Source organism: Aliiroseovarius marinus (genome assembly GCF_004360145.1).
Taxonomy (GTDB): Bacteria; Pseudomonadota; Alphaproteobacteria; order Rhodobacterales; family Rhodobacteraceae; genus Aliiroseovarius; species Aliiroseovarius marinus.
The window spans coordinates 1-56790 of sequence record NZ_SAIT01000016.1; the positions used below are offsets into that span (position 1 = coordinate 1).

50 protein-coding genes, 4 tRNA genes and 1 pseudogene (1 of these 55 only partly in view) are annotated in these 56790 nt (G+C 59.7%); 24 read left to right on the forward strand and 31 right to left on the reverse strand.

Going from position 1 to position 56790, the window contains the following annotated elements:
* Positions 1-18: 18 nt before the first annotated feature.
* The 11 genes from EOL43_RS13175 to murA all read right to left on the reverse strand — a co-directional run bounded on the left by EOL43_RS13175 (position 19) and on the right by murA (position 7704).
* Positions 19-1221 (reverse strand): DUF6538 domain-containing protein, encoded by a 1203-nt coding sequence (locus EOL43_RS13175; protein WP_133489370.1) that lies wholly within the window; start codon positions 1219-1221, stop codon positions 19-21.
* A 61-nt stretch (positions 1222-1282) separates the two neighbouring features.
* Positions 1283-1357 (reverse strand) — tRNA-Phe (locus EOL43_RS13180).
* A 90-nt stretch (positions 1358-1447) separates the two neighbouring features.
* Positions 1448-1642 (reverse strand): DNA gyrase inhibitor YacG, encoded by a 195-nt coding sequence (locus EOL43_RS13185; protein ID WP_133489372.1) that lies wholly within the window; start codon positions 1640-1642, stop codon positions 1448-1450.
* Positions 1642-2679: a ribonuclease E/G gene (locus EOL43_RS13190; protein WP_133489375.1), complete on the reverse strand. Its 1038-nt coding sequence runs from the start codon at positions 2677-2679 to the stop codon at positions 1642-1644. Before EOL43_RS13190 ends, EOL43_RS13185 begins: the two co-directional genes overlap by 1 nt.
* The gene (locus tag EOL43_RS13195; RefSeq protein ID WP_133489377.1) at positions 2676-3263 is read right to left on the reverse strand and encodes a Maf family protein; all 588 of its coding nucleotides are present in this window, start codon (positions 3261-3263) and stop codon (positions 2676-2678) included. The genes EOL43_RS13190 and EOL43_RS13195 overlap by 4 nt, the downstream gene beginning before the upstream one ends.
* A 12-nt stretch (positions 3264-3275) precedes the next feature.
* The gene (infA, locus tag EOL43_RS13200) at positions 3276-3494 is read right to left on the reverse strand and encodes a translation initiation factor IF-1 (protein WP_008186030.1); all 219 of its coding nucleotides are present in this window, start codon (positions 3492-3494) and stop codon (positions 3276-3278) included.
* Positions 3495-3616: 122 nt separating this feature from the next.
* Positions 3617-4087 (reverse strand): arsenate-mycothiol transferase ArsC, encoded by a 471-nt coding sequence (locus tag EOL43_RS13205; protein WP_133489379.1) that lies wholly within the window; start codon positions 4085-4087, stop codon positions 3617-3619.
* A gap of 2 nt (positions 4088-4089) precedes the next feature.
* On the reverse strand, positions 4090-4572 hold the full coding sequence (locus tag EOL43_RS13210) for a UPF0262 family protein (RefSeq protein WP_133489381.1): 483 nt from the start codon (positions 4570-4572) through the stop codon (positions 4090-4092).
* Between the two features lie 16 nt (positions 4573-4588).
* A complete protein-coding gene (gene hisD, locus EOL43_RS13215) occupies positions 4589-5890 on the reverse strand; it encodes a histidinol dehydrogenase (protein ID WP_133489383.1) in 1302 nt (433 codons plus the stop codon).
* A gap of 60 nt (positions 5891-5950) precedes the next feature.
* Positions 5951-6433, reverse strand: coding sequence for a DUF2948 family protein (locus tag EOL43_RS13220; protein ID WP_133489385.1), 483 nt, complete (start codon positions 6431-6433; stop codon positions 5951-5953).
* Positions 6434-6438: 5 nt separating this feature from the next.
* The gene (gene murA / locus EOL43_RS13225) at positions 6439-7704 is read right to left on the reverse strand and encodes a UDP-N-acetylglucosamine 1-carboxyvinyltransferase (RefSeq protein ID WP_133489387.1); all 1266 of its coding nucleotides are present in this window, start codon (positions 7702-7704) and stop codon (positions 6439-6441) included.
* Between the two features lie 264 nt (positions 7705-7968).
* On the opposite strand from murA, the gene EOL43_RS13230 reads away from it, so the two are divergent.
* Positions 7969-8043, forward strand: a tRNA-Thr gene (locus tag EOL43_RS13230).
* Between the two features lie 129 nt (positions 8044-8172).
* Here the strand turns inward: EOL43_RS13230 and EOL43_RS13235 are convergent.
* On the reverse strand, positions 8173-8694 hold the full coding sequence (locus EOL43_RS13235) for a CBS domain-containing protein (protein ID WP_133489389.1): 522 nt from the start codon (positions 8692-8694) through the stop codon (positions 8173-8175).
* Positions 8695-8774: 80 nt separating this feature from the next.
* Here EOL43_RS13235 and EOL43_RS13240 point away from each other — a divergent pair, with 80 nt between their 5' ends.
* Positions 8775-8960 carry a hypothetical protein gene (locus EOL43_RS13240; protein ID WP_133489391.1) on the forward strand — a complete coding sequence of 62 codons (186 nt, stop codon included), beginning with the start codon at positions 8775-8777 and terminating at the stop codon, positions 8958-8960.
* 37 nt (positions 8961-8997) lie between these two features.
* Here the strand turns inward: EOL43_RS13240 and nqrM are convergent, their stop codons facing one another.
* Positions 8998-9237 (reverse strand): (Na+)-NQR maturation NqrM, encoded by a 240-nt coding sequence (gene nqrM, locus EOL43_RS13245; RefSeq protein WP_133489393.1) that lies wholly within the window; start codon positions 9235-9237, stop codon positions 8998-9000.
* Between the two features lie 16 nt (positions 9238-9253).
* Complete coding sequence (locus EOL43_RS13250) at positions 9254-10276, reverse strand: FAD:protein FMN transferase (protein WP_240686560.1); 1023 nt, start codon at positions 10274-10276, stop codon at positions 9254-9256.
* A gap of 181 nt (positions 10277-10457) precedes the next feature.
* Between EOL43_RS13250 and EOL43_RS13255 the strand changes: the two genes are divergently transcribed.
* The 7 genes from EOL43_RS13255 (at position 10458) to EOL43_RS13285 (ending at position 17132) form a co-directional block, all read left to right on the forward strand.
* The gene (locus EOL43_RS13255) at positions 10458-11801 is read left to right on the forward strand and encodes a Na(+)-translocating NADH-quinone reductase subunit A (RefSeq protein WP_133489470.1); all 1344 of its coding nucleotides are present in this window, start codon (positions 10458-10460) and stop codon (positions 11799-11801) included.
* Between the two features lie 4 nt (positions 11802-11805).
* Positions 11806-13005 (forward strand): NADH:ubiquinone reductase (Na(+)-transporting) subunit B, encoded by a 1200-nt coding sequence (locus EOL43_RS13260; RefSeq protein WP_133489395.1) that lies wholly within the window; start codon positions 11806-11808, stop codon positions 13003-13005.
* Positions 12998-13810 (forward strand): Na(+)-translocating NADH-quinone reductase subunit C, encoded by an 813-nt coding sequence (locus tag EOL43_RS13265; RefSeq protein ID WP_133489396.1) that lies wholly within the window; start codon positions 12998-13000, stop codon positions 13808-13810. Before EOL43_RS13260 ends, EOL43_RS13265 begins: the two co-directional genes overlap by 8 nt.
* A complete protein-coding gene (locus EOL43_RS13270; protein ID WP_133489397.1) occupies positions 13810-14463 on the forward strand; it encodes an NADH:ubiquinone reductase (Na(+)-transporting) subunit D in 654 nt (217 codons plus the stop codon). Before EOL43_RS13265 ends, EOL43_RS13270 begins: the two co-directional genes overlap by 1 nt.
* Positions 14463-15071, forward strand: a complete 609-nt coding sequence (gene nqrE / locus EOL43_RS13275) for an NADH:ubiquinone reductase (Na(+)-transporting) subunit E (RefSeq protein WP_108856976.1) — start codon at positions 14463-14465, stop codon at positions 15069-15071. Before EOL43_RS13270 ends, nqrE begins: the two co-directional genes overlap by 1 nt.
* 13 nt (positions 15072-15084) lie before the next feature.
* Positions 15085-16308 carry an NADH:ubiquinone reductase (Na(+)-transporting) subunit F gene (gene nqrF, locus EOL43_RS13280; protein WP_133489398.1) on the forward strand — a complete coding sequence of 408 codons (1224 nt, stop codon included), beginning with the start codon at positions 15085-15087 and terminating at the stop codon, positions 16306-16308.
* Positions 16309-16475: 167 nt separating this feature from the next.
* The gene (locus EOL43_RS13285) at positions 16476-17132 is read left to right on the forward strand and encodes a Crp/Fnr family transcriptional regulator (protein WP_133489399.1); all 657 of its coding nucleotides are present in this window, start codon (positions 16476-16478) and stop codon (positions 17130-17132) included.
* A 310-nt stretch (positions 17133-17442) separates the two neighbouring features.
* Here the strand turns inward: EOL43_RS13285 and EOL43_RS13290 are convergent, their stop codons facing one another.
* The gene (locus tag EOL43_RS13290) at positions 17443-20331 is read right to left on the reverse strand and encodes an AAA family ATPase (protein WP_166636252.1); all 2889 of its coding nucleotides are present in this window, start codon (positions 20329-20331) and stop codon (positions 17443-17445) included.
* 11 nt (positions 20332-20342) lie between these two features.
* Positions 20343-23261 carry an acetoacetate decarboxylase family protein gene (locus EOL43_RS13295; protein WP_133489401.1) on the reverse strand — a complete coding sequence of 973 codons (2919 nt, stop codon included), beginning with the start codon at positions 23259-23261 and terminating at the stop codon, positions 20343-20345.
* 427 nt (positions 23262-23688) lie between these two features.
* Between EOL43_RS13295 and EOL43_RS13300 the strand changes: the two genes are divergently transcribed.
* Positions 23689-25365 carry an Hsp70 family protein gene (locus EOL43_RS13300; RefSeq protein ID WP_166636253.1) on the forward strand — a complete coding sequence of 559 codons (1677 nt, stop codon included), beginning with the start codon at positions 23689-23691 and terminating at the stop codon, positions 25363-25365.
* Positions 25355-26926: a hypothetical protein gene (locus EOL43_RS13305; protein ID WP_133489403.1), complete on the forward strand. Its 1572-nt coding sequence runs from the start codon at positions 25355-25357 to the stop codon at positions 26924-26926. The genes EOL43_RS13300 and EOL43_RS13305 overlap by 11 nt, the downstream gene beginning before the upstream one ends.
* Before the next feature lie 282 nt (positions 26927-27208).
* Here EOL43_RS13305 and EOL43_RS13310 read toward each other — a convergent pair.
* Positions 27209-27282: transfer RNA gene (locus tag EOL43_RS13310), tRNA-Cys, on the reverse strand.
* Between the two features lie 200 nt (positions 27283-27482).
* On the opposite strand from EOL43_RS13310, the gene EOL43_RS13315 reads away from it, so the two are divergent.
* The 3 genes from EOL43_RS13315 to EOL43_RS13325 all read left to right on the forward strand — a co-directional run bounded on the left by EOL43_RS13315 (position 27483) and on the right by EOL43_RS13325 (position 30847).
* The gene (locus EOL43_RS13315) at positions 27483-28136 is read left to right on the forward strand and encodes a protein-L-isoaspartate O-methyltransferase family protein (protein WP_133489404.1); all 654 of its coding nucleotides are present in this window, start codon (positions 27483-27485) and stop codon (positions 28134-28136) included.
* 45 nt (positions 28137-28181) lie between these two features.
* The gene (locus tag EOL43_RS13320; protein WP_133489405.1) at positions 28182-29582 is read left to right on the forward strand and encodes a TolC family outer membrane protein; all 1401 of its coding nucleotides are present in this window, start codon (positions 28182-28184) and stop codon (positions 29580-29582) included.
* 152 nt (positions 29583-29734) lie between these two features.
* A complete protein-coding gene (locus EOL43_RS13325; RefSeq protein ID WP_133489406.1) occupies positions 29735-30847 on the forward strand; it encodes a hypothetical protein in 1113 nt (370 codons plus the stop codon).
* 105 nt (positions 30848-30952) lie between these two features.
* On the opposite strand, the gene EOL43_RS13330 is transcribed toward EOL43_RS13325, so the two are convergent.
* Positions 30953-32398, reverse strand: a complete 1446-nt coding sequence (locus EOL43_RS13330) for a cobyric acid synthase (RefSeq protein WP_133489407.1) — start codon at positions 32396-32398, stop codon at positions 30953-30955.
* Positions 32399-32518: 120 nt separating this feature from the next.
* Positions 32519-32836 (reverse strand): DUF6280 family protein, encoded by a 318-nt coding sequence (locus EOL43_RS13335; protein ID WP_108856960.1) that lies wholly within the window; start codon positions 32834-32836, stop codon positions 32519-32521.
* Positions 32837-33050: 214 nt separating this feature from the next.
* On the opposite strand from EOL43_RS13335, the gene efp reads away from it, so the two are divergent.
* Together efp and EOL43_RS13345 are read left to right on the forward strand one after the other, a co-directional pair.
* Positions 33051-33614: an elongation factor P gene (gene efp, locus EOL43_RS13340; protein ID WP_133489408.1), complete on the forward strand. Its 564-nt coding sequence runs from the start codon at positions 33051-33053 to the stop codon at positions 33612-33614.
* 63 nt (positions 33615-33677) lie between these two features.
* Positions 33678-34223: a pseudouridine synthase gene (locus EOL43_RS13345; protein WP_133489409.1), complete on the forward strand. Its 546-nt coding sequence runs from the start codon at positions 33678-33680 to the stop codon at positions 34221-34223.
* 72 nt (positions 34224-34295) lie between these two features.
* Here EOL43_RS13345 and ygfZ read toward each other — a convergent pair whose 3' ends face one another.
* From ygfZ to EOL43_RS13360, 3 genes are read right to left on the reverse strand one after another with little or no spacing between them, the layout of a single operon-like run.
* Positions 34296-35030 carry a CAF17-like 4Fe-4S cluster assembly/insertion protein YgfZ gene (gene ygfZ / locus EOL43_RS13350; protein WP_133489410.1) on the reverse strand — a complete coding sequence of 245 codons (735 nt, stop codon included), beginning with the start codon at positions 35028-35030 and terminating at the stop codon, positions 34296-34298.
* Positions 35031-35054: 24 nt separating this feature from the next.
* Positions 35055-36944, reverse strand: coding sequence for an ABC transporter ATP-binding protein (locus EOL43_RS13355; protein ID WP_240686556.1), 1890 nt, complete (start codon positions 36942-36944; stop codon positions 35055-35057).
* A complete protein-coding gene (locus tag EOL43_RS13360) occupies positions 36944-37627 on the reverse strand; it encodes a protein tyrosine phosphatase family protein (protein ID WP_133489411.1) in 684 nt (227 codons plus the stop codon). The genes EOL43_RS13355 and EOL43_RS13360 overlap by 1 nt, the downstream gene beginning before the upstream one ends.
* 156 nt (positions 37628-37783) lie before the next feature.
* On the opposite strand from EOL43_RS13360, the gene EOL43_RS13365 reads away from it, so the two are divergent.
* Positions 37784-38983: a pyridoxal-phosphate-dependent aminotransferase family protein gene (locus EOL43_RS13365; protein ID WP_133489412.1), complete on the forward strand. Its 1200-nt coding sequence runs from the start codon at positions 37784-37786 to the stop codon at positions 38981-38983.
* 143 nt (positions 38984-39126) lie between these two features.
* Here the strand turns inward: EOL43_RS13365 and EOL43_RS13370 are convergent, their stop codons facing one another.
* Positions 39127-40239, reverse strand: a complete 1113-nt coding sequence (locus EOL43_RS13370; RefSeq protein WP_133489413.1) for a pyridoxal phosphate-dependent aminotransferase — start codon at positions 40237-40239, stop codon at positions 39127-39129.
* A gap of 85 nt (positions 40240-40324) precedes the next feature.
* Positions 40325-43450 carry a valine--tRNA ligase gene (locus EOL43_RS13375; RefSeq protein ID WP_133489472.1) on the reverse strand — a complete coding sequence of 1042 codons (3126 nt, stop codon included), beginning with the start codon at positions 43448-43450 and terminating at the stop codon, positions 40325-40327.
* Positions 43451-43719: 269 nt separating this feature from the next.
* On the opposite strand from EOL43_RS13375, the gene EOL43_RS13380 reads away from it, so the two are divergent.
* Positions 43720-44058: a hypothetical protein gene (locus tag EOL43_RS13380; protein WP_133489414.1), complete on the forward strand. Its 339-nt coding sequence runs from the start codon at positions 43720-43722 to the stop codon at positions 44056-44058.
* Between the two features lie 76 nt (positions 44059-44134).
* Here the strand turns inward: EOL43_RS13380 and EOL43_RS13385 are convergent, their stop codons facing one another.
* Positions 44135-45781, reverse strand: coding sequence for an alpha-D-glucose phosphate-specific phosphoglucomutase (locus EOL43_RS13385; RefSeq protein ID WP_133489415.1), 1647 nt, complete (start codon positions 45779-45781; stop codon positions 44135-44137).
* Between the two features lie 42 nt (positions 45782-45823).
* Entirely contained in the window at positions 45824-46255 is a 432-nt protein-coding gene (locus tag EOL43_RS13390) for an Lrp/AsnC family transcriptional regulator (RefSeq protein ID WP_133489416.1), read from the reverse strand.
* A gap of 123 nt (positions 46256-46378) precedes the next feature.
* Between EOL43_RS13390 and EOL43_RS13395 the strand changes: the two genes are divergently transcribed.
* Complete coding sequence (locus tag EOL43_RS13395; RefSeq protein ID WP_133489417.1) at positions 46379-47518, forward strand: type III PLP-dependent enzyme; 1140 nt, start codon at positions 46379-46381, stop codon at positions 47516-47518.
* On the opposite strand, the gene EOL43_RS13400 is transcribed toward EOL43_RS13395, so the two are convergent.
* Positions 47515-47994, reverse strand: a complete 480-nt coding sequence (locus EOL43_RS13400; RefSeq protein WP_133489418.1) for a PaaI family thioesterase — start codon at positions 47992-47994, stop codon at positions 47515-47517. The two genes, EOL43_RS13395 and EOL43_RS13400, sit on opposite strands and share 4 nt — an antisense overlap.
* A gap of 106 nt (positions 47995-48100) precedes the next feature.
* Entirely contained in the window at positions 48101-48967 is an 867-nt protein-coding gene (gene metF / locus EOL43_RS13405; protein ID WP_133489419.1) for a methylenetetrahydrofolate reductase [NAD(P)H], read from the reverse strand.
* 98 nt (positions 48968-49065) lie between these two features.
* On the opposite strand from metF, the gene EOL43_RS13410 reads away from it, so the two are divergent.
* The 3 genes from EOL43_RS13410 to EOL43_RS13420 all read left to right on the forward strand — a co-directional run bounded on the left by EOL43_RS13410 (position 49066) and on the right by EOL43_RS13420 (position 51106).
* Positions 49066-49971, forward strand: coding sequence for a LysR family transcriptional regulator (locus tag EOL43_RS13410; protein ID WP_133489420.1), 906 nt, complete (start codon positions 49066-49068; stop codon positions 49969-49971).
* Positions 49972-50042: 71 nt separating this feature from the next.
* Positions 50043-50828: an inositol monophosphatase family protein gene (locus EOL43_RS13415; RefSeq protein WP_133489421.1), complete on the forward strand. Its 786-nt coding sequence runs from the start codon at positions 50043-50045 to the stop codon at positions 50826-50828.
* A gap of 137 nt (positions 50829-50965) precedes the next feature.
* Positions 50966-51106: a hypothetical protein gene (locus EOL43_RS13420; protein ID WP_240686557.1), complete on the forward strand. Its 141-nt coding sequence runs from the start codon at positions 50966-50968 to the stop codon at positions 51104-51106.
* A 75-nt stretch (positions 51107-51181) separates the two neighbouring features.
* Here the strand turns inward: EOL43_RS13420 and EOL43_RS13425 are convergent.
* Positions 51182-51932: pseudogene (locus EOL43_RS13425) on the reverse strand (rhomboid family intramembrane serine protease).
* A 47-nt stretch (positions 51933-51979) separates the two neighbouring features.
* On the reverse strand, positions 51980-55423 hold the full coding sequence (gene putA / locus EOL43_RS13430) for a bifunctional proline dehydrogenase/L-glutamate gamma-semialdehyde dehydrogenase PutA (protein ID WP_133489423.1): 3444 nt from the start codon (positions 55421-55423) through the stop codon (positions 51980-51982).
* A 105-nt stretch (positions 55424-55528) separates the two neighbouring features.
* Here putA and EOL43_RS13435 point away from each other — a divergent pair, with 105 nt between their 5' ends.
* A complete protein-coding gene (locus tag EOL43_RS13435) occupies positions 55529-56002 on the forward strand; it encodes an Lrp/AsnC family transcriptional regulator (protein ID WP_133489424.1) in 474 nt (157 codons plus the stop codon).
* 47 nt (positions 56003-56049) lie between these two features.
* A tRNA-Leu gene (locus tag EOL43_RS13440) sits at positions 56050-56136 on the forward strand.
* 62 nt (positions 56137-56198) lie between these two features.
* Here EOL43_RS13440 and EOL43_RS13445 read toward each other — a convergent pair.
* Positions 56199-56790: the 3' portion of an ABC transporter substrate-binding protein gene (locus tag EOL43_RS13445; protein ID WP_133489425.1), read on the reverse strand. Its footprint extends 398 nt past the window's final position; only the last 592 of its 990 coding nucleotides appear in the window; its start codon lies off the right edge, out of view; its stop codon occupies positions 56199-56201.

Below are 56790 nucleotides of genomic sequence, written 5' to 3' on the forward strand. Positions count from 1 at the left end.
TCCAGCTTTTTGCAGCTGCTAGGAGCCGTAGACCATGTCGGCCCCCGCGACAGCCTTCATCCACTTCCTGAGGACCTCCAGCGGGTAACCAGAGCCGTATCCATGGCCCACTCCGTCCGTCTGCCACCCCCCGATCTGATCAACGATGTCGGCGGGGCACTCAACGGCCCTGAGGCGATCCCGCATCGAGTGGCGGAAGCTGTGCATAGAACATCCTGCAGGTACGTGTTCCTTCATCCATTTGTTCAGTGCGGCACTCGCTGCATTGGCGTTCGTTGTGTCCGACTTGTTGTACCGAGGGAAAGCGAACTGGGAGATGGCTTGTTGGTCGAGGATACGTTGAGCCGCCCAACGTGCTTCTCCTTCTAGGGGGACATCCCTTTCACTGCCTTTGGTCTTGAGACGACGCCATGGATGGGGGCGGACCCGGGCGAACAGAGACCCGTCTTCACCTCGGATCAGGTCCTCTCTGGTCATCCCCGCAGCTTCTGCCAAGCGCATCCCTGTGTCAGACACGAGGGCGACCAGCCAGCGCAGATCATCGTCAAGCTCCCTGCACTTCGCTTGAACTGTAGCGAGGGCATCGGCGGGAACCGCTGTGCGACCTGAGACGCCAGCTGATCTGTCGTAGTAGACGCCAGCAAAGGGGTTGTTCAGGGTGAGGCCCTGTTCACTTGCGGCGAAGTTCGTCACGGCCCTGACGGTACCGAAGACCCTTGTCATGCTGCTGCCAGCAAGACCACGAGCGATCAGAGCATCGCGGAAAGCGTTGGCATCGGCCTTGGTGTAGGCGTCGAGGTGCTTATCCCCACAGGCGTCGATGACGTAGCCACAGGCCCGCTCAGCGGCTCGGTGGAAGGTCACAGGACGACCTTTGCCCTTCAGCTGCAGATAAATCCCCACAGCCTCTGACAACAAAACAGATGACGGAGAGATAACAAGCGGCTGATCAACGACCTCCGCTCCTGTCGCCCGCTGCAGCCTCAGCATGTGCTTTCCCGGCAGCTCTACGTCACGACACCTCAAGTGGTACCAGTACTCGTCGAGCTGATCGGCAGCTCTTCTTGCTCGGGCTTCGGCAATCTTGGGTGACTTCGTGCGAAGGGAATAGGCGATCCGGGGCGAGGTGTAGTGATCCCTTAGCTCTTTCGGGATGCGACGGCTGAAATAGAAAACCCCGTCTTTCACGAAGGTGAACGGGCGCGAAATGGTCTCCGACATGGTCTACGGCTCCTAGCAGCTGCAAAAAGCTGGAGCAAAACCAATGAGTTAGCTTTGGAAGTGGTGCCCGGGGGCGGAATCGAACCACCGACACGAGGATTTTCAATCCACTGCTCTACCCCTGAGCTACCCGGGCACGGGTGAACGTTTTATCGTTCGGGTGGGCGCGTTTTAGTCGTGGGGGTCGGCGGTGTCCAGAGGGAAAAGTTGGTTTTTCGAAGGTTTTTCAGTGCGGCTTCAAAGTTTCGCGCGAAAGGGCCTGAGACATGGCTTCTGCGGCCTCGTCCAGATCCTCGGGACTGTCGGCGGGGACGGCGTAAGAGCCGTTCAGCCAACGGCCCAGATCAACATCAGCGCAGCGCCTCGAGCAAAATGGGCGGTACTTCGGATCCGTGTCTTTTTCGCAGATGGGACAAGCCATTAGCGTTTCTCCAGGCAGCGCGAGAGGGGCAGGCGTTCGCGTTTCCGCTGCAGCTCAAACAGGCCCAACTGGGTCCAGCCGACCATGGCGGTTTCGATGCCCTCGGCTTTCAAAGCCGCGCGCAGAACCTGTTCCAACTGGCGGCGGTCTTTTTTGGGGCAGGGGGCGAAGTCGATGACGATCTGGCCGCCCAAGCCCCGGCATCTCAGCGCGGCGGGAAGGGCACGGGCTGCAGCAATGTTGGCCTTCAGACCCGCCGCTGGGCTGGTGTCTCCGCCCGTGTTGACGTCCACGGCCACGAGCGCGCGGGTGGGCTCAACGAACATGGACGCTCCGCCGGTCAGGCGCACAAAGGCACCCCGGGCGGCGTCGATCATCTCGTGCACATTATGGCGGTCAAACGCGCCCTCAGCGGCGTCCAACTGGTCCGGTTCCGGCCATTCTCGCCACGCAAGCTCGTGTGGGTCGGGGCCGTCAACCAGAAGCTCGGCGTCGCCTTCAGAATCGGCCAGCACCGCACGGCTGAGGTCGAGCATGGCAGCAATGTCAGCCGCCACATCATCGTTCGCGCCCTTTTCAGCGACGGATCGGATGATCAGACCTTCCTCTGCGCCGCCCATAACCTCATGTGCGATTTCCAAAAGGCGCACACGGGCGTCGTCATCGCGAATCGCGCGGCTGACATTGATGCCCGGCGCGCCGGGGGTGACGATCGCATAGCGGCTTTTGAAGAGCACCTTTTGCGTGACGGGAACGGCCTTGCCGTCGTCACCAAAGCCAGTGACCTGTACCAGAATACGTTCGCCCGGTTTCAGACCTTTGCCTTGACGCAGGAACCCCGTCTGGCCACCCGGCAGGCGTAACATCATGCCGCCTTGGCCCTTCAGAGGGCGGTCGCAAATTGCGCGGAAGATGGCACCGGGGAGCACGACGCCCTCGGGCGGTTCGATCAGCAGATCGGTCAGCGCCCCGTCGGTGATCTGCGCCGCGGCCATGCGGCCCTTGTAGGTATCAAGCGCAATCACGCTGCCCTTCATGTCTCTGCTCCATATAGGGGGAAGCCCGCGGCCTGAAGCAGCCCGGCGGTTTCCGCGACGGGCAGGCCGACGACGGCGGTATAGCTGCCCTGAATCCATGGGATGAACGCACCGGCGGGGCCTTGGATGGCGTAACCGCCCGCTTTGCCCTGCCAGTCGCCGGTGGCTAGATAGCCGTTCAGTTCTTCATTTGACAGGCGCTTCATTTTGACATCCGTGACCACATCGCGCGCCCAGGTGCCGGTGGTGTTGCGCACCACGACCGAGGTGATCACCCGGTGACGGCGCCCCGACAGGGCCAACAGAAACTCGGCGGCTTGGGCGGCATCTTCGGGCTTGCCCATGATGCGACGTCCAAGCGCGACGGTGGTGTCGGCGCACAGCACGACCTCGTCAGTGGCGACAGACATCGCAGCAGCTTTCGAGGCCGCAATCCGGCGGCAATAGGTCAACGGAAGCTCGCCCTTTTCGGGCGTCTCATCCACATCCGGTGGGCGGATGTCGTCAGCAACAAGGCCGAGCTGCCCCAGCAACTCGGCCCGTCTTGGGCTACCAGAGCCCAGAATCAGTTTGGGACGCGACATGCGCGACGACGCTTACTTGAAGCGATAGTTGATCCGACCCTTGGTCAGATCATAGGGGGTCATTTCGACCTGCACCTTGTCGCCAGCCAGAACGCGGATGCGGTTTTTGCGCATCTTACCTGCCGTGTGAGCGATGATCGTATGGCCGTTCTCCAGCTCGACCAGAAATGTCGCGTTCGGCAGGAGTTCCTTAACGACACCGGGGAATTCGAGCAGTTCTTCCTTGGCCATGTTCACTCCTGTATTTACACCCACCCATCGTGGGCGCCTACTAAATGGGGGGAAACGTCCCGGTTTTCAAGGGAATTCGGCACAGATGCCAGATTTGCTGCCAACGTCATGCGGCGTCTAAGTCACGCCGAAGAAGCATCCTGCGTCGGAGCGCCGAACCGTTCGATGATCCGGTCCCGAATCTGATCGCGCGCCTGTCGGTAATTCACCAGCTTTTCATCGCGCCGCGTGCCCAGACCGGTTGGGTCAAGGATGGGCCAGTATTCCACGTCCAGATGGAACACGCGGGTCAGTTCAAGCGCGCGGCGTTGGCTGGCGGGGGACAGGGCGATGATCAGGTCGAAACTGGACAGGTCGTCGCCCCATTCCTCCATCTGGTCAAAGCTGCGCACCCGGTGGCCGGACAGGTGAATGCCCAGTTCGTCGCAGACGGCGACGGAAAATCCGTCAATCTCAAGCTCGCTGTGGACGCCTGCCGACTGCACATAAATGTCGTGACCATAAAACGCCTTCATCATCCCTTCGGCCATCGGTGAACGCACAGAATTGTGGTCACAGCAAAACAGCACGGATTGGGGACGATCGGCGCTCAAGCTCACCCCCAGTGCAACACGCAGATCAGGGTAAACAGGCGACGGGCAGTGTCGATATCGATGTCTGCCTTGCCCTCAAGCCGTTCCTGAAGAACGCGCGCACCTTCGTTGTGAATGCCGCGACGGGCCATGTCGATGGCCTCGATCTGGCTGGGGGGCAATTTCTTCACCGCGTCGAAATAGCTTTCGCAGATCGCGAAGTAGTCCTTCACAACCTGACGGAATGGGCCAAGCGACAGGTGGAATTCACCCGCCGGATCGCCCGCTTCGGTCTTGGCGTCGACCACCAGACGTTTCTCGCGGATTGCCAGGGCCAGATGATAGGGACCATCCGGGGCAGGCTGATCGCCGCGCGGGGCCAGATCAAAGCTGTTGTCTTCCAACAGATCGAAAATCGCGACTTTGCGCTCCTGCTCGATTTCGGGCGTGGGCGCGGCAAGGCCGGTATCGTCTATCTCGATATGGGTGATGCGGTTCGTGGTCATTGGCACTATCTGAGGGTCAATCGTTAAGGGCGTCAAGCCTTGCGCGCACGGACAGGCCATGCGCCTCAAGACTTTCGGAAATGGCGAGGGTTTCGGCAGCGGGTCCGATGGCGGCCAGCGCGCCGGGTGTCATACGCGCCAGTGTGGTGCGTTTCAGGAAATCCATCACCGACAGGCCCGAGCTGAAGCGGGCCGAGCGCGCCGTGGGCAGCACGTGGTTTGGCCCGCCGACATAGTCGCCGATGGCCTCGGGTGTGAACTTACCGATAAAGATGGCGCCGGCGTGGACGCATTTGTCCGACAGGGCTTCGGGGTCGGCGACGCAGAGTTCGAGGTGCTCAGGCGCGATGCGGTTCGACAGCGCGGCGGCCTCGTCCAGATCACGCACGGTGATCACCGCGCCGAAGTCGCGCCAGCTGGCACCTGCGATTTCGCGACGTTCTAGCGTCTCCAGACGCGCGGCGACGGCATCGGCCACTTTCTGGCCAAAGGCTTCATCGGTGGTGATCAGAATCGATTGGGCACTTTCGTCGTGCTCGGCTTGGCTCATCAGGTCCAAGGCCAGCCAATCGGGATCATTGTCCGCATCCGCAATGACCAGAATTTCCGAAGGCCCCGCGATCATGTCGATGCCCACCTTGCCAAAGACGCGGCGCTTGGCGGCGGCGACAAAGGCGTTGCCCGGTCCGGTGATCTTGTCCACGGGAGCGATGGTGTCGGTGCCATAAGCCAGCGCGGCCACGGCCTGTGCGCCACCAATGCGATAGATCTCATCCACGCCAGCGATCTTCGCGGCCAGCAACACCAACGGGTTCGAGATCCCGTCGGGTGTGGGCACTGTAATCGCCAGACGCTCGACGCCAGCAACTTTCGCCGGGATGGCGTTCATTAGGACCGAGGAAGGATAGCTCGCCAGCCCGCCGGGGACGTAAAGACCCGCGGCAGAGACGGCACTCCAACGCCAGCCCAGATCGGCCCCGCTGTCGTCGGTCCAGCGCTGATCCTCAGGCATCTGGCGGGTGTGATAGGCGCGGATGCGCTCGGCGGCCAGTTCCAGCGCTGCGCGATCTTCGTCCGAGACCTTGGCGCATTCCGCCTCGATCTCGGCTTCTGAGAAGCGCAGCGCGTCCGGCGTCAGGTCCATGCGGTCGAATTTCGAGGTCAGGTCGATCACCGCCTGATCCCCACGTTCACGCACATCGGCAATGATCCCCGCCACGGCGGCATCCACATCTGGGCTGTCTTCGCGTTTCATCGACAGAAGCGCGGTAAAGCGGGCCTCGAAATCGGCGGATGTGCTGTTCAGAAACTGGGGCATGGCGCTCTCCTTTGCGCCGTTTTAGCTGCGGCGCGGCATTGCTTCAAGCAGGCAGGGGGATCACTCAGTTAGATCGTGCGTCGGCGTGTGTTTCGACGGCGCGATATAAGGCCGGGTGACGTCTTGCAGGGTCACGTCCAGCGCTTCGACATCCAATGCAATAGCGCCATCGCCAGCTAGAACCAGCTCGATGCGGCCCATACCGTCGTCGCCGGGCGTGAAGGACAGGGACAAAAGCGACAAGATCATATCCTGGTCGCCTTTCTGAACGCCTTGGCTTTGCACTTTTAGAACATCCGAGACGGACAGCACCGATTGCACGCGTTCGACGGGGCGACCGCGCACTTCGGCGGCTTTCTTATCTTCCCAACGGAAGCGGTTGATCAGCAGCGCAAAGCGGCGCTGGGCGGGATTCCACGAGATTTCGGACGCAGGGAACACCGCGTCCTGCGTCAGGGCCGAAACCACCGCAAGGTCTTCGGCATCCAGCGCCACCAGCTTCAGGGCGTTCTCGCCGCCATCTTCGAACCGTGCATCTTGCATGTCGGTCACTCCTTCACGCGTTCGACCTTGGCCCCGATCGAGGACAGTTTGCGCACCACTTTCTCGTATCCGCGATCAAGGTGATAGACGCGGCTGACGACGGTTTCGCCCTCAGCAGCCAGACCGGCCAGAATCAGCGACACAGACGCACGCAGATCGGTCGCCATCACAGGCGCCCCTTTCAGCTTTTCAACACCATGCACGGTGGCCGTGCCGCCATGCACCTCGATATTCGCGCCCATGCGCATCAGTTCGGGGGCGTGCATGAAGCGGTTTTCAAAGATGGTTTCGTGCAGGGTCGAGGTGCCCTCGGCCGTACACAGCATCGCCATCATCTGGGCCTGCAAGTCGGTGGGGAAGCCGGGGAAGGGCTCGGTCGTTACGTCCACGGCAGAGACGCGACCATTGCGGCGCGCGACCTTCAGGCCACGTTCGGTCTCTTCCACGTGGATGCCCGCCGCATCCAGCTTTTCGCAGAAGCTTTCGACCAGCGAGATCTTCCCGCCCAGACATTCCACTTCGCCACCCGCAATGGCCGGGGCCAGCATGTAGGTGCCAAGTTCAATACGGTCGGTGACAACGGGGTGAGTCGCGCCGTGCAGACGGTCGACGCCCTGAATGACGATTTCCGAGGTGCCGTCGCCTTCGATCTGCGCGCCCATCTTGCGCAGGCAGTCCGCCAGATCGACGATTTCCGGCTCGCGGGCTGCGTTGCGAATGACGGTGGTGCCTTTGGCCAGGGTCGAGGCCATCAGGATGTTCTCGGTCGCGCCAACGGAAGCAAAGGCCAGCTCGATCTCGGCACCTTTTAGGCCGCGCGGCGCCTTGGCGTGCAGATAGCCGTCTTTCAGCTCGATTTCGGCGCCAAGTTTCTCAAGCCCATGAATGTGCAGGTCCATCGGACGGGCGCCAATGGCGCAGCCGCCGGGCAGCGAGACAACGGCGTGGCCCAGACGGGCCAACATCGGCCCGAGAACCAGATTTGACGCGCGCATCTTCCGCACGATGTCATAATCCGCGACGTGGTTGTCGAGGTTATGGCTGGACATGGTCAGAACCTGGCCGTCCTGCATCGACGCGGCCTCGGCCCCCAAGCTTTCCAGCAACTGGGTCATCGTCTTGATGTCCGACAGACGCGGGGCGTTGGTCAGGGTCAGAGGCTCGTCCGACAGAATCGTAGCGGGCATCAGGGTCAGACAGGCGTTTTTCGCCCCCGCAATCGGAATTTCTCCACGCAGCTCGCTGCCGCCGGTCACTACAATCGAATCCATGTACCTGCCTTACCTTTAATCTTGTTCATTTTTTGCCGCATCATCGTCCGACGCAGCCCGTGCCTTGGCCTGCGCCTTGCGCCGACCCATATTCGCTTTCAACGCTGCCTTCAGCCGCGCTTCGCGATCCGCCCCTTTTTTTGTGGGCTTTTGAGATGTGTTTTTCCGCTCCATGGGCTCTTCTGTAACGCGGAATGAAAAAAGGGTCCAGAATACCCTTGCACCCGTCAGCGAATACGTTTAGTCAGCCGCTCACGATAGGACGCTGTGGTAGCTCAGTGGTAGAGCGCACCCTTGGTAAGGGTGAGGTCGGGAGTTCAATCCTCCCTCACAGCACCATCGTACACTTCCCGAAATGGATGGTTCATACTCAGCAATGCGCATGCATTTGTTGGCGTTTCGTGCGCCCAAATAGAAACGCGCGGACCATTGCCGCGCGTGACTGTGATTCGACCTTTGTCGCGCCCGTTAGCCCACGATCAGCTGCTTCAGTTGCAGGGCCTCGTGCTCAACTTCGTTCAAACGATGGGTGATGACGTCGCCGATGGTGACCATGCCAATCGGGCCGGTGTCGTCCATCACAGGCATGTGGCGGAACTTCCCGTCGCTCATGCGTTTCAGGACCGAGACCAAGGGGTCGTCTGTGCCACAGGTCTGCACCTCTTTGGTCATCACGTCCTCGACCAGTTGGGGCAGGGTCTGGCCCGGCGTGTCGGCCAGTTTCCGCACAATATCGCGTTCCGACAGGATGCCACACAGCGCGCCGGTGCTGTCGGTCACGACCAAGGCGCCGATTCGTTTGTCGCGCAGAATTTCGACGGCACGGCCCAAGGTCTCTTGCGGACGAATGGCGATCACATCGCCGCCCTTGTTGCTCAGGATGTCCCCAACCACGGCGGTTTTCGCCTTGAGATTGCTGGATGGATCCTGGCTTTGGCTTTTCGATCCTTTTTGATCCTGTCGCATGGGGGCCTGATACGATGTGGGCATGTTTTGCTGTCCTCCCTGAGCAGTTGCGGTATGCACATAGAGGAAGCATAACCCAGCCAATCGATTTCAGGAGATAAAAAATGTCGCAGCTTGCACTTTCATCCCCGGTCGCGACGGTGATCTTCGTGTTGGCCTGCTTTTGCGGCTATCAATATCGACGGGTTTGGAAGACCGAAGGCCCACGCTATTTGCTGTGGATCTACGGCGTTCTGACAGCCGCTGGGCTGCTTGTTTTGGGATTTGTCCCCTTGGCCGGGGCAGGCTAGGGGTAGGGGCCCCTAAGTCGATATTCCGGCGTGCGGCTTAGCTTTCCGCCTGCATCTGCTCCAACATCTTCTTTTTGCGCGGGCACTGTGTCAGGCGATCACGCAGGGGGCTGTTGGGATCAATGTCCTTGCTGCATACAACGCACTGATCCGCATCGCTGATGGCGTTCAGGCCACCACAACTGCCTTTGATCGTCTTGCCTGCCATGATCACGCCAAGGGCCATGCCCAGCATGATGACAAGAAGTACGCCAAAAGTCAGAAGGAAGGTGGCCATGAAGCTCTCCGATTTGTTACGCGGTCAGGCGCGTGAAGGCGTCGCTTGCGGATGATTTGAACTGCAGGCTGGTGGCCTCAGTGTCGCGCTCGACGAACAGGACAGCAACGTCGTGCGCTGCGGCGATTTCCAGACCGCGCTCGCGGCCAAGGATCAGCATCGCGGTCGCCCAAGCATCTGCCATCATTGAGTTTTCTGCCAGCACAGTGGCCGAGGCAGTGCGGTGCGTGATCGGCTGGCCGGTGGCCGGATCAATCACGTGCGAATAGCGCTGACCGTCTTTCTCAAAATAGTTGCGATAGTCACCGGACGAGGCCAGACCAAGACCCGAGATACCAACCACATCAAAGATGCCGTTGTTCAGCGACGCGGGCGTCTCGATCCCGATCTGCCAGGGCAGACCATCAGGGTTGCGGCCCGAGGCGAACAGGTCGCCGCCGATCTCAACCAGATAGTCGGTGATGCCAAAGCTTTCCAGCGCCTGACCCACACGATCGGCACCATAGCCCTTGCCGATAGCTGCCAGATACACCTGCGCGTCGGCTTGTTTCTTCTGCAGTGCGCCTTCGCCCACACTGATGGTGTTGTGGTGACCAACAGCGGCCAGCGCGTTGTCGATCTCGGCCTGCTGCGGCATCGGGCGCTTGCCCGGAGCACCAAAGCCCCACAGTTCGATCAGCGGGCCCATCGTGGTGTCGAAGCGGCCTTCGCTGGCGGTATATACGGTGTCGGCAGCCTTCATCACATGCGCCAGTTCCGGCGATACCTGAACCGGTGCGGTGTTGGCTGCGGCGTTGAAGCGCGAGATTTCCGAGTTGGCGTCCCAGTTCGACATCTGCTGGTTCACTTCCGCCAGCGCGCCGTTGATGGCGGCCTTCACGTCAGCTTCGTTCACGCTTTTCGAAGAATCGATCGCGACCACATTATAGGTGGTGCCCATGGTCAGGCCCGACAGGTTGAAGACACGAGCGGCAGACCCTTTGCACGCGGCCAAGGCCAGCGGCATGAACAGGATGGAACGGCGTGAGAATTTGATCATGTCGGGCACAGGAGAACCTCTTTCAGTCGCGAACGGGTCGTTTTTGAATATTCAGTGAGGCTTGTCTTAGACAATAATGGTCTTTTCAACAAGAAAATGACCTAAACTTTGTAAAAAGACCCTTTCGACCACGCCCTACATATTGCATATAGCTGCAAGTCAATCTGAAGAGGTGAACACTGTGCAGCGGTTTAGGCTACGCAAAGGATTGAATATTCCGATCTCTGGTGCGCCCAATGGGGGCGTGGAACAAGGGCCGTTACCGCAATCGGTTGCCATTCTTGGTGATGATTACATCGGCTGGAAGCCGCGAATTCTGGTCGCGGAAGGTGATGTGGTTGGGGCAGGTACCCCGATTCTGATCAGCAAGGACATGCCGGATGTGCAGGTTGTCTCGCCGGTGGCGGGTACGGTCAAAGCCATCAACCGCGGCGCACGCCGCAAGCTGATCAGCATTGAGATTGACGTGAAGGACGGCGCAGCGCCTGCCGTTGACTTCTCGTCGGTCGGTGATGTGGCAACGCCCGAAGGTCTGACCCAGCGCCTGTGCGCCGCCGGTCTTTGGACCGCGTTCCGCACGCGTCCCTATTCTAAAGTCCCCGATCCGGTGACCCGCCCGGCTGCGATCTATGTGAACGCCATGGATACCGAGCCGCTGGCCGCTGATCCTGCCGTGATCATCGCAGAAGATGCCGAGGCATTTGCCAAGGGTTTGGAAGCTGTGGCCTCGCTGAGTGACGGCAAGACATATCTGTGTCAGGCCGATGGTGTGACCCTGCCGGGGCAAGACATCGCTGGCGTGGAAGCTGCCGCCTTCGAAGGCCCGCACCCTGCCGGTCTGGCTGGCACACACATGCATTTCCTTGAACCGCCCCGCGCGGACAAGACGGTTTGGACCATCGGGTATCAGGACGTGATCGTCATTGGCCGTTTGTTGACCACTGGCACTTATGATGCGTCCTGCATCATCTCGCTGGCGGGTCCCGCCTGCGCCAACCCGCGCCTGATCCGCACCATTGCGGGCGCCTCGATGGCTGATCTGTCGGCTGGCGACATTCCCTCCGATCTGCCGGTGCGCATGATCTCGGGTTCGGTCCTTAGCGGTCGGGCAGGCGAGGGCGCAAACGGCTATCTTGGCCGCTATGCCCGCCAGATCACCCTGATCGAAGAGGACAAAAAGCAGATCCCGATGGGTTGGATCCGCCCGATGTTCGCCAAATACGCGGTTCAGCCGGTTCTGGGCTCGGCCTTTGCCAAGCGCGAGTTCCCGCTGACCTCGAACCTGAACGGCGGTCGCCGCGCGATGGTGCCTACCGGCACGTTTGAAGAGCTGATGCCGCAGGACTTCCTGCCCACCCAGCTTCTGCGCGCGCTTCTGGTGATGGACACGGATCAGGCACAGGCGCTGGGTGCGCTTGAACTGGACGAAGAGGATCTGGGCCTTGTCGGCTTTGCCTGTCCTGCGAAATACGAATACGGGATGGCGCTGCGCGACAGCCTGACCAAGATCGAGAAAGAGGGGTAGACCTTTGGGCTTGCGTAATTTTTTCGATCGGATCGAACCGAACTTTGAAAAAGGCGGAAAATGGGAAAAGTACTTCCCCATCTACGAGATGGTGGAAAGCTTCCTGTACACGCCGAAAACTGTAACGACCGCTGCGCCCCATGCGCGGTCCTACGTCGATATGAAGCGGATCATGACCTATGTGGTCATCGCGACGATCCCCTGTATTCTGATGGCGCTCTATAACACCGGCTATCAGACCAACATGGCGATTGCCGAGTTCGGCCCCTCGGGCTGGCGCGCGGCGATCATTTCGGCGCTGGGCATCGGGTTTAACCCCGCTAACGCCTTCGCCAACATGGCGCATGGTTTGCTGTACTTCCTGCCGATCTATATCGTCACGCTGGTTGCAGGCGGTATTTTCGAGGTGATCTTTGCCACCGTGCGCAAGCACGAGGTGAACGAAGGTTTCCTTGTTTCCTCAATGCTTTACGCGCTGATTGTGCCCGCAACGACGCCTTTGTGGCAGGTTGCGCTGGGCATTATCTTTGGTGTGGTCATCGGCAAAGAGGTCTTCGGTGGTACCGGTAAGAACTTCCTGAACCCGGCGTTGACCGGCCGTGCCTTCCTGTACTTCGCCTATCCGGCCCAGCTGTCGGGCGACAGCGTCTGGGTGCCGGTCGACGGCTTTACTGGCGCGACCGCACTGGCCGTGTCTGCATCGGACGGTGTTCAGGCTTTGGCCGCACGCGGCATCACCTGGTGGGATAGCTTCTATGGTTTCATCCCTGGCTCGATGGGCGAGACCTCGACTCTGGCTTGTATCCTTGGTCTGATCTTCCTTCTGGTCACCAAGATCGCAAACTACCGCATGGTCGTGGGCTGTCTGGGCGGGATGATCGGCTTCTCGCTGCTGCTGAACGCCATCGGTTCCGACACCAACCCGATGTTCGCGATGCCGTGGTACTGGCACCTTGTGCTGGGCGGTTACGCTTTCGGTCTGGTCTTCATGGTGACCGAGCCTGTTTCCGGCGCGCACACCAACATGGGCCGCTATATCTATGGCGCTCTGATCGGCTTCATGGTCGTGATGATCCGCGTCATTAACCCGGCTTTCCCGGAAGGCATGATGCTGGCGATCCTGTTCGGCAACGTCTTCGCTCCGCTGATCGACTATTTCGTCGTTCAGGCCAACATCAAACGCAGGGCAAAACGCCATGTCTGATAACGATCTGAACACCAACAAAGGCCCTATTCGCCGCTTTCTTGATGCACCGGCTGACTCGGTTGGCAAAACCGTCTTCGTGGCTGTCACGCTCTGCCTTGTCGCCTCGATGATCGTGTCGGCCGCAGCCGTGGCCCTGCGCCCGCTGCAAGAGGTCAACGCGCTGAAAGACAAGCAGATCAACATTCTGCAGGTCGCGGGCATCTATGATCCCGACGCCGACGTGGTCGAAAGCTTCCAAGCGTTCGAACCGCGTATTCTGGAACTAGAAACCGGTGCCTTCACCGACGCGTTTGACGTGGCCAGCTTTGATGACCGCGCCGCTGCGGAAGATCCCGCAACCTCGGTCGCGCTGGACGAAGATCCGGCAGGCATTGTGCGTCAGGGCAAGTTCGTCACCGTCTATCTGCTGCGAGACGACGCGGGCGCGATCGACAAGGTGATCTTGCCGATCCACGGCTATGGTCTGTGGTCGACGCTTTACGGCTTCATTGCGCTGGAAGAGAACGGCAACGACATCTTCGCCCTGCAATTCTACGAGCACGCCGAGACCCCGGGTCTGGGTGCCGAGGTCGACAACCCGCGTTGGAAGTCGCTTTGGAATGGCAAGAAACTGGCCGACGAAAACGGTGAACTGCAAATCAGCGTGACAAAATCGGTTCCGGCAGCAGGTGCGGATTACCACATCGACGCGCTGGCAGGGGCAACCCTGACCACGGTGGGTGTGCACAACCTTCTGAACTTCTGGATGGGTGAAAGCGGCTATGCTCCCTTCCTGGCAAATCTGAAAGCGGGGGATATCTAATGGCCCATAAACGCAGAGAGATGCTGATCGACCCGTTGGTCGACAACAACCCGATCACCTTGCAGGTGCTGGGGATTTGTTCGGCGCTGGCGGTGACCTCGTCGCTTCAGGTGGCCTTCGTTATGGCCATCGCGGTGACCTTGGTGACGGCCTTCGCGTCGCTGTTCATTTCGATGATCCGCAGCCAGATCCCCGGATCGATCCGCATCATCGTTCAGATGGTGATCATTGCGTCGCTGGTTATTCTGGTGGATCAGGTGCTGAAAGCCTTCGCCTACGAGATCTCGAAAACCCTGTCGGTTTTCGTCGGTCTGATCATCACCAACTGTATCGTGATGGGCCGTGCCGAGGCGTTCGCCATGAAGAACGGCCCCATCGACAGCTTCATCGACGGCGTCGGCAACGGTCTGGGCTATGGTCTGATCCTGATGCTGGTCGGCGTGATCCGCGAGCTCTTTGGCTCGGGCAGCCTGTTTGGCGTGACCATTCTGGAGACCGTGAACAACGGTGGCTGGTATGTCCCCAACGGCATGCTGCTTCTGCCCCCGTCGGCGTTCTTCATCATCGGTCTGATCATTTGGGCCTTCCGCACATGGAAACCCGGTCAGGTCGAAGAGCGTGAATACAAAATTCAAACGGTCGAGGCTCACTGATGGAAGCGCTACTTTCCCTCGCCGTGAAGGCGATCTTCGTTGAAAACCTGGCCCTGTCCTTCTTCCTTGGCATGTGTACCTTCATCGCCGTGTCGAAGAAGATCTCGACCGCCATCGGTCTGGGCATCTCGGTCATGGTGGTGCAGTCGATCACTGTGCCGGCCAACAACCTGATCCTGACCTATCTGCTGGCCCCCGGTGCGCTGTCTTGGGCAGGCTTTGCGGATGTGGACCTGACCTTTCTTGGTCTGATTTCCTATATCGGCGTGATCGCCGCGCTGGTTCAGATCCTCGAGATGGTTTTGGATAAGTACTTCCCGCCGCTTTACAACGCGCTGGGTGTGTTCCTGCCGCTGATCACGGTGAACTGCGCCATTCTTGGTGGCTCGCTGTTCATGGTGGAGCGTAGCTATGACTTCGCAGAATCGGTGACCTACGGCATCTCGTCGGGCTTCGGTTGGGCGCTGGCCATCACCGCGATGGCAGGTGTGCGCGAAAAGCTGAAGTATTCGGACATCCCGGATGGCCTGCAAGGTCTGGGGATCACCTTCATCACCGCGGGACTGATGGCGATGGCCTTCATGTCCTTCTCTGGCGTGAAACTGTAAGGGGCAAAAAGATATGGCAACCTTTAGCCTTGGCATCATCCTTTTCACCCTGATCGTTCTGGCGCTGGTCTCGATCATTCTGGCCGCCCGTTCGAAACTGGTGTCCACAGGTGACGTGAACATCACCATCAATGGCGAGAAGACAATCGCAGTTCCGGCTGGCGGTAAGCTTCTGCAAACGCTGGCCGAACAACAGCTGTTCGTGCCCTCGGCCTGTGGTGGTGGCGGGACCTGCGCACAGTGCCGTGTGAAAATCCACTCGGGTGGTGGGTCGATCCTGCCGACCGAGGAAAGCCACATCACCAAGCGTGAAGCCGCCTGTGGCGACCGCCTGTCCTGTCAGGTGGCCGTGAAGCAGGACATGGAAATCGAAGTCCCGGAAGAGGTCTTCGGCGTTAAGAAGTGGGAATGCACCGTGCGTTCCAACGACAACGTCGCGACCTTCATCAAGAACCTGGTTCTTGAACTGCCGGAAGGCGAAGACGTGAACTTCCGCGCGGGTGGCTACATCCAGATTGAAGCGCCGGCCCACAAGCTGAACTATAAAGAGTTCGATATCGGCGAAGAGTATCACGAGGACTGGGACAAGTTTAACCTGTGGCAGTACGAAAGCACTGTGTCCGAGCCGATCGAACGTGCGTATTCGATGGCGAACTATCCGGATGAAAAAGGCCTGATCATGCTGAACGTCCGTGTGGCCTCGCCGCCGCCGGGATCGCAGGGCATTCCTCCGGGCCAGATGTCGTCTTACATCTTCAACCTGAAGCCGGGCGACAAAGTCACCATTTCGGGTCCGTTCGGTGAATTCTTCGCCCGTGAGACCGACAAAGAGATGGTGTTCATCGGCGGTGGTGCAGGTATGGCCCCCATGCGCTCGCACATTTTCGACCAGCTGAAGCGTCTGAAGAACAAGGATCGCAAGATCACCTTCTGGTATGGTGCACGCTCGAAGAAAGAGATGTTCTTTGTCGAAGACTTCGACAGTCTTGCCGAAGAATTCCCGAACTTCACGTGGCATGTGGCGCTGTCGGATGCGCTGCCCGAGGACGATTGGGGCGGTTACACCGGCTTCATCCACAACGTCCTGCATGACGAGTACCTGAAGGATCACCCGAACCCTGAAGACTGCGAATACTACATGTGTGGTCCGCCCATCATGAACCAGTCCGTGATCAACATGCTGCTGGAACTGGGCGTAGATCGCGAAGACATCATGTTGGATGACTTCGGCGGATAAACCGCCCGGGTTTCCCGAATAGACACATCAAAATGCCCCGAGCAATACTGGCTCGGGGCATTTTACGTTTACGGAACCGTCACTTAAAAGTTGAAGCCATTGGCCTGCCTTTGGTTGACCTTCAGCCGATGATCTCTAATCTGAATTGACCTTAAGTCGGGGAATTCATGGTTTTAAGTTCAATTGGCGCCAGCGCACTAGATCGGTTGCGTCAGCGCGGGCACCCGCGCATCTACAAGAAAAAGGACGTGGTGTTTCGCTTTGGCGATCCCGGCCTGACGCTTTTGATCGTCTCATCTGGCACGGCCGAGATCAGCGTGACCACCGCGGTTGGACAGAAATCCATTCTGGGCGTGGCAAAGGCCGGCGATGTTCTTGGCGATATCGCCTGTCTGGATGGCGGCCCCCGCAGTGCGGATGTGGTCGCCTTGGAAACCATGGAAGCGGTCGAGGTGCAGCGCCAAGACGTGTTGCAACTGTTCCGCGAGGATCCAGACAGCGCCATCTTGGTCATTGAAGCGCTTTGCCAGAAAGCCCGCAATGCCTCGGAAATGTTCGAGGTGCAGACCATGCAAAGCGGGCAGGCGCGTCTTGCGGCCTGTCTGCTAAGGCTGCTTCAGAACGCTGTACATGGTGAAGAAGGTCATCTTGCCGTGAAGGCCAGTCAAAGCTGGCTAGGCGCCTATGCTGGCCTGACGCGCGAGAATGTGAACCGGCAGCTGAAGGTCTGGGCCAAGGACGGCGTGGCTCGGTTTGAAAAGGGTTTCGTCGTGATCGAGGATCAGGATCGCCTTGCGGAACTGGCACAGGGCGACGATCACTAGGATTTCCCCTTGATCGCACCAATAAGTTGAAAATGAATAAAAATCTGCTGATTTTCGACAGGCTGTGACGTGCGTCACAGGTTCGACATGTGGCGCGTGCTATCCAAAAGCAGAAGACGCTGAAAGCTTTTGGGGAAAGTTATTTTAGCACGCTTAGATAGATGGAGCTCGCTTTGGGTGGCGCTGGAGACGGCGTTTTGGAGTGAGAATTAGACCCGGCCTCCGGGACGCCTAAGTGTCTTCCCCCGTCAGATGACGGACGGGGTTTGGTTGTGCCATTATTGGCTGCCGTGAGTGGTGAGGCGCTACGTCAGCTCTGGGTTCTCAGGTCCAGAGGCGCCGACGCACCAGACGCAATTTGTGAAAGCTCTGTCCGGATATCGCGGATGGAGCTGTCCCACTCGTGCTCACCTGCGGACTCAGACAAATTTTCGGCCTGTTCCAGCAGTGTTTGCGCTGTTTCGACATCTCCGTTCGCCACATGTGCCTTCGCCAACGCCGCCTTATAGAAGGGGGCGTTCAGGTTAGCACCGATCATGCTGGCTTGCTCGGTTAGCATTTCCAGCATGGCCGGGGTCTCGGTCGTATTGCCCTGGTAAATCTGGATAATCGTCATCCAAACGCGCCCGATCAACGACCAGAATTGCGCTTGTTGTTCATCAGCAATTTCGATCCCGGCCTGAACTTCCTTGGCAGCCAGATCCAGATACCCACCCGCCAATAGAGCTTGCCCGCCAAAAACGTGGATCCATGGGATCTGTGCGATGGCACCGATCGCTTTCAGGTGTTCTTGTGCCTGCGTCATGGCGGCTTGCGCCCCGTCCAGATCGCCTTTGCGGCTTGCCACATGGGCGTCCGCCGACAGAACCGAGGCCAGCGGATCTGCGCCCAGCTCTAGGAACAGGCGGCCGTGATCTTCGGCCCGATAGATGGATTTCAGCTGGGCACTACGATCGGCGGCCAGATCAAACTTTCCCGAATAGAGCGCATGAGCAGTTTCGTTCACCAACCACATGACTTTCAGCTCGTCATCGCCGTCACGTGCAAGCTTCTCCATCATCTCGACATACTCGCCGCTCTCGCGCACGCGTCCGTTGATGATGCGATGGGCAAATAGACCGTAGAGTGCGGTCATGCGCTGGCGGTCGGTGCCCTCGGCATAGGTGATGGCATCTTCCAGCAGCTGATAACGTTCCAGCACCACAGGGTGCGAGAAGCCCATGCGTTGCACCGTGGCGCTGGCCAGAAGCGACAGGATGGGCAGGTATTCGGGGCGCGAGACCTGCTCGGGTGCGGCCTGGTCTTCCATGTTCGCGCGTGCATGATCCAGATAGGCCATCGACTGGTCAAAGTTCACAGCCATCAGCATATGAATGCCCGCGGCGATGCATGCCGCCGGAAGGTTTTCATGGTCGCGTGCGGCCATGCGGTGGTCCGCGATCAGATGCGGATAGGCGCTGCAATAGTCCGGGTCATGGGTCTGCATGGCGTCCGCAAAGGACTTATGCAGAGAACGCCGACGTTTTCCCGGAATCATCTCGTAGGCCGCATCACGCAGCAGGATGTGGTCGAAGAACAGGGCACCCTCGGCATAGGGGTTGAAGATGCCGCGGATGGTTAGAACGCGCAGCTCGTCGTCAAGGTTGGGGCGGTCCGGCAGCAGATGCGCGACACGCTCGGGCTGAAAATCGCGCCCCAAGATAGAGGCGCATTGGATCACGTCGCGCAGGGCGCCAAAGCCGTTGATGATGGCCTGAAAGGTAGCCTCGATCGTCTGGGGCAGCTGTTGCGATCCGTCCTCGTCCTCGTCCTCGACCTGACGCGCGTGGGTGGCCAGAGCCGACAGGAACAAGGGATTGCCCTCGGCTGCTTCGATGATCCGGGCGCGTTTGGTGTCGCCCAGTTCAGGATAGGACGACAGGGCTTCCGCAGCGGCGTCTTCCGAAAGTGGGGCCAGATGCACCGGCGTCACTGGCGTGTTTTCCAACAGCGCGTCGACCTTCTCGGACGGGCGGCTGGTGACAACGATGCGCGGCGGGGTGCCTTCGGCTTGCATGAGGGCCTGAAGCACGGCAATCGTACCTTCGTCGAACCAATGCAGGTCATCGAAGGTGAGGGCGGCTGTACGGGTCTGTGCCAACCCGGCCAGAGCGTGGGTGGCCAATGTAATTCGGCGCGATTGCAGTTGTTCGGGGGTCAGAAGAATGGGCTGGGCGGCCTGCAGGCCAAGCAGCCCGGCCACCACCATGATGTCTTGATCTTCGAGTGTGACCCCGATTGACTTAAACTGCGTTGCCAGATCCTCAAGCGAAGATTGTGCATGCAGATCCAGCTCGCGCCGTAGGGTTTCGACCACGGGGAAGAGCGCGGATTGCTGAAGGTTGGCACGGGCGTCAACCCGGACCACACCAGCGTTCTTCTGGGTGCGGCTGAAGGCGTCCAGCAGCACGGTTTTCCCGATACCTGCCGGGCCGATGATCGCATGGGCGCGGCTGGCGTCGTTTTGTAGAAGCGCAAGTTCCTTGTCGCGCTCCAGCAGGTTAGAACCCTCGGTGTGATCCTCTTGGAACTGAAAGCCGGTGACCTCGATCAGCTCGACCGGTTGGTCGATGCCTTTCAGAAGGCGCGTGTCATGCGATGCTTCATCAAGCCGGGCGAGCCGCGATAGGAAAGACTTCGTCTGGCCCGAGATCACAACGCCGCCCACAGGCGCCTGTTCCTGCAGGCGCGCGGCGCGGTTGACGTGCAGCCCGGTCAGCTGCGGAAACAGCGCGCCCTGCTGGCCGACGCGACACATGATCTGGCCGGTGTCGATCCCGACACGGACCTGTTGTCCGCTCACTTGTTCGGGCATGGATTTTGCAATCGACAGACCTGCCGCAATGGCAGACAGCGCCGAATCCTCGCCATCATGGTCCAGCCCGAAGCAAGACAGAACCCCATCGCCATAGCGCTGAAGTACACGGCCGCGATAGGTTTCCACCGTGTCATTCACCAGCTGGTGAAAGGCGGCGATGGTGTCGTCATAGGTTTCAAGCTCGGTCGAGTTCGCAAAGGCGGTCGAACCGACAAGGTCAATGAACTGAATGGTCAGGATGCGCAGTTCGGGATTGTCGTCCAAGGCGACGACCTCGGTCCCGCAATGGCTGCAAAACCGCGCGCCCTCATGCAGTGCTTCACCGCATGACATACAATTCATGGCATTCATATTTACCTCATCGACCTTTGACGCACCCATTCCCTTGCCATGGCCGCGTGACGGACCCGCTTGCTGTCCAGCGGGTTGGTCATCGCCCATGAGCACCACACCCGGAATGCACCGGGGAGGCGATCCCCAGTTTGCAACTGTAACGGGACGGCGTCAAACGAAGTTGTTGGAAAACCGTTAGGATCCGGGTCTTTAACCTCGATTTGGGCCGACACTGGCGCAACGTAAGCGCGGTCCAGTTGCAGGTCGAATGCGTTGTAGAACATCCGGCCCGAGGCATTGCGTGTGACGAAGGTCATGTTCAGCAGATTCGAGATCGCCCCCTGTGCCGGGTGGCCGGGTAGGGGGTCCGGGTCCAGGTGCTGTTGGAACGTGGCCTGCATTTTCATCCCGCGCGGGCCGGTGGCCGTGAAACGTGTGTTCTCAAGCTTGATATCGGACCACACCTTGGGCATCGCATAGAATACTTTGCCCGCCATGATCGCGGACTTGCTGTTCACATAAAGCCTGCGCGGATAGAGAAGCGGGGCCTGCCGTGCTTCGGCGGTGCGGGTATAAGGGATGGCGAAGGTGGCCTCTCCATAGGGGGACATCGCCATGAAATCCGGCACGAAGGATCCACGCACGTTGTGATAGCTGCAGAACGACATGCCGACAGGGTGGAAGCCCGGGCGGGTCAGGGGGCTTGGCCCCAGCTCGATCCCCGGCGGCAGCATGGCCTGCACCTCGGCACGTGGCATCTCGTAGAAGACGAAGACGCCCGTCATCTCGCCACGGGCAAAGAACGGCGTCAGCGGCCATTTCGTGCCCGAGACCGAGTTCGTCTGGAACATCGCCTTTTCTGACACGGTTTCTTCGCGGGCGATATCCTCGGCCCCGACATTCAACAGCTTCTCGCCGGTGACAGCCGATGCACAGGCGATGCCGGACATGGTCGCGCCTTCCACGCAGCCGGCATTCAATCCGCAGCGCGTCCAATCACCCGCCAGATAGAGGTTGGCAAAGCCGCTCTGCGAGGGCGCCAGCCGGTGATAGACGCTGTTTGTGACTGACAGCACATAGCGTTCAGACCCGAACATGTTCACGCGGGAATAAATCGCGGCGTCTTCGCTTTCGTGCAGCAGGCTGCGGTCAAACGTGCCGTCCTTTTCCGCCCCCGGCCAGAACTTCACCAGATCGTTGTCCATCCACCGCCCGAAGCTGTCGCGGAAGTCGTGGATGTCTTCGCCATCCGGCGCGGGCGAGCAGAAATAGGCGATGGATTTGGGTTTGTTCGCGCCCCAATCCTCGTGCGGGATCAGGTGGGACATGTCTGCCCATGTGTCCAACGGTTCGGCAAAGCCAGTGATGACCGTCCGCATCGGCGAAGAGGGCAGGGATTTTTGCGAGTTATGCGCTTTGACGCGCTTCTCCCACCCTAGCTGTTTTGGCGTTTTGTTCAGCCAAAGCTGCATTGCGTGGGTCGGGACCGTCTTGACCCGGTCCAGCATGTTCCGCCAACGCTCAGACGCGATGGACAGCTCTTGTGACATATAGGGCAGCGACCCGATCGAGGCGCCAAGGATCACAAGGTCGAAATCCTCGCCCCGTTTCAGGGTGAACGGCTCGCCTTTCGGCGGTGTGCGCTCGCTTTCGAAATTGATGCCGCTGGCTTTCAGGGCCGCGCCGTCTTCCAGCTGATCCCACAAGGGTTCTGAGGGCCAGCAGGGCAGGCCGTCCACGTCAACCAGCGGTTCATAGGTGCCAGATTTCACCTTGGCCTGCCGCACCATGCTGATGCGCTCGATATGGGTGCGGTCCTCGTCCAGATGCAGATTGCGGGCGGCGTTGAAGAACTCGAACTTCACGCCCAGCTCTTTCAAGACCAGATAGTAGGGGCCGAAAATCGTGTCGCCCATCCCGGCCTGCATCTTGTGAAAGATCGCCCCGGAATAGGTGAAGATCAGTCGTGTCATGGCCCGCAGTGCTGTGCCTGCGCCAGCATCGCCTTGCCGGTCCGTATTGCCCATCGGGAAGCCGAAGACGAAGTCATAACACCCCCGGATCGACACCCATTTCAGAGCCTGATCGCTGACGCCGTTCATACGCAGCCAGTCCGAGAACTCCCACTGGTCCAGCACGTCATAGCCATTGGTGAACGTGTCCGAGCTGACCACCCCGTGCATATAGCCCAACCCGATATCCAGAAGGTTCAGGCCCCGGCGCACACTGTCGCGGGCCATGTTTTCAGGCGTCTGCTGGCTGTGCACCTCGGCCTGCACATCTTCGATGATCTCAAGCAACAGGTCCGCGTTGTGAGGACCTGCGGGAAGGCCCGCACCCGGCAGCGCCTTCAGATGCGACAGGATGCTTTCATGTCCGTCCAACAGGCCATCCGGAACCTCGATCCCCAACGGCCCATCTGCGCCGCCTTCCAGCTCGCCTCGGCGGAGAAACTCGATCATGATCTGCAAAATCCGCATCATCATCTCGAAAGGCGAGGGGACCTCGGTCTCGTTCCCCGGCTCTTCGTCATATTCAGGAAGATCAATTACCCACGGGCGCCACGGGTTTTCGTTCGGGTCGTCTGTGGGGACGTGTTCGGCCAGGAACAAATGCGACAGCGGCTTGAACGCCTTGTCCATCGTGCCAAGAGGGTCACTTTTCTTGCGCAGTCCCAGCTCGACCATCTGTTCATAACAGCGGCGCATGTTGCGAAAGGCGTTCTGATAGAACCCGGCCCAGACATGCAGCCCGTGTTCCTCGATCCGCTGCCCAAACTCAGCGTTGCGCCCGCTGGCGCCTTTTCCGCCCGTGCGCCATCCAAGCTGATAGACGGTAATGTCGTATTTCTTGTCCCAATCCGGCGTTTGCGTAATGGCGTAAATGGCCGTCATGGCCCCGACACCGCCACCAATCACGGCGATCTTTTGCTTCTCCATATTGCGTCCCCAATAATTCGATGCTGCATAAAGCGATCATTTCAAACTGTTGATTTTGGTTAACTGGTATTAACCATTGCTGATGAGGACCAATCCGCCAACATTTTCGTGTCTAAATGCAGGCGGAAAGCGAATATTTTTAAGGGCTTAGCAACTATAGATTGAAATAGGTGCCATACCGCACGCGGCGCATGTGAAATCGCCACCGGCTGGGTTTGACGCAGAGCGCATACCAGAACCACAGCAAACCAAGCCGCGCATTTCCTGTGGCACGCGCCACGAGAAGCCAAGTTCAGGTGCGTGGTCCGTACATGACAACTGAATTTCAATAAAAGGTGGAAATTGCATTGCAATTCGGAAGGCTTTTGCTTCAGAAATTGGCATGCAACTTTTGCGTTAATGAATATCTCCCAAGTTGGTTATGAGAATGTATTTTGGAATTGATTTAGGCACGACAAATTCACTGATCAGTGTATTCGAAAACGGGCAGCCACGTCTTATTTCCTCCAAACCAATGGTTCCTTCGGTCGTCGCGTTGATAGATGGGGCGCTTATCACAGGTGACGCCGCAAAAGAGAGGCTTCCAACACACCCCAAAGATACGGTTGCCGCGTTCAAACGGGCGATGGGAACTGACAAGACGTTCAAGCTTGGGCGGCAAACGCATACAGCGGTGGACTTGTCCGCCATGGTTTTGGCGCATCTAAAGCATCTGGCCAGCTCTGAGACCGGATATGACGTGTCTGACGTCGTGATTTCGGTTCCGGCCTACTTCAATCAGCTTCAACGAGACGCAGTTAGGGCCGCCGCATTGGCGGCCGATCTGAACCCCTTGCGCTTGATCAACGAACCCACAGCCGCTGCCATCGCCTATGGTTTGCAAGACATCGACGAGCAGGGCCACATTTTGGTGTTTGATCTGGGTGGCGGGACGTTTGACGTCTCGATCATCGAAGTCTTTGAAGGCGTGCTAGAGGTCAAGGCCACAAGCGGCGATGCCTTTTTGGGTGGAGAGGACTTTACCAAAGTCTTGTTTGAGCATCTGGCCCAAAAACATGGCATTCCAACCGACGATGTCGTCATCAAAGCCAGACTGTGGGACGCTGCCGAGTCACTAAAGCAGCGGCTGTCGACTGCGCATGAAGCGGAATGTGACTTCGTCTGCGACGACCGCACAGAGAGCCTTTCCATCTCGCGCGATACGTTCTCGGACATTGCGTCAAATCTGGTCAGGCGCCTGCGGTTGCCTGTGGAGCGGGCATTGTATGATGCAAAGCTGACGAGCCAGCAGATCGACAAGGTCGTTCTTGTCGGGGGCGCAACCCGAATGCCACTGGTCCGCTCTCAAGTATCGCGGATGCTTGGAAAACTGCCTGAGGTCGGAATTGACCCGGATCATGTGGTCGCATTGGGGGCCGGGATCCAAGCCGCCCTGACGGCAAATGATGCGGCGCTGGATGATGTCGTGATGACCGATGTCTCGGCATTTTCGCTGGGATTTTCCATTAGTCGCCAGTTTGGGAACAGGTATGAGCATGGGTTCTTTGAACCTGTGATCGAGCGAAACACCGTGATACCGGCGTCTCGTGAGCATATCTTTCAGACTGTGGAGCTTGGCCAGACCGAGGTGCATTTCGAGCTCTACCAAGGAGAGGCTCCGCGCGTTCAAGACAACATCAAACTGGGGGCGATGAAGGTCAAAGTTCCACGCAATTCCAAGGACTACGAATCAATTGCGGTGCGCCTTAGCTACGATACGTCGGGGCTTTTGGAAGTCGATACGACCGTTCTGTCTACCCAGAAAACCCAGTCCGTGACGATCACCGATCTGACAGGTGGGTTGAGCGCGCGAGAGATTTCAGCCCGTAAGAAGGCTCTTCAATCCCTGAAAGTCCACCCCAAGGACAATGAGGACAACCTGGCCCTGTTGGCGAGGATCGAGCGTTGCTATGCCATGGCTTTGGCCGAGGATCGCAATCAGCTCCAGAATATGCTGCTGACGTTCCAATACGCCCTTGATCGGCAAAATCCGAGCGAGATCCAGTCGCTTCAAGAAAGCCTCTCCGAGCAACTTGATCAGTTCGAGACAAACTATGTCAGATAAGCTGGAATGGCCGTTCAGCGTACTTGGACTGGAAGACGAAAATCCGGACAAGAAAGCCGTACGCAGGGCCTATGCGAAAGCGCTGAAAGCGATTGACCAAGCGGCGGATCCTCAGGGGTTCCAAGCCTTGCGTCAGGCTTATGAGGCGGCGCTTGACATGGTCGACGTACCGCACGCCCATGAAGTGGCGGATGTGGATACCCCCTTAAGCCGGGATCCTGAGCGGATGTCTGAGGAGCCATACCTAGACAGTGTCGCGCATCCCGTTACAGAAGCCCCCGTTCAGATGGGGTTGTCGCCAGAGGCCATAGATCTGGTCAACCGCGTGTCAGTATTTACCGCGCCAGAGCCGGATGTGGATCGGTTGTTGTCGATCCTGAACGATCCAGCGATGAGCGACCCGGTCGCAGCCCAAGCGGTCGAAGAAGAGATCTACCATTTCTTGTACAACATGATCGACGACGACGGCGCGGAGTTTCCCGGTTTCGCCTTGCGCGGGGCAAGTGGGTTTGCCCGGAACCCACCAGAATCCCATCGCACCGCGCAGCTTTTTGATCAGTTGGACGGGACCTTTGGATGGATGTCCGATCAAGTGCGCATGCAGAACCGCTTCTACGGGTATGACCGTTTCTGCCTTGCCGCGACCTATCTTGGGTCCCGCCGCATGTCACCGCCGCCAGAGCCCAGCTCGGGTATCAACCGGCAGATCGTGTGGCCCATCGCTTTTGTTGTAATCCTGTTCTTGGCGAATGTTGTGCCCGATGTTGTCGGCGGCACAAAGCCGCGGCTCTCGCCTCCGGCGCAAACCCAATTTGAGCAGGACAAGGGGTTCCTGTTCGATCTCCATGGCGTGACGCCATCCCCAGAAACACTCCAATTCCTGCACGACCTCGCCCAGGAACATGAATTCCCAGAAGTTGAGAAACCTCTTGTTGACACGCTTGTCACCCGAAACTGGGCTCTTCGCACTGTAAAGGGCGACAATTCGTGGATGACATATGACATCTATTCCGACATGGATGCGAAGAAGTACATGACCGGGGTGATGCTGGCGGCCAAGCTTCAATTGAGCCAGAAACTCAGCTACCGGGATGCCAGTGCGTTCAGCCTGTCCTGGGATGCTGCCAAAAAGAGCGGGGTCTGGCGCAAAATCGGTGACGGGTATCATGGGCAACGCTTATGGGGCGCTGGTGGTGGATACATGATTGCGACGTCTCACGACCCAGATGACACCAATCTTCGCGTAGTCTACCCGCAAGAATATGTTGATGCAGTTCTGGGCTATCTGGGATCAGACTTCCGCTCTCTGGAAGGGGCGTTTGGGCTGAAACCGTACACGCTGGACCAGCGGCCCCAAGTCAGGCTCTATTACTTTGATAGCGTGACATTCGAACGGGCAAACGAGCAACCCGTTGACATAGACCGTCATTTCCTCAGCAGGACGGGCCTTGGGGACAATCGTTGGCCCATAAGGGCGGCGACGCTGCCCCAGGAAAGCTGCCAAGTGCTGACGATAACCTCGGGCAAGATCGAACGAGACGGCCAGTGTGCGCAAGATTGAGCTGAAGGCCAAGGGTAGATAGAATTCGAAACGCAGTCTCGGCTGGAGGCGTGTTTTCTGAGCCCCTGCCTGAAGGTGCGTATTGCGACTTCGAGCGCGACAATGCGGTCCGGTGGCGCGAGAGGCGACGGTCGCGAACGCTCGCCGATTACAAAGATCTCGTCGCCTGCCGAGCTGGTCAAAAGCAGGTGTCGTGACAAGAGAATACAGATAGAGCCCAACAGAATGCTTAGCCTCGCCCCGCGGCGATTTTCACAATTACCCTAAGTCGATGATTTAATGTGGAGGCGAGTACCGGAATCGAACCGGTGTACACGGATTTGCAATCCGCTGCGTCACCACTCCGCCAACTCGCCATCCGTGGTGTGGGGGTTCTCTAGCGCGGGTCTTAGGGGGATGTCCAGCCCGGTTTCGCGCTTGGATGTGTGATTTTCCGGCACAGGTTTCAGAAAACGCCGGATCAGGTGCTCAATACGGTCGCATCACCTTGCAGGATTGCGGCCATCGGCCTAACTGTGGCAGAAGAAAACAAAGATCCCAGAACCATAGGCCCGCCATGACTGATTTCGCCGCACGCCGTACCATGATGGTCGACACGCAGGTGCGTCCTTCGGATGTTACCAAATTCCCGATCATTGATGCGATGTTGACCGTCGCGCGCGAGGAATATGTGCCGGATGGCAAGCGCGAGGCTGCCTATGTCGGTGAAAATATCGATCTGGACGACGGTCGTGTGATGCTTGAGCCGCGCACGCTGGCCAAGATGCTGGATGCGCTGAATGTACAGCCGAACGAGCTGGTGTTGGATCTGGGCTGCGGCCTGGGCTACAGCGCTGCCATTCTGGCGCGTCTGGCCGATTTCGTCATCGCTGTAGAAGATACAGAAGACCGCGCCAACGAAGCGCAGGGCATTCTGTCGGCTCAGGGCGTGGACAACGTGGCTGTCGTCGCAGGCCCCCTGGCCGAGGGCAACGAAAAGCACGGTCCCTATGACGTGATCATGGTGGAAGGCGCCGTGGAAACCGTACCCGCAAGCTTGTTGGAACAGCTCAAGGATGGGGGGCGTATTGCCTGCATCTTTGCCGAGGGGATGTTGGGAACTGTAAAAATCGGGTATAAGATTGATGGGGAGATGGTCTGGCGGCCGAATTTCAACGCCGGTGCCCCCGTTGTGGCTGGATTTGAAGCGCCACAGGAATTCGCGCTTTAAGATCGGCGACACGCCCGCAATAAATTTGAGATGCAGGAGAGCGACATGCGTATTGGGTTTAAATCAAAGCTGACAGGGCTGGCCATGGCCTGCGCCTTTGTCGCCACGCCGGCGGCCTATGCGGAAAGCCTCTCGGATGCGATGGCCTCGGCCTACAAGAACAGCGGCCTTTTGGAGCAGAATCAGGCCCTGCTGCGCGCCGCGGACGAAGACGTTGCGATTGCGCAGTCCAGACTGCGTCCGGTGCTTAGCTACGCGATCCAGCACAATTGGATTGACCCGACCACGCTTGTTCCGAATGACGACTACTGGCGCACCTCGGCGACGCTGACGGCGTCGGTTCTTTTGTTCAACTTTGGCCGCGGCAAAATGGCGGTCGAAGCCCAGAAAGAAGCCGTACTTGCGACGCGTGACAGCCTGGTCGGGGTCGAGCAGAACGTACTTCTGCGCGCGGTCAGTGCATTCCTGGATGTGCGCTCGGCAAGTGAAAACGCCCAACTTCAAGCCAACTCGGTGCGTGTTCTGACGCAGGAACTGCGTGCGGCGAACGACCGTTTCGAAGTGGGTGAAGTGACCCAGACCGACGTCGCACTGGCGCAGGCGCGCCTGGCGGCTGCACGCTCGGGCGAGGCTTCGGCGCAAGGTAGCCTTGCGATTGCGCGTGAGGAATATCGTGCTGCAACCGGGAACTACCCGGGCACCTTGTCGGCCCCGCCGCGCGTCCCGATGACCGCAAAAACGCTGGAGGCGGCGAAGGCGATTGCGCGTGACCGTCATCCCGATCTGCTTGCCGCGCAACACAATGTACGCGTGACCGAGCTGGCAGCCGAGATTTCCAAAGCCTCGATGAAGCCGTCGCTGGTGGGTTCGGCAAGCACAACTTGGGTGGACCGAACATCGGCCACGTCTAGCCTGGACAGCAGAAACACCAGCGTTGGCATCGCGCTTCAGGGTGACATCTATTCCGGTGGTCTGAAATCCGCTGAATATCGTAAGGCCATTGCGCAGATCGACGCGGCGAAAGCTGGTTTGCGTCAGGCACGCATTGCCGTTGATCAGGGCGTTGCAAATGCTTGGGCACAACTGGCTATCGCGTCGGCCTCGCTTGAAGCCACCGACCGTCAAATCCGCGCCAGCCGTGTGGCCCTGCGCGGGGCACGGGAAGAGGCATCGTTGGGCTCGCGGACCACGCTGGACGTTCTGAACGCCGAGCAAGAGTTGCTGGATGCAGAAGCCGCCCGCATCACTGCCCAGTCGAATCAGTACCTCGCGGTCTATTCGCTGTTGTCGTCGATGGGTCTTCTGACGGCCGAGCATCTGAATCTGGGCGTCGTCGCCTTCGACCCCGAGGCCTATTACAACACCGTCAAATCCGCACCGATCCATAACGTCAGCCCGCAGGGCAAGCGTCTGGACCTCGTGCTCGAGGCGCTAGGCAAGAAATAAAGCACTTTCCGGGACTTGCGCAGCGTGTGCGATTTGCCTCGCTGTCGCAGGTTTCTACTTGTGGCTGTTGTCTGGCCGAGGCGAACTGGCTAGTCTGACATCAAACACACCAAGAATCTGGGTGTGTGACGCAGCTGAACAGGAAGTGCTATATGTCGGATCCGGTCTCGAACGCAGAAATTGAAGATGTTCTGTCCTCGATCCGACGTCTCATCGCTGCTGGCGATCCTGATCAGAAGGACGAGGTTCAAGCGTCTGAACCCGCCGATAACAAGCTGATCCTGACACCTGCCTTCCGCGTGTTCGGTGGCGATCCCGAGAAAACCGTCCAAGATGCTGCGCAGACTGAAACCGCGCTTCCCACGGCAGGACGCGATATTCCCGTGGAGTCGCTGGAACAGGACAATTCCACACCCGCCGAAGCCGTGGACGTGGCCGAGGACGCTGACGATAGCCCGCTTGTTCTGTCCTTTGACACGAACATGGCCGAGCCCGGTTTCCAAAGTACGTCTGATACATCAATGCCCCCTGCGGATACGCAAGTTGATTTCGAAGACAATTGGGACAGCGACGCATTGGCCGAAACCGCGCAGGTGGCCTTTCTGCATCAACGCGTAACCAGTGTGGCGGCGAATACGCCGTCCGAGGACGTTGAGCCCGAGGTGGCTGCCGAAGAGGCCGCTGAACCCGAGGTCATGACCGAGGACGAGGCGCCCGTAGGTGACGTCGAAGTCTCCGCAACCGAGGTGGAAGCGCCCGTTGTTGACGAGGCAGCCGCGATTGACGCTGTAACCGAGGTGGACGCTGCGCCAGAGGCCGAAGTCGCGCCCGAAGCTAATGCTGCGGCCGAGGCTGAGGAGGTGCTTGAGCAAGCCTCTGATCAGGATGAGATTGAACGGGACAGCATCGCGGCTGAGGAACCCGAAATTGTCGAGGCAGAGCCGGTTTTCGCTGACAGTGACGCCCCTGTGGAAGACGAGGTTGAAGACCAACCCATTCTCGCCGAGGTTGATGATCTGGCCGACGATCCTGTTGAAGATGCCCTCGGCACCGAGGTTTTGACCGCCACCATGGACGAGGCCCCTGTTTCAGAAATTGTCGAAGATGACAGTGATTTCATCGACGAAGAGCATCTGCAGGAAATCGTCGCGCGCATTGTGCGAGAAGAGCTGAGGGGCGAGATGGGTGTGAAGATTACCCAAGCTGTCCGACGCATGGTGCGCCGCGAAGTGACCCGTGCTCTGTCCTTGGAGAAGTTTGACTAAAGCAACCCGCCCTTTCTGAGAAGTCGAGTGGCACGAATGTCCCGAGAACGCCGAAGGCGTGGTAGGGTATTCGTGCCTCGTGCTAAGGGCGGAATGCTCTAAGGCTTAGCGGGCCAAGTCCAACAAGGCATCAATATCCAGATGTGTTTCCAGATGATCGGCCAGCGCGTCTAGGCTGATCTCGATCTGAGCGTCAAAACTGACGTCCGAGGTCTGCGCGCCCAGCCCGTTCAGGAACTGGCGCCGGAATCCATCCGCAGCGAAAAGCCCATGCAGATAGCAGCCTTGAATGCGCCCATCCGCGCTGCTGGCGCCTTCAGGGCGGTCCCCAACCGACAGCCATGCGGCATCGCACCCCGGGCCCTCTGTCCGGCCCAAATGGATCTCGTACCCCTCGACCGATTGGCCTGAGGGCAGGTGTGTTGCCTGCGTTAGTGCCAGTGTCTTGCGGGGTTCCAGATGCGTCACCACATCCAGATGCCCCAGCCCGGCCACGCGACCTGCGGGGCCTTCGATGCCGTCCGCGTCGATGATCTCGGTCCCCAGCATCTGATAGCCGCCGCAAATGCCCAGAACGTGCCCGCCTCGCCGGATGTGAGCGGTCAGGTCGATGTCCCAGCCTTGCGCCCGGAAATCTGCCAGATCGGCGATGGTGGACTTCGATCCCGGGATCAGAACCAGATCGGCATCGCCGGGCAGGGGGCGTCCGGGTTCGATGATCTCGACGGTCACGTCCGGTTCATTCACCAAGGGGTCCAAATCGTCAAAATTCGCAATGCGGTTCAGGCGCGGCACGGCGATTTTGAACGCGCCGCCTTTGCGCGTGGCGATGTCCATCACGTCCTCGGCGGGCAAACGCCACGCGTCGGCGAACCAGGGTAGGGTACCCAAATCGTGCCAGCCGGTCAGGCGGGCGATTTCAGCGGCGCCATCGGCGAACAGCGTCGGGTCGCCGCGAAACTTGTTCACCAGAAAGGCTTTGATCCGCGCGCGGTCTTCGTCGGGCAGCACCGCATGGGTGCCGACCAACTGCGCAATCACGCCGCCGCGGTCAATATCGCCCGCCAGAACCACGGGTAGGTCCGCGGCCTCGGCAAAGCCCATATTGGCGATGTCGCCTTTGCGCAGGTTCACCTCAGCGGGGCTGCCCGCGCCTTCGACCAGCACCAGATCGCGGCCCTTGCCCAGACGATGGAAACTCTCGAGTACACGCGGCATCAACTCGGCCTTGGCCTTGCCGTAGTCGCGCGCTTTCATGGTGGCAAAGCGCTTGCCCTGCACGATGACCTGCGCACCTGTGTCCGTCTCGGGCTTTAACAGAACCGGGTTCATGTCGACAATCGGATCCAGCCCACAGGCGCGTGCTTGCAGCGCCTGCGCCCGTCCGATCTCGCCTCCGTCTACGGTGACGGCCGCGTTATTTGACATGTTTTGAGGCTTGAACGGGGCCACGTTCAGCCCGCGCTTCACAGCCGCCCGTGCAATCCCTGCCACTAGCAGGGATTTCCCAACATTCGAGCCCGCGCCCTGGATCATAATCGCCTTGGTCATGGCCAAGACTTAGGCGCTTTTCAAAGCGCGCTCCAGCCCTGTTCCGACATCAGGAAGGGCTGAAACGAAAAACGCGCCCCAAACGGGACGCGCCTTCCATGGAGTATTCTGTGATCGCGCTTATGCAGCTTCCGCGGTGGCGGCGTTGCGACGCTCGCTTTCTTCGCGGCTCAATGCGACCGAGGTGCGGATGCCTTTGGACACAAAGTCCATCAGGCCGCTCACGACACGCTCGTTCGGGTCGATGCCTGCACAGCTCAACACTTCGCGCCCATCGCGCGACCGCGCCCAGCGGGCGATCTGATCGGGGCCATTGCCGTATTTCTTGTCATCAGCAATGGCGTCGTCCAACGCAGCCAGCACGACAGCAGCGAAAAGCTTGCGCGCGCGGTTGCCTTGTTCGTTATTGAAAGCGGTACCGTCTACGGAGTCCAGCATGGTCGTCCTTTTGTTATTCTTGCTCTTGCGGTTTCTGGCGTAGCGGCCAATATGGCTTTTTCCGCGTGATTCGGTATCCCCTGGATCACATGGCAGCCATGCGCCTGTCGCATAGCTGTTACATTTGGCCGTTTCGCTCGTGCTTGCCAGAGACAAGCCTGCAAGATATAGGATCGGGCCAAGAAATTTCAACCTTTTGTGAAGGTTTCAGGATATGCCCAAGATCAACGGAAACGAAATTCGCCCCGGCAACGTGCTGGAGCATAACGATGGCCTGTGGGCTGCGGTAAAGGTCGACCACGTAAAGCCCGGTAAAGGCGGTGCTTTTGCTCAGGTCGAGCTGAAGAACCTGCGCAACGGCTCGAAGCTGAACGAGCGCTTCCGCTCGGCAGACAAAGTCGAACGCGTGCGTCTGGAGCAGAAAGACCAGCAGTTCCTTTATGAAGATGACGGTATGCTGATCTTCATGGACACCGAGACCTATGAACAGAACCAGATCCCGGCCGACCTGCTGGGCGAGCGTCGCCCCTTCCTGCAAGACGGCATGACCATCGTGGTCGAGTTCTACGAGACCGAGGCGCTGAACGCGACCCTGCCGCAGAAAGTCACCTGCATAATCGAAGAGACCGAGCCGGTCGTCAAAGGTCAGACCGCCGCCAACAGCTTCAAGCCCGCGCTTCTGGACAATGGCGTGCGCATCACCGTGCCGCCTTTCGTGGCACAGGGTGAAGCCATCGTGGTCAACACCGAAACCATGGAATATTCCGAGCGCGCCTAAGCGCCCAGGTAGGAACCCAAGAAGGGCAGGGCGCAGGCTCTGCCCTTTGTGTTTGAGGCCCAGATGACCACGATCCTCTTCAACAAACCCTTCAACGTGCTGTCGCAGTTCACCGATCGTGGCAACGAAAGCAGCGACCGTCAAACTTTGTCGGACTATATCGATTTGCCGGGCGTCTACGCGGCGGGGCGGCTGGATCGGGACAGCGAAGGGCTGCTGGTGCTGACGGATGACGGCAAGCTGCAAGCCAAGCTGGCAAATCCTAAGCACAAACTTGCGAAAACATACTGGGTGCAGGTGGAAGGCATCCCGGACGAAGCCGCCCTTCAAACACTCCGCGACGGTGTCGACCTGAAAGACGGGCGCACCCGTCCGGCCAAAGCGCGCCGCATCGACGAACCTGCCGGTCTCTGGCAACGTACCCCGCCCATCCGCGTGCGCAAATCCGTGCCTGATTGCTGGATCGAACTGAAAATCACCGAGGGCAAGAACCGCCAAGTCCGCCGCATGACAGCGGCCGTGGGGCATCCGACCCTACGCCTGATCCGCTATGGCGTCGGCGCCTATACGCTGGACGGGATCGGCCACGGCAAATGGCGCTACGCGTAAAGCAGCGCCTCTCTCATTTTCTTGCTGAAAATATCCCGGGGTGAGCCTCGAAGAGGCGAGGGGCAGAGCCCCTTATCCCTCCCAGCTGACCACTGCGTCCCCGGCCTGCATGCCCGGTCCCGCCCGATCAAACCGCAGATAGGCAATCGCCTGACCACTTGATTGGGTGAATAGCGTTCCAACGGGCTTCCCATCCCGAGTAATCGCTGTGCCAACAGGGGCTTCGCCTTCGACCGACACGGTGGCCAACCCCTTCTTCAACTCGGTCTTGTGCTTCATCCGCGCGGTCACTTCCTGACCGACATAGCAGCCCTTGCGGAAATCCACGCCGTTCAGGCGTTCGAACCCGGCCTCCAACAGATAACTGTCGCCCGTCAGCTCGACCCCGGTTTCCGGGATGCAATGGGCCACGCGAATGGCGTTCCAATCGACGCCTGTGTCACCATCACGCCCGTCATAGGCGCGCCATCCCAGTTCCGCGTGACGCGGATCGGCAAAGGCGCCTTCGGGCACCTCGCCCAGCCCGCGGGTGGGCACGATATCGGTCGCCTCGATCGCGACATCCGCGCGCAGCTTGTACATCGTCAGGCGCTGCGCCAGCGACCGCGCCAGATCGGTGGCGACGTCGATCAGAATGGCGTCTTCGGTCGGGACCAACAGGAAATCCGCCAAATACTTGCCCTGCGGGGTCAGCAGCGCGGCATAGACCAATCCGTCTTTCAACCCCTTCACGTCATTCGACACCAGCCCCTGCAAAAAGCTTTCGCGATCATTGCCCGAGACCTTCAACACCGTGCGGTCTGTCATGTTGCTCTCCTGTGTGTCCAAAGGTCAGTCCTTGCGCTTGCGCCACAAGCTGCCCGACAGAATGCCACGGAACGACCAGTGCGGCGGTTCTTTGGCTTCTTTGGGCAGATAGACCTTATCTTTGTGCGTGGATGTGCTGTCCGGCGCGTCGCCACCGCCATCCTGAAACTGAAGATTATAGAGCTGCGCATAAAGGCCACCGCGCGCGAGCAGCTCGTCATGTGTGCCCTGATCCACCACGCGGCCCTGATCCATCACAACGATTTTGTCGGCGTCCCGAACAGTGGATAGGCGGTGGGCGATGACCAGCGTCGTGCGGCCCTTGGACAGCGTGTCCAACGCCTGTTGCACCAGCTTTTCGGATTTCGTGTCGAGTGCCGAGGTCGCCTCGTCCAAGAGCAGCACCGGAGCATCGCGCAACACCGCGCGGGCAATGGCAACCCGCTGGCGCTGTCCGCCCGACAGGTTCGAGCCACGCGGCCCAGCGGGGCTGTCCAGCCCATGCTCCAGACGCGGCAGGAAGTCCGCCACATGCGCCGTGTCCAGCGCGTGTTTCATCATTGCGTCGTCTACGTCTTCGCGCCCCATCAGGATGTTGTCGCGCAGCGTTTCGTCAAACAGCAGCGCCTCTTGGCTAACCACCGAGAAGAGCCCGCGCAGTTGATCCAGAGGCAAGGCGGTCACGTCCGCGCCGCCGATCTTGACCACGCCGGTCTTGGCATCCGCCAAACGCGTCAGCAGGTTAAACACGGTGCTTTTTCCCGCACCAGAGGCCCCCACCAGAGCGGTGGTTTTGCCGGCTTCGGCGGTGAAGCTCGCCCCACGCAGAATGGGCGTGTCGCCATAGGCAAAATTCACGTTGTCCAGAACGATGTCGGCCTGTGCGGCCTTGGCGGGCAGGGCGGCAGGCTTGGCCGGGGACAGGATCGACGGACGCTGGGCGAAGACGTCGCGGATCCGCATCATGCTGGCAATCGCTGCTTGCCACCCGCCGGACACTTTGCCCAGATTGCGCAGCGGATCAAAGACCAGCGCCATTGCGGTGAAGAAGCTCATGAACTCGCCCACGGTCTTCACGCCCGCATTGATCTGCAACCCGCCATAGACCAGCACGCCGAAGAAGCCGATCGCGGCGATGATGTCGATCAGGGCCACGATAGCCCCTTGGTTAGCCTGGCTTTGCAGGTGGGTCTTGGCGAACACGTCGATCTCGCGATCCACGCGGGATTGTTCGTGCTTCTCGGTGCCCGACAGTTTGATCGAGTTGATGCCGTGGAAGATCTCGTCCAACCGGGTCGAGATCTGGGCGGCGGCCCCCCGGCTGTCTGTCGTCGTCTTGCGCACGCGTTTTTGCAGGATGCCCATCGGATAGGTCAGGACGGGCGCAGCCGCCACGGCCACCACGACCCACAGCCAGTCGATCGACATGGCCACACCCAAAAGGGCCAACAGAGACACGACGTCTCGGGCGACGGCGGCCAGTACGACCTCCCAGATCGTGGCGATGGCCTGTGCATCCCCGCGCACGCGCTCCATCAATGTCCCGGGCGAGTTGTCGCGGAAATAGCTGCTGTCCAGCGTCAGCATATGCGCCACCATGTCTGATTGCAGCTTGGCGGCCACGCGCTGGCCCACATGGACCATCAACACGCGGTGCCCGAAGGCGGCGAACGCGCGCGTGACGAAGATGCCCGCGACGATCAGGGCGACGACGACGATGGCCTGTGTGGAGCCCGACGAGAACGCCACATCGAACATCGGCTTGATCATGTAGCTCAGGCCACCCAGCGCCAGCCCCTCGGTCAGCATCAACAGCATCGCCAGCACCAAGGGCAGGCGGTAGGCGCGCATATAGCCTTTCCACAGCCAGCGGATCATCTCTTTCTGGTCGGTGCGGGCAGTCTCAGAACTCATTACTTTTTCCGTTTCGCCTGAAAGGCTTGTGTGATTGCCTCGGGGTCATAATGCTGTGTCAGCCAATCCCGGATCGAGATCGGGTCGTTCTTGTAGTGATCGGCATAGGCATGGATCATCGCGGTTAGAATACCCGCTTTCGACCAGCGTTGGTGGGCGTATTTCAAGGACAGCTGCGCGCGCGCGTCGTCAACCGTCGCGCCACACTGGTCCAACAGATAAAGCGCCGACGCGATGCCAGTGCGATCTGCGCCGGATTTGCAGTGGATCAGAAACGGCTTTTCGGCGCGTTCCATGATGTCCAGAAGCTCAAGATATACCTCGCGTTCCATCGCAGCGTAGGCGGTCATCTGGTGGTTGATCAGCGTCATGCCATAGTCGCGGCAGGCTTCGACCTCGAATAGATAGTGCGAGAATTTGCTTTCGCCTCGCAGGTTGATCACGGTCTTGATCCCGGCCGCTTTCAGCGCCGGAAAATGTACCGGATCGGGCTGGTTTGACCGCCACGCATCGGGCGACAGCTGATAGCGATTGGGCAGAACCCGCCGAACAAAGGAATGGTCGATGATGTTGCTGCGCAGCCGTGCTGCACGCCGTGCTTCGGGCGTCGAGATGTCCATCCCGAACCCGTTCTTCCACGCACGTTCGCGTCGTTTGATCTTGGCATACAAGCTCTTGAACATGCGGTTTCGGTCCAGATCTGAGTTTCCGCCCAAAAGGGTACCTACGGGATGTAACTTGTCCGCGCGCCACAAACAAGAAGGTGGCCCTGACTACGGCGTTGACGCAATTGGGATGGCGCATTACCGCTTGAGGTCTGAGAAGTGAAAGAGCCCCCCATGTCCCTATCCCACGGTCGTTCCTATCTGGCCATTCCCGGCCCCTCGGTCATGCCGGATCGCGTGCTGCAAGCCATGCACCGCGCCGCCCCGAATATCTATGCGGGCGAGGTCGTGGACATGATGCCGGGGCTGATTGACGGGCTGAAATCGGTCGCCCGCACCCGGCATCACGCGGTGATCTATATCGCCAATGGCCACGGTGCGTGGGAAGCGGCGCTATCGAACACATTGGCCCCCGGCGACAAGGTGTTGTCGCTGTGTACCGGGCGGTTCGGGCATGGCTGGAGCGAAATGGCGAGCGGGCTGGGCATCGATCCAGTGATCGAGGAGTTCGGTCTGAAAACGCCCGTTGATCCCACCCGTGTCGAGGCGCTTTTGCGTGCGGACACTGCACACGAACTAAAGGCGGTTCTGCTGACCCATGTGGATACGTCGACGTCGATCCGGAACGACGTGGCGGCAATGCGCGCGGCGATGGATGCGGCGGGCCACCCAGCGCTGTTGATGGTGGATTGCATCGCCTCGATGGGCTGTGACCGGTTCGAGATGGACGAGTGGGGCGTGGATGTCGCCATCGCGGCCTCGCAAAAGGGGCTGATGGTGCCGCCGGGTATGGGGTTTGTCTTCTTCAACGACAAAGCCGCCGCCGCCCGCGCTGCCAATCCCCGCGTGTCGCGCTATTGGGATTGGGAGCCGCGCGCTAATCCAGAACTCTTCTATCAGTATTTCGGTGGCACCGCCCCGACACATCACCTCTATGGATTGCGGGAATCCCTCGCGATGATTGCCGAAGAAGGCGGGATGGAGGCTGTCTGGGCGCGTCACACACATCTGGCCCGCGCGATCTGGGCGGCGTTTGACGCGTGGGGGGCGGATGGCCCACTGCAGATGAACGTGGCCGACCCGGCGCATCGCTCGACCGCAGTGACCTCGCTGCATGTCGGTGCGCCGCTTGGCACCGCGCTGCGCAATTGGACCGAGCAGAACATGGGCGTCACACTGGGTATTGGTCTTGGTATGTCCACGCCCGAAGACCCGAAAGGCGACGGGTTTTTCCGTCTGGGCCATATGGGGCATGTGAACGCGCCGATGGTGATGGGCGCGCTGTCTGCCATTCAATCGGGCCTAACCGCGCTGGGCATCCCGCATGGTGTGGGCGCGCTGGATGCTGCCGCGCAGGTGATTGCCGAAGTGTAACCTATCGGGAACGCACCTTGTGCTACATGGTATTTGGTGGCTCACTGCGTGAGCCTGATGGGGCTTTGCCCCCGAGGGATCTTCCTGTGGAAGATCACTCTCCCCCAAGGTATTTCGGGCAAGAGGAAAGTGGGAGTGTCGGGCTATTTTCTGGCGGATGCGAGCGCTTTGGGGAGGGCGGCGGCGAAGGTGTCCAACTCCTCGGGCCGGCCTGCCGAAATGCGGATGCAGCGGTTTTGCGGGGCGGCAAAGGGCATGCGGACGAAGACGTCCAGCGCGATGAGCTGATCCAGCACTGCCTTGGCGAATGCGGCGTCTTGTCCGCAATCCACAGCCACGAAGTTGGTCGCCGAGGGCAGGGTGGTTAGCCCGCCCGCGCGCGCGATCTGGTCAATTCGGGCGCGGGCCTCGGCCACATTCGCGACCACCTGCGAAAGATACCCCTGATCTTTCAAAGCGGCCAACGCGCCTGCCTGAGACATCCGGCACATGCCGAAATGGTTGCGGATCTTGTTGAAGGCGGTGATCAGGTCGGCCTGTCCAATCGCATAGCCAACCCGCGCGCCCGCCATCCCGTACGCTTTCGAGAATGTGCGCATACGGATCACGCGCGGATCGTCTGTGTTCAGCGCAGGCGCGGTGCCTTCCGGAGCAAATTCGATATAGGCCTCGTCCAGCACCAGTAGGCAGCCCTCGGGCACCGCGTCGATCATGCGCTGAATGGTCTCGGCATCATGCCAGGTTCCCATCGGGTTGTCCGGGTTGGCGATGTAAACCAGCTTGGCCCCGACCTCGGCCGCCTTGGCGATCAGCGCCACGGGGTCTTCGTGATCGTCCTTATAGGGAACTGTTTCCAGCACGCCCCCAAAGCCCGCGACGTGGTAGTTGAAGGTCGGATAGGCCCCTTGCGACGTCACGACCGTGTCGCCCGGTCCAATGAGTAGTCGCACCAGATAGCCAAGGATCCCGTCGATCCCTTCGCCCACCAGAATGCTTTCCGGTGCGATGCTGTGGTGGTCGGCCAGCGCATGACGCAGGTCGTAGTTTTCCGGGTCGCCATACATCCAGACATCCCCTGCAGTTGCCTGCATTGCGGAGATTGCGTTGGGCGACGGACCAAACGTGTTCTCGTTCGCGCCCAGCCGTGCTGCAAACGCACGCCCGCGGGCGCGTTCCTGCGTTTCGGGGCCGACGAAGGGCACGGTTGCAGGAAGGCTGTCGGCAAGCGGGGTCAGGCGGGCATGGGTCTTGGTCATGCTTTTGTTAGAGCAGGGCGCAGGCAGACGGGCAAGGTTGAAATGACGCGCCAAAAGAAAAGGCCGGGTCGCCCCGGCCTGTCCTTTAGATTTCTTTCAGACGCTCAAGTGCGGCGTTCAGCGTCGCCTCTTCCTCTTCGCGGGCGGCAAGGTTTGCCTTGGTCTCGGCCAGAACCTCGGCCGGGGCGTTTTCCGCAAACTTGGGATTCTTTAGACGCCCGCGCAACCCGCCCAATTCCTTGGCCAGCTTGCCCAGCGTCTTCTCAAGCCGCGCGATTTCCTCGTCCACGTCGATGATCTCGGCCAGCGGCAGGGCGAAGATGCCACCCGCGACGGCAACGGTGATGCAGCCCTTGGGCAGTTCGGCCATTTCCGTGATCGAGTCGACCCGCGCCATGCGCATCACCAGCGCTTGGTTGTTGTCCAAGGCAGTGCGACCAGCTGCGTCCAACTCTTGCTGGATCACCGGGATTTTCAGGCCAGCGGGCACGTGCATCTGCGCACGGGCGGAGCGGATGTTTTCGATCAGCGAAATCACCCAATTCATTTCGCGCGCGGCGTCCTCATCCATCAGTTCGGCGCCATATTCCGGCCAATCCGCGTGGATCAGCATCTTGGGACGCTCTGCAATCTGGCCCCACAGCTCTTCTGTCACGAACGGCATGATCGGGTGCAGCATGATCAGGCACTGGTCGATGACCCAGGCCATGGTCGCGCGGGTCTCGGCCAACACGGCCTCGTCTTCCGAGTTCAGAAGCGGTTTCGAGAACTCGACATACCAGTCGCAGACCTTGCCCCAGACATAGGCATAGAGCCCGTGCGCGGCGTCGTTGAAACGGTACGCAGTCAGCGCGGCATCCACGTCTTCGCGGATTTTCGCGGTTTCCGAGATGATCCAGCGGTTCACGGTCTGCGTCGGGCTTTTCGGATCGAAATTCGCGACCGGTTTACAGTCGTTCATTTCAGCAAATCTTGCAGCATTCCAAAGTTTGGTGCCGAAATTCCGGTATCCCGCCACGCGATCCTTGGACATTTTCAACACGCCCCCGATCGAGGCCATGGCGGTATTGGTGAACCGCAAAGCGTCCGCGCCGTATTCGTCAATGATTTCCAGCGGGTCGATCACATTGCCCGTGGTCTTGGACATTTTCTTGCCCTTCTCGTCACGGACCAACCCGTGCAGATAGACCGTATGGAACGGGTTTTTGTGGCAGACGGCCTGCGACATCATCATCATGCGCGCGACCCAGAAGAACAGAATGTCCTGCCCGGTGATCAGCACGTCGCCGGGGAAGAAGCGTTCGAGTTCATCGGTGTCCTGCGGCCAGCCCAGCGTGCCGAAGGGCCACAGGCCCGACGAGAACCATGTGTCCAACACGTCGGGGTCACGCCAGACCGGGTAAACCAGCTTGGTTGGATCCTGCGTGGTCTCATAGGCGGCAAGGCTTTCGGCCAGCATGTGAATGGCCTCAGTGCGGGTGGCCACTTCGACCACGCGGGCGTGGTTAAGCGGCGTGGGTAGCGTGACCAGAACTTCATCGAACTGCGGAGCAACCGCGTCGAAGTCATGGGCGCAATGGCTGTGCTCGTGACCCGGCAGCAGGTCTTGGTCCAGAAGCAGGCGGCCCATTTCGACCAGATCAAGTTCGTTATCGTTCTCGTCGTCCTTGAAGCCTTTGCCAGACAGATCAAGGCCGTACCACACGGGAACCTGATGGCCCCACCACAGCTGACGCGAGATACACCACGGCTCGATGTTTTCCAGCCAGTGATAGAAGGTTTTCTCGCCGCTTTCGGGCAGAATTTTCACGTCACCATTGCGGACAGCATCCAACGCAGGACCGGCGATCTTTTCGGCGTCCACGAACCACTGGTCGGTCAGCATCGGCTCGATCACGACTTTCGAGCGGTCACCGAAGGGCTGCATGATCGGCTTGTTTTCCACGTAAGGAACGGTGCCGGTGACCTCTTCGCCGTCGACCTCGACGGTTTTGGTGATCATCACGGCCAGACCTTCGGCGGTGATCTGGTCAACCACCAGCTTACGAGCCTCGAAGCGATCCAATCCGCGGAATTCATCCGGGACAAGGTTCATCGCGGCGATCTTCGCCTCGTCGAAGCCTTCTTCGCCATTTGCAATGCGCTGGGCGGTTGCGGCTTCGTCGGCATAGGGCAGGCCATCGGCCCGCATCGCGCCGCGTGTGTCCATCAGCGAATACATCGGGATGCCGCCGCGCTTGGCGACCTGATAGTCGTTGAAGTCATGCGCGCCGGTGATTTTCACCGCACCCGACCCGAAGTTCATATCAGGGTATTCATCGGTGATGATCGGGATCAGGCGGCGATGCTCTTTCGGGCCCACGGGGATTTCACACAGCTTGCCCACGATGGGCGCATAGCGTTCGTCATCGGGGTGCACAGCAACCGCGCCATCGCCCAGCATGGTTTCCGGGCGGGTTGTGGCGATCGAGATATAGTCGCGCTCTTCTTCAAGCGTGATGTTTCCGTCTTCGTCCTTCTCGACATAGGTGTAGGTCGCGCCACCGGCCAGCGGGTATTTGAAGTGCCACATATGGCCGGGGGTCTCGATGTTCTCGACCTCAAGATCCGAGATCGCGGTCTCGAAATGCGGGTCCCAGTTGACCAGACGCTTGCCGCGATAGATCAGGCCCTTGTCGTACATGTCGACGAAGACCTTCAGAACGGCATCGTGGAAGTTGGCCGAGTTCTCGTGCCCCGTACGCGGATCACCGGGCGCACCGGCCATGGTAAACGCGTTGCGCGACCAGTCGCAGGTCGAGCCCAGACGCTTCAGCTGTTCGATGATGGTCGAGCCGTATTCGCCCTTCCATTCCCAGACCTTCTCAAGAAACTTCTCGCGGCCCAGATCACGGCGACCGGGCTGCTGCGTTTCGGCCAGCATCTTTTCGACCTGAAGCTGGGTGGCGATACCTGCATGGTCCTGACCAGGCTGCCACAGCGTGTCGAAGCCCCGCATGCGGTGCCAGCGGATCAGGATGTCCTGCAGCGTGTTGTTGAACGCGTGGCCAAGGTGCAGCGCGCCCGTCACGTTGGGCGGCGGGATCATGATGGTGAAGCTGTCAGCGCCGGGTTTGGCGTTTGCGCCGGCTTTGAAGGCGCCGGCCTCTTCCCAGGTCTGATAGATGCGTGCTTCGGCAGAGGCTGCGTCGAAGGTCTTGTCCATGGCCATGGTGGTCGTCCCAAATCTCATAAATCAAAGACCGTTTACCCAAGTGGGCGGCAAAGGGAAACCCCGCCTGCGCTTGCAGGTCCGGGGATTGGTGAATTTGTCCGGACTGATGGGCAATTCGGGGGGGTGCCGAGAAATGGTTAACGAATGAAAGAGTTGGAAGGGGTTTTGACAAATTGATGCCATATTCAACCCGTAGCAGTTCGGGCTACGCGACGGATCAATCTATGCTGTCTGACGGAAAACCGGATCAACAGGCGAATACACACATGAAAAAAGCACTCCTTCTTTTGGCGTTCACCCCCACTATGGCTCTGGCACAGGAACAGACTTTCAATTGCGAGGTTCCGAACGGAAATCTACCCGAAATGGCCGTGACCTTGGTGGCGATTGACGGTGGCAAGGATGGATATCTGATGATGGGCGGCGAAAAGAAGACGGCCAGTGTGTATCCCGGTCTGGATTCGGTGACCTATCTGATGTTCAGCGACGACTACAGCTATACGCTGCACTACAATGTGAACCTGAAAGATGGTCACTATGACTTCTCGGCGTCGGGTGCCAAGTCGGGCTGGGGACGCGGGACCTGCACGGAAGTGACGGGCTAACCCACTCCAAGAATTGACAAACGCCCGGACAAGCGCCGGGCGTTTTGCTTTTCAGGCGGAACATCCGTGCCTTTGATCAGCTGATAACATCGGGCGCAGCGCGGCCTAGCATCTTTTCGATTTTGGCGACCTGCGTGGTGGCGGCAATAACGTCTGACAACGCTTCTTGCGTATCGCGGGTCAGGTCGCCATCTGGCGGGGCGTATTGCTCCAGATAAACCCGCAACGTCGCGCCCTCGGTACCGGTACCTGACAGGCGCAGCATGGCGCGCGCGCCGCCTTCATAGGTCAGGATGAGGCCTTGCCCGGTGGCGACAGAGCCGTCGATTGGATCGGTATAGGCGAAATCCTCGGCGGCACTTACGGTCAGGCTCGCTGCGGTCTGGCCGGGCAGGGTGGGCAGTCGCGTCTTCAGGTCGGCCATGACGGCATTCGCGGCGTCGGTGTCCAGCCCCTCGTAGTCATGGCGGGAATAGTAGTCCCGACCATAGGTCTGCCAGTGATCCAGCAGGATATCGGCCACGCTTTCATCGCGTACCGCTAGGATGTTCAGCCACAAGAGCACGGCCCACAGCCCATCCTTTTCGCGGACATGGTCCGATCCAGTACCTGCGCTTTCTTCGCCGCAAAGCGTGGCGCGGCCCGCATCAAGGAGGTTGCCGAAAAACTTCCAGCCGGTGGGGGTCTGGAAGGCCTCGATCCCCAGTTTCTCTGCCACCCGGTCCGACGCCGCCGAGGTGGGCATCGAGCGCGCCACCCCCGCAATCCCCCGCGCGTAACCGGGGGCAAGATGCGCATTGGCTGCCAGTACCGCCAGACTGTCGGACGGGGCCACATAGATGCCACGCCCCACAATCATGTTCCGGTCGCCATCCCCGTCCGAGGCTGCCCCAAAATCAGGCGCGTCCGGCCCGTGCATGTGGTCAAACAGCTCTTTCGCCCACACGGGGTTGGGGTCGGGATGCCCGCCGCCGAAATCTTCCAGCGGGACGGCATTCACGACCGAGCCGGGCGCGGCCCCAAGGCGATGTTCCAGAATTTCGGTTGCATACGGCCCGGTGACCGCGTGCATCGCGTCAAAGCGCAGGGTGAAGCCCCCGTCGATCATCTTGCGGATGGCGTTGAAATCGAACAGTTCTTCCATCAGCGCTGCGTAGTCGACGACGGGATCGACGATCTCGACCTCCATGTCGCCGAGGGCGTAAGTGCCTATATTACTTAGGACTTCCAGCGCATCGGGCAGGTCTCCGGTGATCCGGTAGCTTGAGATTTCTTCAGCACAAGCCACGATCTTGTTCGTAGTGGCTTCCGGCGCTGGCCCGCCATTTTCGGTGTTGTATTTCAGACCAAAATCGCCGTTCGGTCCACCCGGATTATGGCTGGCCGATAGGATAAACCCGCCATCGGCACCCCGCTTCCGGATTAGGTGGCTGACCGCAGGGGTCGATAGAATGCCGTTCTGCCCAACGATGATTTTCGCCACGCCATTCGCGGCGGCCATGCGCAGGATCGTGGCGATGGCGTCGCTGTTGAAAAAGCGCCCGTCGCCGCCCAAAACAAACGTCTTTCCGGCAGGCGTAATCGCGTTGAAGATCGCTTGCGCGTAGGTTTCCAGATAGCCGGGTTCGGAAAACACAGCGACCTTCTTGCGCAGCCCTGATGTCCCCGGTTTTTGCCCCGTGATCGGAGCCGTTTCAATGGTGTGAACGTCGTTAGACTGCACGATCTTTGTCCCTAAAATGGATTAAACTATATCGCGACAATCTTAGCCCAGCCGGTCGATCCGCGTCGAGAGGTGGATCAGACTTTCCGAGCCTTTCACCCCGTCGATTTCGCCAATCGCGTCCAAGACCTCGTCCAGCAACGCGGTGGAGGGTGCCGCCAGTTGCAGCACCATATCCCAGCGGCCCGAGGCCGTGTGGGCGGCTTCGACCTGCGTCAGGGTTTTCAAACGCGCCAAAACGGCAGGGGTCGAGCGTGGTTCGATCGAAATCAACACGGTTGCGCGGATACGGTCCCCGCGTGCCGCGTCCCCCAGTCGAAGCGCATAGCCCGCGATAATGCCTTTCTCTTCAAGGCGTTCAATCCGTGCCTGCACGGTCGAGCGCGCCAGCCCCAGCCGCCGTGCCAAGGTTGCCACCGGCAGGCGGGCGTTGCTTTCAAGCTGCGCCAGAAGTTCGCGGTCTGTGTCGTCCATGTGTCAGGTCTTTCTATCATTCTGACGACATTTAACCGGCATTTCGTCCGGAGTGCCACTGGAAATCGACGGCACGGATTGAGATTCTAAAGTTAGCGTCAACAGGATCCCGGAAATAAGACCATGAGCAGACAACCCTCGATTTGGCTGACCCCCTTGTCCCACCTCAAGACCGAGCGCCCGATGCAGCCGGTCATGTATTTCGCACCCGCCGTGCTGCAATCCACCGCGCGCCGCTTTATTGCGGGGTTTGATGGGTTGGTGACCTACGCGGTCAAAGCCAACGATGCGCCGATGGTGTTGGAGAACCTCGTGACCGCCGGCCTACAGGCCTTCGACGTGGCCAGCCCGGCCGAGATGTTGGCGCTGCGTGCTGTCTCTCGCGATGTTGAAATGCACTATAACAACCCGGTCCGCTCCCGGTCTGAAATCGCACAGGCCGTGGCGTTGAACGTGCAATCCTATTCCGTGGACAGTGCGCGCGAGTTGGACAAGCTGATCGCACAGGTGCCGCCGCAGGGCGTTGAAATCTCTGTCCGTTTGGCGCTTCCGGTTGACGGCGCCGCCTATAATTTCGGGGCAAAGTTCGGCGCGGATCCCGATCAGGCGGTCGCGCTGCTTCAGCATGCGCAGGCGGCGGGCTTTACGCCGTCGATGACCTTCCACCCGGGCACGCAATGCGCCGATCCGTCGGCGTGGGTCGCCTATGTCTCGCAATGCGCAGACGTGGCGAAACGTGCGGGCATCCACCTGCATCGCCTGAATGTGGGTGGCGGATTTGCCGCGAACCGCGGTGTCGCGCCGGACCTTGAAGCGATCTTCCATGCCATCCATGCGGCCGTCGTGGTCGAGTTTGGTGAGGATGCGCCTGAATTGGTCTGCGAACCGGGCCGCGCCATGGTGGCCGAGGCCTTCAGCCTTGCGACCTGCGTGAAAGCCATCCGCGAAGATGGCGCCGTCTATCTAAATGACGGGATCTATGGCGCATTGTCGGAAGCGCCGTCCATTGGTGTGCCGGACCGTCTGAAAACCGTCCGCGCCGATGGGGAGGCCCACCAAGGTGCGCTCGAAAAACGTGTTGTGTTTGGGCCGACCTGCGATTCTATCGACCAATTGCCGGACCCGCTGGCGCTTCCCGAGGATCTGGCGGAAGAGGACTATCTTCTGATTGCAGGCATGGGCGCCTACAGCTTTGCGACCGTCACGCGGTTCAACGGCTATGGTGCGATTGAAACCGTGACGGTGCAGTCGCTGGCGCTTTAAGCAACCTTCATGATGATACAGGTGGTCGAGCCGGTGGCATAAAGCTTGCCATCCTCGACGCCACGGATCTCGCCGTTAGCGATCCCCGTCGAACGCCCGGTGTGTTGGGCCAGACCTGTCGCCTCGATCATCATGCCGCGCGGGATGGGGCGAAGGATATTCACCTTGTATTCCAATGTGGTGTAGACCGCCCCCTTCGGGACACGGGTCATCACCGCGCAGGCCATCGCGCTGTCCAGAAGCGTGCCGTACCAGCCGCCATGCACGGTGCCCATCGGGTTACAGTGCTCGAATTCGGGGGTGCCGTGGAAGGTGACCTTTCCATCTTCGACCGCATGTAGGTGGTAGTTCAGCGTCACTCCAATGGGCGGTCCGGGCACGGTGCCATTCAGGACGCCTTGCATAAACTCCAGCCCCGACATCGAGGCGGTGACGTCAAGCGTTGGCAGTTGATCGAACGAGGTTGCTTGCAGCATGAAAAAGGCCTTTCCGAAGCAGTGTCCGGAAAGGCTAGGTGGTGAGTGTGTTCATGCAAGACTTACGCAGGGTCACAAGGTTTGTGACGTCGTGGCGTGGCCTTGATCAGGCAACTTTCGCCAGATTGACTTGTGGCGTGACGCCCAAGGCGTGGGCCACATCGCGGGTCAGGCTGGGTTTGTTCAGCGTGTAGAAGTGCAGGTCTTCAACACCGCCGTCGATCAGGTCCGAGCACAGCTCGGTGCAAAGCGCGGTCGCCAGAAGGTCGGTGCGGTCGTCACGCTCTGCCTTGTGAAAGGCATCGTCCAGCCAGTTGGGAATTGCGGTGCCGCAACGCTCGGCGAACTTGCGGACGCCTTTCCAGTTTTCGATGGGCAGGATGCCCGGAATGATCGGCACGTCGATCCCGGCCTTTTCGCATTTGTCGCGGAAACGGAAGAAGGTGTCCGCCTCGAAGAAGAACTGCGTGATGGCCGAACCTGCGCCCGCATCTACCTTGCGCTTCAACCATGCGACGTCAGCGTCCAAATCAGCGGCTTCGGGGTGGGGGTCAGGATAAGCGCCCACGCGGATGTGGAAGTCACCGGTGTTTGCCAACGCTTCGATCAGTTCAACCGAGTTGGCAAAGCCGTCTTCGCGGGCGGTGAAGCGATCAGCGCCTTTCGGGGCGTCCCCACGCAGGGCCACGATTTCTTTCACGCCAACGTCCGCATAGCTTTTCGCAATCGCTAATGTTTCTTCGCGCGAGGCCTCGACACAGGTCAGGTGCGCCGCGACGTTCAGGCCGTAATGCTTGTGGATCGTGCCAACCGCATCATGGGTCAGTTCACGCGTGGTTCCGCCAGCGCCATAAGTGACTGAGACAAAATTGGGGTCCAGAGGGGCCAGTTGGCGCACGGTTTCCCACAGGCGGAACGAAGCGTCCAGCGATTGCGGGGGGAAGAACTCGAACGAGATATTGGGCGTGGTCATGGCGTCCTCGGCGGCTGTTTTGCGAAGTTGCCCTCTTGTGCCTCATGATCGCTTGTGAGACAAATTCATAATTCTCACAAAGAACATGAGGTTCGTGCATGTACATCGAGTTCCGCCATCTGCGCACCGTGCGCGCCATCCACCATGCGGGGTCACTGGCGCGGGCGGCGGACATTCTGCACATCACGCAATCCGCGCTAAGCCACCAGATCAAAGGGCTGGAAGAACAGGTCGGGATGGAGCTGTTTCACCGGCGGACCAAGCCCATGCGTCTGAGCCCTGCGGGGATGAAGCTTTTGCGGCTGGCTGAACAGGTGTTGCCGGAAATTGACCGTCTCGAAGAAGAATTTCGCGCGCTGAAGTCTGGCCGTTCGGGCCGGTTGCACATCGCCATTGAATGCCACGCCTGTTTCGATTGGCTGTTTCCGGTGCTCGACAAGCTACGACACGCGTGGCCAGACGTGGATCTGGATATCCGCCAACGCCTTGCCTTTGACGCCATCGAAGCCCTGCGGCGCGAGGAAGTGGATTTCGTCATTTCGTCCGATCCGGTGGATATGGCGGGCATCACCTTCTCGCCGCTCTTTGCGTATGAGCCGCGGTTTGTCGCGGCAGCTGGGCATCGTCTGGCGGACGAGGATTTCGTCGTCGCCGAGGATTTCGAGCAGGAGTTTTTGCTGACCTATCCGGTAGAGCGGTCGAAAATTGATGTATTCACCGGGCTTTTGACGCCCGAACGGGTCGAGCCGCGCGGAATCAGGCAGGTCGAAATGACCGAGGTCATCCTGATGCTGGTCGCTGCGGGGCGTGGGGTTGCCGTGTTGCCGGACTGGGTTCTGACCGATGCAAAACGCAACCCGGATTTCGTCACAAAACGCCTGACGGAAGGCGGGATTCGCAAGCAGATGTATGCCGCAACACGCGACGAAGATACGATGGTGCCCTTCATGGCGCATATGATCCGGCTGTGCCGCTCAGAACCGGTGAAACTTCAGCGCGGTTGACGTCCTTTCAGGCTTGGCAAACAAGGCGTACGGGCGTATACGCGCCGTTTGAAACATCAGGAGTCCTTTCCATGCAAGGCAGTGCAAATCTGAACGTGATGATCAAGGCAGCCCGCAAGGCTGGCCGCAGCCTTGTGAAGGACTTTCGCGAGGTCGAGAATCTGCAGGTCTCGATGAAGGGTGCTGGTGACTTCGTGTCGAAGGCAGACATCGCTGCGGAACAGATTATCCGTGAAGAGCTGATGGAAGCCCGCCCCAACTATGGCTGGCTGGCTGAAGAAGGCGGCGCGGCCGAGGGCAAAGACCCGACCCGTCGCTGGATTGTCGATCCGCTGGATGGCACCACCAACTTCCTGCACGGCCTGCCGCACTGGGCGATTTCCATCGCACTGGAGCATAAGGGCGAGATCGTCGCTGGTGTGATCTATGACGCCGCCAAGGACGAGATGTTCTATGCCGAAAAAGGCGAGGGCGCATGGCTGAACCAAAGTCGTCTGCGCGTATCGGGCCGTTCGCGTCTGATCGAGTGCATCTTTGCAACGGGCTTGCCCTTCGGTGGCCGCGCTGATCTGCCGGAAACGCTGCAAGATCTAGCCCGTATTCTGCCGTCCTGTGCAGGTGTGCGTCGTTTCGGCTCTGCGGCTCTGGATTTGGCCTATGTCGCCGCAGGTCGCTATGATGGCTACTGGGAGCGCAGCCTGAATGCCTGGGATATCGCCGCCGGATTGCTGATCGTCAAAGAGGCTGGCGGCATGGTTGCGCCGGTCGAGGGTGAAACAATACTGGACAGTGGCACCATTGTTGCTGGCAACGAGCCAATCTTTGAGAAATTCGACAATTTGGTGAAAAACCTATAAGGTGAGCGCGGTTCGGGCGAAGAAATTGAGCAGCCCGACATATTTGTGCCGTAAATTTCGCTAAAGAGTAGATTATGATTATGTTGCCGCTCATATCCCCCAGATTCGTGCGCTTTGCGCGCAGCGAAGATGGTGCCGTGACCGTAGATTGGGTGGCGCTGACTGCTGCCGTCCTGATGATTGGTCTGTTTGCCGGGTTTACCGTTAGTTCGAGCGTACCTGAGCTTGCGAACAAGATCAGTGAAGTCGTGTCGAAACAGTCGGTCGGCCCGAACTAAGTCTCACGCGCGTTTTTTCACTTAGCTAAGCGCAGTTTGGCTGGGCCTGTTCTGCTGGGCCCATTCGCTTTGCATTCAACGCTTGCGTCGTCCGGTCCGGGGAATGCTGGTCCGGGTTAGCTTGTATTTCGCCTCGGGATGATCGGGGTGGCCCTCTGTGCGCGACCAGAAGCGCTGTGCGCCAAGTCGTAGCCAGAGCGGCAGGATTAAGGCAAATCCGGCAATGAAGCCTCCGGCATGGGCCCAGTGCGCAACACCGCCGCCTTCGACCCCTAGGGTTGATACACCATTGAACAGCTGCAATCCAAACCAGACCAATAGGGCGGCCCAAGCCGGGACGGGGATAATCTTGAAGATAATCACGATGATGAACAGCACATCGACCTTCGCCTTGGGAAACAGCAGCAAATACCCCCCCCATCACGCCGGCAATTGCACCTGACGCACCGATCATGGGGATGGAACTGCCCGGATCCGTTGCGAATTGCAGAAGGGCTGCGGCAACTCCGGTGGCCAGATAAAACAGCAGGAAGAGGACATGACCCAGCATGTCCTCCAGATTGTCCCCGAAGATCCACAGAAACAGCATATTGCCCGAGAAGTGCATGAAGCCACCATGCAGGAACATCGAGGTGATGAGCGTTTCCAGCCCAAAGCCATGTAACACGCGGGCGGGGATCATGCCGAAATCGATGAAGACCTCTGACGCGGCTGCGGTCCCGTAAAGCGGCCACATGTAAAGAAACACGACCGTATTCACCGCCAAGAGGGCATAGGTGATAAAGGGGACTCGTTCGGACGGGTTGTGATCGCGAATGGGGAACATGGGCTGACTTGACCCGATGCGTGTCACCGGGTCAAGTCATTGGCCAATCAGGCCTTGGTTTGCGCCAGCATCAGAAGCTCGGCATTGCCGCCAGAGGCCGTCGTGTCGACGCAGAGGTGACGCTCATGCGTCACCGTTTCCGCGGTTGGCGCACCGGTGATCAGAGGTAGGATCGCCCCCGGACGCTGTGCAAGTGCGGTCACAATCTGACGAGCCAAATCATCTGCGCCCCAGAAGATCACGCCACCGATCCCATCGATCTCTGCGATGGTGTCCGGTGCCAAATTGGGGGCCAAAACAGCGGTGCCGCCAAGCGCCTCGATCGTGCTTTTCTGCGCCTGAGCCGCTGTAGATCCCGGTCCCATGCACAGGAACGGCTCACGCGGATGGACCGAGAGTTGGTTGAGCTCTCCGGTCGGGCCAGGCAGGCGGGAGGATGAGAGGGTCGCGTTGCTCTGCGCTTGGGCGATCAAACTGGTCAGCTTGTCTGCGGCGGGCGCAGCCGCGCCGTCGTCCTCATGCTGCTCGGCTTGTTCAGGCTGACAGAACCGATCCATATACATCGGGCCACCTGCTTTCGGGCCGGTGCCGGACAGGCCCTCGCCGCCAAAGGGTTGCGAGCCGACGATGGCACCGATCTGGTTGCGGTTCACATAGGCGTTGCCCACATGCATTCGGTCACAGACATGCTGCACGCGGTCGTCGATGCGGGTGTGCAGTCCGAAGGTCAGCCCGTATCCGGTCGCGTTGATCGTGTCGATCACCTGATCCAGCTGATCCGCTTTGAAGGTGGCGATGTGCAGGACCGGGCCGAAGATTTCGCGCTTCATCTCTTCGATCCCGTTCACGCGGATCAGGGTCGGAGCGATAAAATACCCGCCTTCGGGCGCGGTCAGTTCGTGGGCGATGCGGCCTTCCAAACGCGCGGCGTCAACATAGGTCTTGATGCCTTGGAAAGCCTCGTCATCGATTACTGGGCCAAGATCCGTATGCAGATGCCACGGGTCATCTTGCTTCAGTTCGTTCATCGCGCCGATCAGCATTTCGGTCATGGCATCGGCCACGTCCTCTTGCACGTAAAGGCAGCGCAGGGCCGAGCAGCGCTGGCCTGCCGATTGGAAACTGGACGCCACGATGTCACGCACGGCTTGCTCGGGCAGGGCGGTACTGTCGACGATCATCGCGTTCAATCCACCGGTTTCCGCGATCAGCGGGGCTGACGGAGCCATATTCGCGGCCATCGCGCGGCGGATGATCTGCGCGGTTTCGGTCGAGCCGGTGAAGGCCACGCCGCCAATCCGTGCGTCCGAGGTCAGGGCCGCGCCGACGGTCACGCCGTCGCCCGGCAGAAGCTGCAGGACGTCCGTGGGGACGCCCGCCTTATGCAGCAGTTTCACCGCCTCATGGGCGATCAACCCGGTCTGTTCGGCGGGTTTCGCCAACACACCATTGCCCACAGCCAGCGCGCCCGCGATCTGTCCGGTGAAGATGGCCAGCGGGAAGTTCCAAGGTGAGATGCAGGTGAACAGCCCTACCGGCGCACGGGAGTGATCGTCGATGCGGCTGGCGTAATAGCGCAGGAAATCAACGGCTTCGCGCAGCTCTCCCATGCAATCCAGCCAAATTTTTCCCGCCTCGCGCGACAGAAGCGCGAAGAACAGGCCAAGGTTTTCCTCGTACAGATCCGCCGCCTTGTTCAGAATTTCAGCCCGTTCAGCTGGGCTAGCGTCCCAAGCTTTCGCGGCAGCCAAAGCGGTCTCGACATCCTCGGCGCTGGCCCATGTGATTTGGCCAATGGGCGTGTGGGTCGAGGGGTTCTTGACGGTGATCACCGGACCGCCCTTTGGCGTGCCCGCGATCAGCGGTGCGGCCGAGAAATCCGTATCCGCAAACGCCCCGCGCGCGGCCTCGATCTGATCAAGATGCGGGTCATAGGTCAGGTCCAGACCCATCGAGTTCTTGCGCGCGCCAAAAAGCTCCGGCCCGGTCGGCACGTGCGGCGCTTCAATGGCGAGAGCATCAAACGGGCAGGCGGCGACCTCTTCGGGGGTAACGCTTTCGTCGACGATCTGGTTCACGAAGGAACTGTTCGCGCCGTTCTCCAGCAGGCGACGCACCAGATAGGCCAGCAGGTCGCGATGCGCGCCAACAGGGGCGTAGATGCGGCAGCGGGTCTGGTTCGCATCCATGATGATCTGGTGCAGACGCTCGCCCATGCCGTGCAGGCGCTGGAATTCATAGGCCGCCGTGTCGATGCCCGAGGTTTGAGCAATGTCCAGAATGGCCGCCGCGGTGTGGGCGTTGTGGGTGGCGAACTGCGGATAGATGCGGTCGGTCAGGCCAAGCAGTTTCTTGGCGTTGGCAATGTAGCTGACGTCGGTGGCGACCTTGCGGGTGAAGACGGGGAAGCCGTCCAGCCCTTCGACCTGCGCGCGCTTGATCTCGCTGTCCCAATAGGCGCCTTTCACAAGACGGACCATGATCTTGCGGTCCAGATGGGTGGCGGTTTCATGCAGCCAGTCGATAACGGCGCCCGCGCGGTGGCCGTACGCCTGCACCACGACGCCAAATCCGTCCCATCCGGCAAGCGCAGGATCTTCCAGAACCTTTTCGATCACGTCCAGAGAAATTTGCAGACGGTCGGCTTCCTCGGCGTCGATGTTGAAGCCCATGCCCGCCGATTTCGCCAGCTGCGCAAGGGCCGAGACGCGGGGAACCAGCACCTCCATAACGCGCTTGTGCTGGGCGCGTTCATAGCGCGCAAAAAGCGCGGACAGCTTGACCGAGATGCCGGGGTTCGAGCGGATGTCGTCCGAGGTGCAGGCGCCCGCGATCTCGGAAATCGCTTTGGCATAGGCCATCTGATAGCGCCGCGCGTCGCTGTCGGTCAGCGCCGCTTCGCCCAGCATGTCGTAGGAATAGGTGAACCCTTTCTCTTCCATCTTGGACCCGCGCTTCATCGCTGCCCCGATGGTTTCGCCCAGCACGAATTGGCTGCCCATTTCCTTCATGGCGCGGCCGACGGCGGTGCGGATGACGGGTTCGCCCAGACGTTTCACGGCCCCCCGCAGGGCACCGGCGATGCCCGGCTCGCGGTCTTCTAAAACCTTGCCGGTCAGCAAAAGCGCCCAGGTCGAGGCGTTCACCAATGACGACGACGAGCGCCCAAGGTGTTTGCCCCAATCGGACGGCGCGATCTTGTCTTCGATCAGCGCGTCGATGGTCTCGGCATCCGGCACGCGCAGCAGGGCTTCGGCCAGACACATCAGCGCGATGCCTTCGTCGGTGGACAGCCCGTACTCGGCCAGAAAGACCTCCATCAAGCCGGGATCCGAGCTTTCGCGGATGCCGCGCACCAGTTTCGCTCCGCTGGTCGCAATCCGCGCGCGATCTGCGTCAGACAGATTGGCCGCGTCCACAAGGCCGACGATATGGCGCTCTTCATCCGTATAGGCGAGGTCATCAATCAATGTGCGCAGATCAGTGGTCATGTGGATCTCCTTACTTGTCGTTGTGACTATCATATCCCAAAGTGACTAGCCAAAATGACTGAAATTATGCTACACGGTGATGATTGAGTCTGAAAGGGTCGAAAAATGCAGGACGAATGGAAAGCCGAGTTTGATCGCTTCGATCGTTTGATTCTGGATATTCTGTCGACGGACGGACGGATCTCGATCACTGAATTGGCAGGGAAGATCGGACTGTCAAAGTCACCCACACAAGCGCGCTTGAAAAAGCTTGAGAAAACCGGCGTGATCACCGGATACCGCGCGCAAATCGATCCGATCCGCATGGGCCGCGACCACGTCGCCTTTGTCGAGGTGAAGCTGTCCGACACGCGCGAGGCTGCGCTGAAAGCCTTCAACGAAGGGGTCGCCGCCATTCCCGAGGTCGAGGAATGCTATATGCTCGCCGCCCACTTCGACTATCTGCTGAAGGTGCGTACGCAGGATATGCGCGATTATCGCCGGGTTCTGGGGGAGAAGATCAGCTCACTGCCCAACGTGGCGCAAAGCTCGACCCATGTGGCGATGCAGGCTGTGAAGGAAGATGGCACATCGGTGTGATCCGCCGTTGCCCCTGCCTGACTTTAGGGATAGGCAAAGGGGGCTATGCCCGCGTGGTGGAATGGTAGACACAGGAGACTTAAAATCTCTAGGCCGGATAGGCCGTGCCGGTTCGAGTCCGGCCGCGGGTACCAAGCTTTAGAAACGCGAACGGCGCACCGAAATGGCGCGCCGTTTTCTTTTTTGTATCAGAGAATTACTTCAGCGCGGCATCGGTGATGGCGCTGGTCCAAGCCCCTTCAGGTGCTTTGGTGATCACCGGATCCGAACCGCCGCCCAGCAGGGTGGCTACGGTGCGCTCGTAGGCTGCGACGTCCAACGAGCCGTCCGAGCCAGCGGTCAGCTTGCCGATTTCACCGATCATGCGGATCTGGTGGGTTTCGGTCTGGGCGCCGGTTTCGTCATAGTCCAGGATGATCTGGGCAGCAGCCTCGGCGTTTTCCTCGGCCCATTTCCAACCCTTCATCGAGGCGCGTACGAAACGCACCATCTTGTCGGAGAAGGCGGCGTCCGACAGGTTGTCTTCGAGCACATACAGACCGTCTTCCAGCGTCGCGACGCCTTGGTCTTCATACTTGAAGGTCACCAGCTCGTCCGGGCTGACGCCAGAATCAATCACCTGCCAGTATTCGTTATAGGTCATGGTCGAAATACAGTCGGCTTGGCGCTGCAACAGGGCGTCCACGTTGAAGGCTTGCTTCAGCACTTCCACCCCGGTTTCGCTTTTGCCATCGGTCGACAGACCCAGCTTGCCCATCCAGTTCATGAAGGGGAATTCGTTGCCGAAA

Bases quoted from the DNA above. Each gene is read 5' to 3' on its own strand.
- EOL43_RS13175 (WP_133489370.1), bottom strand. From the start codon at position 1,221: ATGTCGGAGACCATTTCGCGCCCGTTCACCTTCGTGAAAGACGGGGTT.
- EOL43_RS13185 (WP_133489372.1), bottom strand. From the start codon at position 1,642: ATGGCTTGTCCCATCTGCGAAAAAGACACGGATCCGAAGTACCGCCCA.
- EOL43_RS13190 (WP_133489375.1), bottom strand. From the start codon at position 2,679: ATGAAGGGCAGCGTGATTGCGCTTGATACCTACAAGGGCCGCATGGCC.
- EOL43_RS13195 (WP_133489377.1), bottom strand. From the start codon at position 3,263: ATGTCGCGTCCCAAACTGATTCTGGGCTCTGGTAGCCCAAGACGGGCC.
- infA (WP_008186030.1), bottom strand. From the start codon at position 3,494: ATGGCCAAGGAAGAACTGCTCGAATTCCCCGGTGTCGTTAAGGAACTC.
- EOL43_RS13210 (WP_133489381.1), bottom strand. From the start codon at position 4,572: ATGACCACGAACCGCATCACCCATATCGAGATAGACGATACCGGCCTT.
- hisD (WP_133489383.1), bottom strand. From the start codon at position 5,890: ATGCCCCAGTTTCTGAACAGCACATCCGCCGATTTCGAGGCCCGCTTT.
- EOL43_RS13220 (WP_133489385.1), bottom strand. From the start codon at position 6,433: ATGCAAGATGCACGGTTCGAAGATGGCGGCGAGAACGCCCTGAAGCTG.
- murA (WP_133489387.1), bottom strand. From the start codon at position 7,704: ATGGATTCGATTGTAGTGACCGGCGGCAGCGAGCTGCGTGGAGAAATT.
- EOL43_RS13235 (WP_133489389.1), bottom strand. From the start codon at position 8,694: ATGCCCACATCGTATCAGGCCCCCATGCGACAGGATCAAAAAGGATCG.
- EOL43_RS13240 (WP_133489391.1), top strand. From the start codon at position 8,775: ATGTCGCAGCTTGCACTTTCATCCCCGGTCGCGACGGTGATCTTCGTG.
- nqrM (WP_133489393.1), bottom strand. From the start codon at position 9,237: ATGGCCACCTTCCTTCTGACTTTTGGCGTACTTCTTGTCATCATGCTG.
- EOL43_RS13250 (WP_240686560.1), bottom strand. From the start codon at position 10,276: ATGATCAAATTCTCACGCCGTTCCATCCTGTTCATGCCGCTGGCCTTG.
- EOL43_RS13265 (WP_133489396.1), top strand. From the start codon at position 12,998: ATGTCTGATAACGATCTGAACACCAACAAAGGCCCTATTCGCCGCTTT.
- EOL43_RS13270 (WP_133489397.1), top strand. From the start codon at position 13,810: ATGGCCCATAAACGCAGAGAGATGCTGATCGACCCGTTGGTCGACAAC.
- nqrE (WP_108856976.1), top strand. From the start codon at position 14,463: ATGGAAGCGCTACTTTCCCTCGCCGTGAAGGCGATCTTCGTTGAAAAC.
- nqrF (WP_133489398.1), top strand. From the start codon at position 15,085: ATGGCAACCTTTAGCCTTGGCATCATCCTTTTCACCCTGATCGTTCTG.
- EOL43_RS13285 (WP_133489399.1), top strand. From the start codon at position 16,476: ATGGTTTTAAGTTCAATTGGCGCCAGCGCACTAGATCGGTTGCGTCAG.
- EOL43_RS13290 (WP_166636252.1), bottom strand. From the start codon at position 20,331: ATGAATTGTATGTCATGCGGTGAAGCACTGCATGAGGGCGCGCGGTTT.
- EOL43_RS13295 (WP_133489401.1), bottom strand. From the start codon at position 23,261: ATGGAGAAGCAAAAGATCGCCGTGATTGGTGGCGGTGTCGGGGCCATG.
- EOL43_RS13300 (WP_166636253.1), top strand. From the start codon at position 23,689: ATGTATTTTGGAATTGATTTAGGCACGACAAATTCACTGATCAGTGTA.
- EOL43_RS13305 (WP_133489403.1), top strand. From the start codon at position 25,355: ATGTCAGATAAGCTGGAATGGCCGTTCAGCGTACTTGGACTGGAAGAC.
- EOL43_RS13315 (WP_133489404.1), top strand. From the start codon at position 27,483: ATGACTGATTTCGCCGCACGCCGTACCATGATGGTCGACACGCAGGTG.
- EOL43_RS13320 (WP_133489405.1), top strand. From the start codon at position 28,182: ATGCGTATTGGGTTTAAATCAAAGCTGACAGGGCTGGCCATGGCCTGC.
- EOL43_RS13325 (WP_133489406.1), top strand. From the start codon at position 29,735: ATGTCGGATCCGGTCTCGAACGCAGAAATTGAAGATGTTCTGTCCTCG.
- EOL43_RS13330 (WP_133489407.1), bottom strand. From the start codon at position 32,398: ATGACCAAGGCGATTATGATCCAGGGCGCGGGCTCGAATGTTGGGAAA.
- EOL43_RS13335 (WP_108856960.1), bottom strand. From the start codon at position 32,836: ATGCTGGACTCCGTAGACGGTACCGCTTTCAATAACGAACAAGGCAAC.
- efp (WP_133489408.1), top strand. From the start codon at position 33,051: ATGCCCAAGATCAACGGAAACGAAATTCGCCCCGGCAACGTGCTGGAG.
- EOL43_RS13345 (WP_133489409.1), top strand. From the start codon at position 33,678: ATGACCACGATCCTCTTCAACAAACCCTTCAACGTGCTGTCGCAGTTC.
- ygfZ (WP_133489410.1), bottom strand. From the start codon at position 35,030: ATGACAGACCGCACGGTGTTGAAGGTCTCGGGCAATGATCGCGAAAGC.
- EOL43_RS13355 (WP_240686556.1), bottom strand. From the start codon at position 36,944: ATGAGTTCTGAGACTGCCCGCACCGACCAGAAAGAGATGATCCGCTGG.
- EOL43_RS13360 (WP_133489411.1), bottom strand. From the start codon at position 37,627: ATGTTCAAGAGCTTGTATGCCAAGATCAAACGACGCGAACGTGCGTGG.
- EOL43_RS13365 (WP_133489412.1), top strand. From the start codon at position 37,784: ATGTCCCTATCCCACGGTCGTTCCTATCTGGCCATTCCCGGCCCCTCG.
- EOL43_RS13370 (WP_133489413.1), bottom strand. From the start codon at position 40,239: ATGACCAAGACCCATGCCCGCCTGACCCCGCTTGCCGACAGCCTTCCT.
- EOL43_RS13375 (WP_133489472.1), bottom strand. From the start codon at position 43,450: ATGGCCATGGACAAGACCTTCGACGCAGCCTCTGCCGAAGCACGCATC.
- EOL43_RS13380 (WP_133489414.1), top strand. From the start codon at position 43,720: ATGAAAAAAGCACTCCTTCTTTTGGCGTTCACCCCCACTATGGCTCTG.
- EOL43_RS13390 (WP_133489416.1), bottom strand. From the start codon at position 46,255: ATGGACGACACAGACCGCGAACTTCTGGCGCAGCTTGAAAGCAACGCC.
- EOL43_RS13395 (WP_133489417.1), top strand. From the start codon at position 46,379: ATGAGCAGACAACCCTCGATTTGGCTGACCCCCTTGTCCCACCTCAAG.
- EOL43_RS13400 (WP_133489418.1), bottom strand. From the start codon at position 47,994: ATGCTGCAAGCAACCTCGTTCGATCAACTGCCAACGCTTGACGTCACC.
- metF (WP_133489419.1), bottom strand. From the start codon at position 48,967: ATGACCACGCCCAATATCTCGTTCGAGTTCTTCCCCCCGCAATCGCTG.
- EOL43_RS13410 (WP_133489420.1), top strand. From the start codon at position 49,066: ATGTACATCGAGTTCCGCCATCTGCGCACCGTGCGCGCCATCCACCAT.
- EOL43_RS13415 (WP_133489421.1), top strand. From the start codon at position 50,043: ATGCAAGGCAGTGCAAATCTGAACGTGATGATCAAGGCAGCCCGCAAG.
- putA (WP_133489423.1), bottom strand. From the start codon at position 55,423: ATGACCACTGATCTGCGCACATTGATTGATGACCTCGCCTATACGGAT.
- EOL43_RS13435 (WP_133489424.1), top strand. From the start codon at position 55,529: ATGCAGGACGAATGGAAAGCCGAGTTTGATCGCTTCGATCGTTTGATT.